Raw genomic sequence first — 57,671 nt, 5'->3', positions numbered from 1 at the left:
CGCTGTCGGCCGCGATCACGGCGCCTTCCTGCATCGGCACGGACGACGGATCGTCGGGGACGACGATGTCGACGAACTTGGCGCCGAAGACCGTGGTGGATTCGATCGCCACCCGCGCGTTCGACGGGATGAGCTGCATCTGTCCGGGCTGCATGTCGAGCTGCAGGACCGCACCGGCGGGCGTGTGCTCGATCGAGGCCACCCGCCCCACCTCGACGCCGCGCATCTTCACCTTGGCGTCGGGTTCCATCACCAGACCGGACCGCGGTGAGGTGACGGTGAGCGGGACCGTCGAGGTGAAACCGCCCGTGAACATCGTCAGTGCCACCGCGACGATCGCGGCGAGTCCGCCCAGGAGACCGAAGGCGGCGAGCTTCTTCTTCCACGAAGGAGTTTCCATGTCGCGCGCCCTATCCCGACAGGTTGAAGTTGCCGGTCGCGCCGTAGACGGCGAGCGAGATGAGCAGGGTGACGGTGACAACCGCGACGAGCGAGGCCCGCACCGCGTTGCCCACCGCGACGCCGACGCCGACGGGGCCGCCGCCCGCGGTGAAGCCGTAATAGGTGTGGATGAGCATCACGGCGATCGCCATCACGATGGCCTGGACGAACGACCACAGGATGTCGGTGGGTATCAGGAAGGTCGTGAAGTAGTGGTCGTACACGCCCGCCGACTGGCCGTAGAGCACTACCGTCGCGAAACGGCTCGCGACGAACGAGGCGATCACGGCGAGCGAGTACAGCGGAACGATCGCGATCATCCCGGCGAGCACGCGTGTGGACACCAGATACGGGATGGACGGGATCGCCATGGTCTCGAGCGCGTCGATCTCCTCCGAGACACGCATGGCGCCGAGCTGGGCGGTGGAGCCGGCACCGATGGTGGCCGCCAGCCCGATCCCGGCGATCGTCGGGGCGGCGATGCGCACGTTGATGAAGGCCGCGAAGAAGCCGGTGAGCGCTTCGACGCCGATGTTGCCGAGGGAGCTGAATCCCTGCACGGCGATGATGCCGCCGGTGAACAGCGTGAGGAAGCCGACGATCACGACGGTGCCGCCGATGACGGCGAGTGCGCCGGTGCCCATGCTGATCTCGGCGACGAGCCGCACCGTCTCCTTGGGGTAGTGCATCAACGCCCGGGGCACGGTCGCGAGAGCGCGCGCGAAGAACAGCGCCTGCTCCCCCACCCGGTCCACTGTGGACGACACTCGTGTCGCGCGCCGGACCGCACGGGGAAAGCGCCGAGAGATCACTGCCATGAATTCTCCGCTCCCCTCATCCCGCGGTCAGCTTGATGCCGACGGCCGTGACGAGGAGGTTGACCACGAACAGTGCCATGAACGCGAACACGACCGTCTGGTTGACGGCGTCGCCGACACTCTTCGCTCCACCTTTGACATTGAGGCCGAGGTAGGACGCGACCAGGCCCGCGATCATGCCGAACAAGCCCGCCTTCACCTGGGAGATCATCAGTTCTCCGAAACCGGTGAGCAGGGTGATGCCGTTGATGAACGCGCCGGGATTGACGTCCTGGAGGAAGACCGAGAAGGCGAATCCGCCGAGGATGCCGATCGTGCACACGAGACCGTTGAGCAGCAGCGCGACGACGGTGGACGCGAGCACCCGGGGGACGACGAGACGCTGGATCGGATCGATGCCGAGCACTCGCATCGCGTCGATCTCCTCGCGGATGGTGCGGGCGGCGAGATCGGCGCAGATCGCGGTGGCGCCGGCACCGGCGACGATGAGCACGGTGACCATGGGCCCCACCTGCGTCACCGCGCCGAGGGCCGCACCCGCGCCACTGAGGTCGGCGGCACCGATCTCCCGGAGCAGGATGTTGAGGGTGAAGCTCACCAGGACCGTGAACGGCACCGCCACCAGAACGGTGGGCATCAGCGAGACGCGGGCGACGAACCATGCCTGATCGACGAATTCGCGGCGCTGGAAGGGACGGCGGAAGGCCGCCCGGGCGGTCTCGCCGGTCATGGCGAACAGTCCGCCCACCGCCCGTAAGGGAACCTCGAGGAGGTCTACCATCGTGCGCCCCCTTCGATCCTCACGTCGTCGGCGCGCGGCCGATCGATGGCATGTGCTGTGACCCGGGTCATATTAACTAGAACGTGTTCACCTGTCAAAGATCCGTCCTGGGACATCTCGATCCATTTCCGTCCGAACGGACATACAAGCACCGACGGGCGCGCGTCGACGCGCTCGAAAGAGGTTTTACGCTGGAATTTCGGCGGGATTTCCGACGCGGAGCTCGGGCTCGATCACACCGGCACGGGACGCCGTCGGTATCGGTCCGAGGCGTCGGAGCACGAAGAGAACTAGAACACGTATCAGGGCCGGCAGCGGGGACCCACGAGAGCCGGAGAAACGACCCGAGTGGGCGTGAGGCTACCGGAATTCCCCGGTGCCCGTCACGCTTGCAGAATCCCGGTCCGGGACGAAGACGTGGCGTCCCCGCCGTTCCCGGACGGGCGACGGCGGGGCAGCCGGGAGACTAGAGATCGAGGGCCGACGACGCCGAGAACGTCCGGCCCGGATCGCGGTCGGCGAAGTATCCGCCGAGCTCGATGGCGAGCGCCTCGGGGGTCCACTGCCCGTCGGCGTCGAAGCGTTGCTCGACCACCGGTGCCGCCATCAACGCCACCATCGGGCCGTAGACGATGAAGACCTGCCCGTTGACGCGCCCGGCCGCCGGGGAGGCGAGATAGGCGACCAGATTCGCGACGTGGTCGGGCGAGAGCGGATCGATGCCGTCGTCCGGCGCATCACCGAAGACCGACTCGGTCATCGACGTCCGCGCTCGCGGGCAGATCACGTTGGCGCGGACACCGTACCGCTCGAGACCACGGGCGGCCGAGAGGGTGAGCGCGGTGATGCCGGCTTTGGCGGCACCGTAGTTGGGTTGCCCGGGCGGCCCGAGCAGACCGGCCTCCGACGAGGTGTTGACCAGACGCCCGTAGACGGGGCCACCCTCCTGCTTCGACCGGTCGCGCCAATAGGCCGCGGCATTGCGGGACAACAGGAAGTGACCACGCAGGTGCACGGCCACCACGGAATCCCATTCGTCGTCGGACATGTTGGGCAGCATCCGATCCCGCGTGATGCCCGCGTTGTTGACGACGATGTCGAGGCCGCCGAGCTTGCCCTGGGCGGCAGCGAGCATCGCGTCGGCCGTCTCACGCTCGGCCACACTGCCCGGCACGAATTCCGCGTCGACCCCGAGATCGCGGATACGCGTGAGGGTGTCCTCCACCGCGTCGTTCTCCGCCAGATCGTTGACGACCACCGATGCTCCGGCACGCGCCAGCGCAAGCGCCTCGGCACGGCCGAGACCCGCTCCGGCTCCGGTGACGACGGCGACCCGCCCTTCGAGAGACACCCGACCGTCGTTCTCCACGCCACCGCCGGCGTCCGCACTCATCCACGTACTCCTCGAGATTCGGGCCGATTTCCGGCCGCACGCGGGTACTCTCCCGATCAGGACCTGGAGGTACCGAAGATGTAGAACTTGTTACTTCCCTCGGCGGTGGCCGGTGCCGGCCACCGCGCGTGGCTCAGGCCTCGGCGAGCGCCGCACGCGGGCACTGGGCGACGGCCTCGCGAACGGCGCCTTCACTCCCTTCGGGAACGGGCCGCGTGACGATCAATTCGTCGTCGTCGTTGAGATCGAACACGTCGGGAGCCAGCCCGACGCACACGCCGTTGGCTTCGCAGCGGTCGAAGTCGACCTTGACATCCATCCGAGGACCTCGCTTCACATTCGCGCCGACCGATTGCATCCAGACTAGAACGCGTTCCAATTTTGTGCAATGATTCGCGGGGATCCCCCCGAGACGATTCACAGGGACCCGCAGCGACGGAACGGAGCGTTCGTGGACATCTCCTACACCCCGGGGCAACGAGCCCTCCGCGAGGAATTGCGGGGCTATTTCGCCCAGATCATGACACCCGAACGCCGCGACGCGCTCGCTGCCACGACCGGCGAGTACGGCGTGGGCAACGTGTACCGCGAGGTCGTGCAGCAGATGGGCAAGGACGGATGGCTCACCCTCGGCTGGCCCGAGGAGTACGGCGGCCAGAACCGTTCCGCGATGGACCAACTGATCTTCACCGACGAGGCGGCCATCGCCGGCGCGCCCGTCCCGTTCCTCACCATCGATTCCGTCGCGCCGACGATCATGCATTACGGCACGGACGAGCAGAAGGAGTTCTTCCTCCCCCGCATCTCCGCAGGCGAACTGCACTTCTCGATCGGCTACTCCGAGCCGGGCGCCGGCACCGACCTCGCTTCCCTGCGCACCACCGCGGTGCGCGACGGCAGTGAGTGGGTCATCAACGGTCAGAAGATGTGGACGAGCCTGATCGCCTACGCCGACTATGTGTGGCTCGCCGCCCGAACCAACCCGGATGTCCGGAAGCACAAGGGGATCAGCGTCTTCATCGTGCCGACCGACATTCCCGGATTCTCGTACACCCCTGTGCACACCATGGCCGGGCCGGACACCAGCGCCACCTACTACCAGGACGTACGCGTCCCGGCGTCCGCGCTCGTCGGCGAGGTCGACGGCGGTTGGGCCCTCATCACCAACCAGCTCAACCACGAACGGGTCGCGCTCACCTCCGCCGGTCCCGTGCGCACGGCCCTGACGGAGGTCCGGCGCTGGGCGCAGGAGACGCATCTGCCGGACGGGCGGCGGGTGATCGACCAGGAATGGGTGCAGGTGAATCTGGCACGCGTCCACGCGAAGGCCGAATACCTGCAGCTGATGAACTGGGACATCGCTTCGAGCGCCGGCACGACCCCCCTCGGTCCGGAGGCCGCCTCGGCGAACAAGGTCTTCGGAACCGAATTCGCGACCGAGGCCTACCGGTTGCTCATGGAGGTCCTCGGACCGGCGGCGACGGTACGGCAGAACTCGGCCGGCGCGCTGCTGCGCGGCCGGATCGAACGCATGCACCGCAGTTCCCTCATCCTCACCTTCGGCGGCGGCACCAACGAGGTCCAGCGCGACATCATCGCGATGACTGCCCTCGGCCAGCCGCCCGCCAAGCGTTAGACAAGGACGCGCACCGTGGACTTCACCCTCACCGAGGCCCAGAACGATCTCGCCGAACTGACCCGCAGCATCGTCGCGGACATCGTCACCAACGAACACCTGCGCACCCTCGACGCCGCCGAGGACCGTCTCGACCGCACCCTGTGGGACACGCTCGCGTCGTCGGGTGTGCTCGGTGCCGCTCTTCCCGAGTCCGTGGGCGGCGACGGATACGGCCCGCTCGAGCAGGCGAGCATCCTGCGCGAACTCGGCCGCGGCGTCGCAGCCGTCCCGTATCTCACGTCGGTCGCCGCGTGCGCGTCGGCGATTGCGGAGTTCGGCACCGCCGAGCAGCAGGCCGGATGGGGCCGCCCCGCCGCGACCGGCGAGCAGATCCTCTCCGCCGCACTCGCAGAGGATCTGAACCCGGATCCCACGGCACCGGCCACCCGAGCACAGGCATCGGGAGACGGCCACGTGCTCGACGGGGTCAAGACCGTCGTCGATGCGGCACCGATCGCCGACGGTTTCCTCGTCCCGGCCACCACCGGCGACTCGGTGGCGGTCTTCCTCGTGCGCCGCGACGATCCGGGTGTCTCGGTAACCCGACAGCAGACCACGGACTTCGGCAGCCGCGGCATCCTCACCCTCGAGCAGGTCGCTCTTGCCGCCGATCGCGTTCTCGGCACCGACGGCCTCGCCGTGGCGGCGTGGTTGCGCGACCGCAGCCTGCTCGGCTCGGCCGCCTACCAGTGCGGTGTCCTCGAACAGGCACTCGAACTCACCGCGCAGTACGCACGCGAACGCGTCCAGTTCGACCGTCCCATCGGCAGTTTCCAGGCCGTCTCCCAACGACTCGCCGACGCCTACATCGACGTCAAGGCGGTGCGACTGACGTTGTGGCAGGCCGCTTTCCGCATGGCATCGGGAGAGTCCCACGACGACGCCCTGCGCACCGCGGCCTTCTGGGCCGCCGACGCGGGACACCGTGTGGCACACACGACCGTGCACGTGCACGGCGGCGTCGGACTCGACGAGGACCATCCGGTGCACCGCTACTTCCTGGCGGCCAAGCACCACGAGTTCCTGCTCGGCTCGGCCACCGATCAGTTGCGTGCGCTCGGGCGCGAACTCGCCGACGTCCCGGTCTGATCACATGGCTGCTCCCACCGTCACCGAACTGCTCGAGCGACTCACCGACGTCGACGACCGAGGGTTGCGTTTCGAGGAAACCGAACTGTCGTGGCGCGAGCACGTCGCACTGTCCCGACAACGGGCCGCCCTGCTGCAGGGCATGCTCGGCGGTCGGGCGCCGAAGCACATCGGGATCCTCATGGACAACATCCCGGAGTTCTCGTTGCTGCTCGGCGCCGCGGCCCTCTCCGGTTCCGTGGTGGTGGGCCTGAACACGACCCGGCGGGGCGCGGCGCTCGCGCGCGACATCACGCTCGCCGAGTGCCGGGTCGTGTTCACCGAGGCCGCGCACGCCTCCCTGCTCGACGGCGTGGATCTCGGCGAGGTGCGGGTGATCGACGTCGACTCCCCCGACTGGGCGACCATGCTCGCGCCGTTCGCCGACACCGTCGTGGAGACCGCCGCGCCCTCCCCCGACGACCTGTTCATGCTGATCTTCACATCCGGTACGAGCGGCGATCCGAAGGCCGTGCGGTGTACGCACCGGAAGTTCACGGAGCCGGCGACGATGCTCGCCACGCGATTCGGGCTCGGACCCGGCGACACCGTGTACGTGGCGATGCCGCTGTTCCACTCCAACGCGATGATCGCGGGTTGGTCGATCGGGCTGGCCGCGCGCGGGAGCGTCGCTCTGCGGCGCCGGTTCTCGGCGTCGGGTTTCCTTCCCGACGTGCGCCGGTTCGGGGTGACCTTCGCGAACTACGTCGGCAAACCCCTGTCGTACATCGTGGCGACACCCGAGCACCCCGACGACCACCACAACCCGCTGCGCATCATGTACGGCAACGAGGCGTCTGCCACCGCCGTCGCCGAGTTCACCCGCCGTTTCGGCGCGCGGGTGGTCGACGGCTTCGGCTCGACCGAGGGCGGCATCGCGATCGCCTCGGCTCCCGACGCCCCGGCCGGATCCCTCGGCAGACTGCCCGAGGGCATCGAGATCCTCGATCCCGAGACGGGGCAACGCTGCCCGGCAGCGGTGTTCGACGCGAACGGCAGGATCACCAACGCCGACGCCGCGACGGGCGAACTCGTCAACGTGCGCGGCCCCGGCCTGTTCGACGGCTACTACAACAACCCCGAGGCCGACGCCGAGCGCCTCCGCGACGGGCGCTATCACAGCGGCGACCTCGCCTACCGGGACGAGAACGGTTTCGTGTACTTCGCCGGACGCAGCTCGGGCTGGTTGCGGGTGGACGGGGAGAATCTCGGTGCGGCGCCCATCGAGCGCATCCTGATGCGGTACGAGGGCTTCGCTCAGGTCGCGGTGTACGGGGTGCCCGACCGGCAGGTCGGCGACCGTGTGATGACCGCCGTGATTCCCGCCGCGGATTCCGACTTCGATCCCGCCGCCTTCGCGCGTTTCCTCGATGCACAGACCGATCTCGGTCCCAAGCAGATGCCCACCCTGATCCGTGTCTGCCGCGAATTCCCCCGCACCGCGACTTTCAAGGTCCTGTCCCGTTCTCTGGCCGCAGAACGCTGGTACTGCACCGATCCGGTCTGGATTCGGGAACGTGGCGATTCCGAATTCCGGTTGTTGTCGGACGAACTGGCGCAGCTTCTCGAACCGGCCTCCCTCGGCACTCCTGCGCGATAGCGTCGTCGCCCCTCGGCCGACGCGCCCCCACGCGTACAGTTGTGCCGCGACGGTGGTTGTTCGGCGACAAGTCCGGAAGGACTTCCGTCGCCGCCGAGTCGAGTGACGGGCGGGACCGATGGATACCGACGGGTCATCCAGAGGGGCGGAGCGCACGCCCGACGGCAGATATGTGGTGGTGAACGGGCGGCGCTGGCGTGCCACCGATCCCACGATTCCTGAACCGTTGCAGAAGCAACTCGTGGCGGAGTTGATGCGCGCTCGGCGTCTCGTGAAGAGCGACGGCGACTCCGCACGGCACCGCGTCCAGGACGCGAAGGTCGCGCTCGGTGAACGCGGGCATCCGTGGTGGGAACCACGCGACGAGCATGCGGATCGTGAACGGCTGGCGGCCACGATCTGCGCGCTGCTCCGGGAACGGAACCCGTCCACCATCTGTCCCAGCGACGCCGCGCGGGTCGCGGGTGGCGACTCGTGGCGCGACCTCATGGACGCCGCACGCTCGGTGGCCGCCGATCTCGAACGCAGCGGCCACGTCGTGATCACGCAGAAGGGTGAGCCGGTGGACGTGGAGACGGCACGAGGTCCGATCCGGATCGCACCCGGACCGGACCTCGGGCAACCACGGCCCTCCCTGTGAGTCGAACGGTGTGGATCAGGCGCTCGCGGCCTCGTTCAACTTCTCCAGGGTTCCGGTCGCTTCGAGGTACTCCTGCACCCAGCGTTCGATGACCGCAGAGGTCTTGTCGACCTTCGTGAACTGCCCGACGACCTGACCGACCGGGTTGAACGCGACGTCGACGGACTCGTCCGGGTATTTGTGAGTGGCCGCGACCGCCATGCCGGACACCATGTACTGCAACGGCATTCCGAGGGGCTTCGGGTTGCCCTCCGCCTCCCAGGCCTCGGTCCAGTCGTTGCGGAGCATGCGGCAGGGCTTGCCGGTGAACGAACGACTGCGCACGGTGTCACGGCTGGTCGCCTTGATGTAGGCCTCCTGTTGCACCGGGGTGTTCTCGGCTTCCTCGACCATGAGCCACTGCGAACCGGTCCACGCGCCCTGGGCGCCGAGCGCGAGCGCGGCCGCGATCTGCTGACCGCTGCCGATCCCACCGGCGGCCAGCACCGGAACGGGTGCGACCTCCTTGACGACCTGCGGCCACAGCACGATCGAGCCGACCTCCCCGCAATGCCCGCCACCTTCGCCGCCCTGCGCGATGATGATGTCCACGCCGGCGTCGGCGTGCTTGCGGGCCTGCTTCGGAGAACCGCACAGCGCCGCGACCTTACGACCGGCGTTGTGGATGTGCTCGATCATGTCGGCGGGTGGGGTACCGAGCGCATTGGCGATGAGGGTGACCTTCGGATGCTGCAGCGCCACCTCCACCTGCGGGGTCGCGGTGGCTTCCGTCCAGCCGAGGAGCTGCAACGCGTTATCGTCACCTTCGGGCAGCGGAACCCCGTGGTCGGTGAGGATCTTGCGGCCGAATTCGAGGGTCTCCTGCGGCACCATCGATTGCAGCATCTTCGTGAGTTCCTCCGCGGAGAGGTTCGCGTCCATGCCCTCGTACTTGTTCGGAATGACGATGTCGACCCCGTACGGGCGGTCGCCGATATGCTCGTCGATCCAGTTCAGCTCGATTTCGAGCTCCTCCGGGGTGAACCCGACGGCGCCGAGGACACCGAAGCCTCCAGCCTTGGCGACGGCGACGACGACGTCGCGGCAGTGGGTGAACGCGAAGATCGGGAACTCGATGCCGAGTTCGTCGCAGATGGGCGTGTGCATTCGGCACTCCTCATAGAAGTTCGAAATACTGAAACGAGTTCCACCTTAGTGTCCTGTACGCCTGCGGGGAAGCACGCAACAACGAACGAAGGCTCGCAACACCGGCAGTGACTGCCGATGTTGCGAGCCTTCGCCCCGCGTTGTGTGCCTCAGATGATGCCGCGCTCGCGCAGCTCCTTCTGCTCGACCTCGCTCAGTCCGAGCACCTCGCCGTAGACCACGGCGTTGTCGTATCCCGCGACGGGCGGACCGGCGCGGCGCACCGAACCGGGCGTCTCACCGAGCACCGGCACCACACCGGGGCCGAGCACATCGGTGTCGGTGCGCTCGTCGTGGTGGGGCACGATCATGTCGCGTGCCCGGAACTGCGGATCGGCGACCACCTCGGCCACGGTGTTCACCGGACCGGCCACCACACCGGCCTCCGACAGATGCGCGAGCAGATCCTCGAGCGTCGACGTCGCCGCCCAGTCACCGATGAGTACGTCGAGTTCGTCCTGGTTCAGGCCGCGCGCGAGGTGATCGGCGAAACGCGGGTCGTCGGCGAGTTCGGGACGATCCATCGCCGTGCACAGACGACGGAAGACCGTGTCCTGGTTCGCGGCGATGATGATCCACATGTCGTCGGACGTGCGATACAGATTCGACGGCGCGATACCCTCGAGACGCGTACCCGACGGGCCGCGCACCACACCTGCCGCGTCGTAGTCCGGAATCACCGATTCCTGCACCGCGAGGCACGCCTCGGTGAGTGCGACGTCGACGACCTGGCCGCGACCGGTACGTTCGCGGCTCAGGAGAGCGGCCAGTACTCCCTGCACCGCGAACATGCCGCCGAGAGTGTCGCCGAGCGACAACGCGAGTCGCGGAGGCGCTTGTCCCGGATAACCGTTGAGATGCCGTAGTCCGCTCTCCCCCTCGGCCACCGAGGCGTATCCCGCGCGGCCGGCCTTCGGGCCGGTCTGCCCGTAGCCGGAGACCCGGGCCAGGACGATGCCCGGATTGATCTCGGAGAGCACGTCGTAGCCGAGACCCCACTTCTCGAGCGTTCCGGGACGGAAATTCTCGACGATGACATCCGATTCGGCGACGAGACGCCGGAAGAGTTCCTGTCCGTCGGGCGCCCGGAGATCGAGGGTGATGCACCGCTTGTTGCGGGCGTGCACCGTCCAGAAGAAGCGGTGCCCGTCCCGCTCGCCCTGCCCCCAGGTGCGGAGCGGGTCGGGCCGCTTCGGGTCCTCGATCTTGATGACGTCGGCACCCATGTCGCCGAGCAGGCGTCCTGCGTACGGCCCGGCGATCAGGGTGCCCAGTTCGAGCACCCTGATGTCCGCGAGTGCTCCGGTTGCCTGCGACTCGGCCTGTGTCACTGCGTCTTCCGTCCTCTGCTCGGTAACCGAGGTGAACGGCCTCCTCCTCGGTGAACGCTTCGAGTCCGCTGCGGTGCGGTTCACGACCGGTACCGCTCGCGTCACGTCCACCCCAGGGTAGTGCCGGATCGGGCACACCTCGGCCGTCGACCCCCACCCGCGACCGCCGCTGCTCCCTGTCCGGCGACGCCCCGGCCGACGCAGATCCCGGAACGGGACGATGCCCGGGGCGGATCACTCCACCCCGGGCACCTGCCACCCCACCACTGTGGTCCTATCGCGCCTCGTTCAGCCGATCGACGGCCTCGTCGTAGCCCCGCACGAGGTCGGCCATGATCTCCGCGACGGGACGGATCTCGTTCATCCGTCCCACCACCTGCCCGACCGGCATGGCGACGGCCTCGGGATCGTCGGCCACCGACATACGCTGATGCGCCTCGCTCACGAGGATGTTCTGCAGGGGCATCGGCAATGGCTCGGGCGCATCGGGTTTCGACCACGCCTCCGTCCACTTGGTCTTGAGCAGCCGCGCCGGCTTGCCCGAGTAGATCCGCGACCGCACCGTGTCGGACGAACTCGCGCCGAGCAACGCGCGCTGGATCGACGACGGGCCGTGCGCGGCCGCCCCGAGCTTGTACTCCGAGGTGGTGAGCCAGTACGAACCCATCCACACGCCGGAGGCACCGAGGGCCAGTGCCGCCGCGACCTGCCGTCCCGATCCCACACCGCCGGCCGCGAGCACGGCCGCCGAATCACCGAGTGCGTCGACGATCTCGGGCCACAGCACCATCGACGCGATCTCGCCGGTGTGGCCCCCGGCCTCGTAGCCCTGCGCGATCACGATGTCGACACCGTTCTCGACGTGCCGCTTCGCGTGTTCGACCGCACCCGCGAGCGCTGCGACCGGCACACCCTTGTCGTGGGCGAGGTCGATGACGTCCTTCGGCGGTGACCCGAGGGCGTTCGCGATCAGCGCCGGCCGGTGGGCGAGGGCGACGTCCACGTGCGAGCGTGCGACCGAATGCAGCCAGCCCAGAACACCGCTCGCCTCACCGACGTCGTCGGACAGGGGCGGAACACCGAGTTCGTCGAGCGTGCGGTTCACGAAGGCGCGGTGCTCGGCCGGGATCAACCTGTCGAGGTCCACCGCGGTGCCTTCGGTGGGCACCGCGGCGGGCATCACGATGTCGACGCCGTACGGTTTTCCGTCGGTGTTCTCGTCCATCCATGTCAGGACGGTGTCGAGTTCGTCGGGGTCGTTGAACCGCACGCACCCGAGAACACCGAGTCCGCCCGCGCGGCTGATCGCCGCCGCGACGTGTTCGGAGGGTGTGAAGCCGAAGATCGGATACTCGATGCCGAACTTCTTGCCGAGGCCGGTCTGCATGTGTCCCTCTACCCCGCCGCCGCGGCGCCGTTGCCGTCGCCGTTGTCGTAGACCTCGTCGGCCGGGCGCAGTTCCGTCTGGTCCTTGGCCCACCGGTAGTCGGGTTTGCCGGCCGGCGATCGCTTGATCTCGTCGACGAACCACACTGCGCGCGGCACCTTGTACCCCGCGATCTGTGATCGTGCCGTCGCCGTGAGTTCTTCGAGCGTGACCTGCGCGTCCTCACGTCGCGCGACGACGGCGGAGACCCGTTCGCCGAACCGCTCGTCGGGAACACCCACGACCAGTGCGTCGAAGACGGCCGGGTGCTGCTTGAGTGCACCCTCGACCTCCTCGGGGTAGACCTTCTCACCGCCGCTGTTGATCGAGACCGATCCGCGGCCGAGCATCGTGACGGTGCCGTCGGCCTCGACCCGCGCGTAGTCGCCGGGGATCGAGTAGCGGATCCCGTTGTACTCGCGGAAGGTGGCCTTGGTCTTGGCCTCGTCCTTGTAGTAGCCGAGCGGGATGTTGCCGGTGCGCGCGACCATGCCGACCTTCTCGGAACCCGGTTCGATCGGATTGCCGTCGTCGTCGAGGACGGTGGTGGACTCGTCGATCTTCACCGTGGGGCCGCCGCCGAGGGTCTTGCCCTTCTCGGCGATGCCGATGCCACCGAAGCCGGTCTCGGACGAGCCGATGGAGTCGGTGATGATCTTGCCGGGCAGCAGGTCGAGGAAACGGTCCTTGATGGACGGGGAGAACAGGGCCGCACTCGATGCCATGGCGAACAGGGTCGAGAGGTCGTAGGGCTCACCGGTTGCCGGGTTGCCCTCCTCCAGTGCGTCGAGCATAGGGCGGGCCATGGCGTCGCCGGTGATGAAGATGACGTTGACCTTGTGGTCGTCGATGATGCGCCACACCTCGTGGCCCGAGAACTCGGGGTGCATGACGACCTTGCCGCCGCTGAACAACGACTGGAACAGCGCCCACTGGGCGCCGCCGTGGATCATCGGCGGGATGGGATAGCGCACGAGACCGGGATTCTCGGCGCCCTCCTTCGCCAGCTGCCACTCGTCCTTGACCCATTCCCCGGTCATGAAGTTGATACCGCCGCCGAGGACGCGCCACACGTCCTCGTGACGCCACATCACGCCCTTGGGGTGACCGGTGGTGCCGCCGGTGTAGAGCATGTAGATGTCGTCGGCGCTGCGTGCTTCGAAGTCGCGTTCCGGGTTGCTCTGCGCCAGCGCCGCTTCGTATTCGATGCCGGCATAGGACGAGAAGTCGGCGTCGGTGCCGTCCTCCACGACGATCACGGTCTTCACCAGCGGAGTGTTCGGCAGGACGTTCGCGACCTTGTCGGAGTAGCGACGTTCGTGGACGAGCGCGACCATGTCGGAGTTGTCGAAGATGTACTGCAACTCGTTCTCGACATAGCGGTAGTTGACGTTGATCATGATGGCGCGGATCTTGAAGACCGCGATCATCGCCTCGACGGCCTCGATGGTGTTGCGCGAGTAGATGCCCACCTTGTCGCCCGGCTTCACACCTTGTTCGCGCAGGTAATGAGCAAGTCGGTTGGCTCGGTCCTCCAGCTGTGCGTAGGTGACCTCACGTCCGTCCGAAGCCAGCGCGACGCGCTCGGGAACGAGGTCGATTGCGTGTTCGACGAGGTCTGCGATGTTTAGGGCCACGCTGACAAAAGTAGAACGTGTTACCGTTTCTGACAAGACCCGAATATGATCCAGTTCACAATCCTGCGAGGAGTCCCGCCAGTGTCCGCTACCGAAGCCCCCGGCGCAGCCGATTCGGACATCTCGTCCCGCGAACCGCATTGCCTCGTCGAGCAACGCGGCCACGTTCTGATCGTCACGCTCAACCGCCCCGAGGCACGAAATGCGCTGTCCGGCGAAATGATGGCGATCATGAACGAGGCCTGGGATCGCGTCGACAGCGATCCCGAGATCCGCGTCGCGATCCTCACCGGTGCCGGTGGAGCGTTCTGCGCGGGAGCCGATCTCAAGGCGATGAACGCGGCACCGCCCGGAGACGCATTCGAGCAGGGCGAGCGAAGCGACGGGAAAGGCAACGGTGGCGGCTGGGACCTCACACGGCTGCCGGCGTTGCTCAAGGGTCGCCGTCTGACCAAGCCGCTCATCGCGGCCGTGGAGGGTGCCGCCATCGCCGGTGGCACCGAGATCCTGCAGGGAACCGATGTCCGAGTGGCCGGCGAGAGCGCGAAATTCGGTGTTTCCGAGGCGAAGTGGGGACTGTTCCCGCTCGGTGGGTCCGCGGTGCGTCTCGTCCGCCAGATCCCGTACACGATCGCCGCCGACATCCTGCTCACCGGACGCCACCTCGGGGCCGCCGAAGCCAAGGAGATCGGACTCATCGGTCACGTCGTTCCGGACGGCACCGCGCTCGACAAGGCTCTCGAGATCGCCGAGACCATCGCGAACAACGGCCCGGTTGCCGTGCAGGCCATCCTCCGGACGATCCGCGATTCGGAAGGACTGCACGAAGAGGACGCGTTCCGGATCGACGCCGAACTGGGCGCCGCGGTCTTCAAGAGCGCCGACGCCAAGGAGGGGCCGCGGGCGTTCGCGGAGAAGCGTGCCCCGAAGTTCTCGGGTTCCTGACCTGCGCCACTGTGGACCGCACTCCCACCCGTGAGAGCGCGGTCACAACCATCTCCTTAGCTCTACTACATTGTCGGCTGTGATCCAGACCACAAGATCACAGTGTTCGTCGAGGCGATGTCGAGGCAATGAGGAGCCCCATGTATCCAGGAGTGCACGCCCGGACCACCCCGGACAAACTTGCGGTCGTCCTCGCCGACAGTGACCGGAGTCTGACCTACCGCGAACTCGACGACCGGTCGGCAGCGCTGGCCCGCGTCCTGCACGACGCGGGTCTGCGCACCGGTGACGTCGTCGCCCTGCTCACCGACAATCAGCCCGAGGCCTTCGAGGTCTTCTGGGCCGCCCTCCGGTCCGGCCTGTACATCACGGCGGTCAACAGTCACCTCACCGCCGGGGAGGTGGCCTATATCCTCGAGGACAGCGGTGCGAAGGCCCTGATCGCGTCGGCGACACTCGACGAACTCCCCGAACAGGTCGGCGAGAAGGTCGCGATCGGTTCGGTGAGGCTCGCGTTCGGCGGCACCGTGCGCGGTTTCGAGTCGTACGAGGACGCCCTCGCCGCGGCCGGCCCGCGACTCGAGGAGGAACCGTGCGGCGCCATCATGCTGTACTCGTCCGGAACGACGGGCTTTCCCAAGGGAATCCAGCCGGATCTCCCGGAACGTCGCGTCGACGAACCCGGTGAGCCGCTGGTGACGGTGGCGCAGTTCCTCTTCGGCCTCACCGACTCCGACGTCTACTACTCCCCCGCCCCCATCTATCACGCGGCGCCTCTGCGCTGGGGTGGGGCGATCCACGCGCTCGGCGGCACGGTGGTCCTTGCCGAGAAGTTCGACGCCGAGACCGCGCTCCGGCACGTCGAGGAGCACGGGATCACCGCGGGGCAGATGGTGCCGACGATGTTCGTCCGCATGCTCAAGCTCGACGACGAAATCCGCGACCGATACGACCTGTCGAGTCTGCGCGTCCTCGTCCACGCCGCAGCTCCGTGCCCGCCGGAGGTCAAGCGAGCGATGATCGACTGGCTCGGACCGGTGATCTACGAGTACTACAGCTCCACCGAGGCCAACGGGATCACGTTCATCAACAGTCAGGAATGGCTCGAACACCCGGGCTCGGTGGGCAAGAGTGTGCTCGGGCCCGCGCACATCTGCGACGAGGAGGGGCGGGAACTCCCGGCCGGCGAGGTGGGAACGATCTACCTCGAATACGAGAAGGTTCCGTTCTCGTACCACAACGATCCCGAGAAGACCGCGGCGTCGCAGCATCCCGAGCACCCCACCTGGACCACGGTCGGCGACCTCGGCTGTCTCGACGACGACGGCTATCTGTATCTGACCGACCGCAAGTCGTTCACGATCATCTCCGGCGGTGTGAACATCTATCCGCAGGAGATCGAGAACGTGCTCGCCCTGCACCCGGCCGTCGAGGACGTCGCTGTCATCGGCGTGCCCCATCCGGAGATGGGCGAGGAGGTCAAGGCCGTCGTGCAACCGGCGGGCGGATCCGCCGGATCCCCCGACCTCGCCGACGAATTGATCTCGTACGTCCGCGAGCGGGTCGCGCACTTCAAGGTGCCGCGATCGGTGGACTTCGTCGACGAACTGCCCCGCACCCCCACGGGCAAGCTGGTGAAGGGCAAGCTGAAGGCGGCCTACGCCTCCTGACGCCCGCCCGCGGCGGGCGGAAACCGTGCTCACGGACCGGTTTCCGCCCGGTGCGGCATCTAGCGCAGCACCACCTCGGCGATCGTGCGCACCTGGTCGACATCGCGACAACCGACCAGCAGCATCGTCACGCCGGCCGCCTCCCAGCGCTTCACACCCTCGCGCACCTCGTCGGCATTGCCGACGATCATCGTCTCGGTGACCATCTCGTCCGGGATCACTGCCGCCGCCTCGTCCTTACGGCCGGCACGGAACAGCGCGGTCACCTCGTCGACCACGGCCTCGTATCCCATCCGCCGGTAGACCTGCGCGTGGAAGTTCAACTCCGGCGCACCCATTCCGCCGACATACAGCGCGGTCACCGGTTTCATCGCCGCGATCGTCCCTGCGCGATCGTCCGTGATCACCACCTGGCAGGTCGCCGCGATCTCGAAGTCCTCACGGGTGCGTCGGGCGCCCGGCCGGGCGAACCCCTCGTCGAGCCATTCGTCGTACATCGACGCCAGGCGCGGGGTGTAGTAGATCGCGAGCCAGCCGTCGGCGATCTCGGCGGTGAGCGCGACGTTCTTCGGACCTTCGGCACCGATCCAGATCGGGATGTCCGACCGCAGCGGATGCGTGATGGGCTTGAGCGGTTTACCGAGCCCGGTTGATCCGGCGCCCGCGTAGGGCAGCGGGAAGTGCGGTCCGTCGCCGGTCACCGGCGCTTCGCGCGCGAGCACCTTGCGGATCACGTCGACGTACTCGCGGGTCCGTGCGAGGGGCTTGGCGAACGGCTGGCCGTACCAGCCCTCCACCACCTGCGGCCCCGAGACGCCGAGACCGAGGATGTGCCGGCCCTTCGAGAGGTGATCGAGCGTCAGCGCGTGCATCGCGCAACTCGTCGGAGTACGCGCGGAGATCTGCACGACGGACGTGCCGAGCCGCACCCGTTCCGTGGACGAGCCCCACCAGGCCAGCGGCGTGAACGCGTCCGATCCCCACGATTCGGCGGCGAAGACGGCGTCGAATCCTTCGGCCTCGGCCGCAGCAACGAGTTCCGGTGCGTTCGAGGGCGGCTGAGCACCCCAGTAGCCGAGTTGCAGTCCCAGTTTCATTGGACGCCTTTCCTGTCGGGCGAATCGTGGAGAGATGCAGTTCGCGCGCCGCTCTTGCCAGCACCACTAGAACCTGTTCTACTCGAAATTGTGAGCCTGGGAAAGAGCGCGGTTGCCGAGCCACCGCTGAGCGCACCGCTGAATCTGAAGTTCGACTACACACGATCCACCGGGCCGACCGTCGGAGCCTTCGTCACCGGATTGCGCGACGGCCGCATTCTCGGCGCCCGCGGATCCGACGGACGGGTCCTCGTCCCACCCCCCGAATACGACGCGGTCACCCATGAACCACTCACCGATGTCGTCGAGGTCGGACAGACCGGCACCGTGGTGAGCTGGACGTGGAACGCCGAACCGCTGCCCGGACAGCCCTTCGACCGGCCCTTCGCCTGGGCACTGATCCGCCTCGACGGCGCCGACACCGCACTCCTGCACGCCGTCGACGTCGCCTCCCCGGACGACATCGAGACGGGTCTGCGGGTACGTGTGCGGTGGGCCGCCGAACGCACCGGCGACATCCACGACATCGAGGCGTTCGAACCCGGCGAGGCGACGATCACCGTCGCAGCGACCGAGGGCGAGCCGGTCACGATGATCACCACTCCCGTCGACCTGGACTACCGGCACTCCGCCTCCCCCGAGGAATCCTGGTACCTGCGAGGGTTGAAGGACGGCAGGATCATCGGTGGCCGCACCGGCCCGGGCGGGAAGGTCTACGTACCCCCGCGCGGTGCGAGCCCCACCGACGGTGTACCGACGAAGGAACCCGTGGAAGTGTCCGACAAGGGCATCGTCACCACCTTCTGCATCGTGAACGTGCCGTTCCTCGGCCAGCAGATCGAGCCGCCCTATGTCGCCGCCTACGTACTGCTCGACGGTGCCGACATCCCGTTCCTGCACCTGATCCTCGAATGCGATGCGTCCGAGGTGCGGATGGGCATGCGTGTCGAAGCGAAATGGCGTCCTCGCGAGGAGTGGGATCACACGCTGCGCAACATCGAGTACTTCCGTCCCACCGGCGAACCCGACGCCGACTACGACACCTTCGAACACCACCTCTGAGAGCGGCGGACACATGACAGACATTGCAGTCGTCGGCTTCGCGCACGCTCCGCACGTGCGCGAGACGTTCGGCACCACCAACGGCGTCGAGATGCTCGTCCCGTGTTTCCAGGAGCTGTACGGCAAGCTCGGCATCGCCAAGTCCGACATCGGTTTCTGGTGTTCGGGTTCCTCCGATTACCTTGCCGGACGAGCATTCTCGTTCATCTCGGCGATCGATGCGATCGGCGCCGTCCCGCCCATCAACGAATCGCACGTCGAGATGGATGCGGCCTGGGCGCTCTACGAGGCGTGGGTCAAGCTCATCACGGGTGAGGTCGACACCGCCCTCGTGTACGGCTTCGGCAAGTCCTCGGCCGGCACTCTGCGCCGAACCCTGTCCCTGCAGCTCGATCCGTACCTCGTGGCCCCTCTGGGCGTCGACTCCGTCTCGCTCGCGGGCCTGCAGGCCCGCCTGGGTCTCGAATCCGGTAAGTGGACCGACCGCGAGATGGCGGAGGTCGCGGTCCGTAGCCGCGCCGCCGCCAAGGACAATCCCAAGGCGCAACTCTCCGGCGACTTCGACATCGACGAACTGCTCGCCCAGCCGTACATCGCCGACCCGTTGCGTAAGCACGACTGCGCCCCCGTCACCGACGGCGCGGCCGCGATCGTCCTCGCGACCGGCGACCGGGCGCGCGAGCTGTGCGAGAACCCGGCGTGGATCACCGGGATCGAGCATCGCACCGATTCACCGAACTTCGGCGCACTCGATCTGACCGTCTCACCCTCGACCCGGGCCGCAGCGCAGGCCGTCACCGGCGGGGACACCGCCTTCGACGTCGCCGAGTTGCATGCACCGTTCACGCACCAGGAACTCATCCTGCGCGAGGCGATCGGCCTGGGCGAGTCGACGACGATCAACCCGTCCGGTGGGCCGCTGACGGGCAACCCGATGTTCTCCGGCGGTCTCGAGCGCATCGGTTACGCAGCGCAGGCGATCATGGACGGCACGGCCGGACGTGCACTCGCGCACGCGACGAGCGGTGCTGTGCTGCAACAGAATCTGGTAGCCGTTCTGGAGGGACGCAACTGATGGCGAAGCAACCCGCAGCTGTCCTCGGAACCGGGCAGACCCATTACGTCGCCAAGCGGCACGACGTGTCGATGTCCGGCCTCGTCCGCGAGGCGATCGACCGCGCCATGACGGACGCCCAGGTGGGCTGGGACGACATCGACGCCGTGGTGATCGGCAAGGCCCCCGACCTGTTCGAGGGCGTCATGATGCCCGAACTGTCGATGGTCGACGCCATCGGCGCCACGGGCAAGCCGATGCTGCGCGTGCACACCGCCGGGTCCGTCGGGGGCTCGACGGCGAACGTCGCGGCAAGCCTCGTCCAGGCCGGCGTGCACCGCCGGGTACTCGCGGTGGCCTGGGAGAAGCAGTCCGAGTCGAACGCGATGTGGGCGCTGTCCACACCGGTCCCGTTCACCATGCCGGTCGGTGCCGGCGCGGGCGGCTACTTCGCGCCGCACGTCCGTTCGTACATCCGCCGGTCCGGTGCGCCCGAGCACATCGGGGCGATGGTCGCGGTCAAGGACCGCCTCAACGGCGCGAAGAATCCGTACGCGCATCTGAAGCAGCCCGAGATCACCCTCGAGAAGGTGCAGGCCTCGCAGATGCTGTGGGATCCGATCCGGTACGACGAGACGTGCCCGTCGTCCGACGGTGCGTGCGCGGTCGTGCTCGGCGACGAGGACACCGCGAAGGCCGCCGAGCAGGCCGGCCGCCGGGTGGCGTGGATCCATGCCACGGCGATGCGCACCGAACCCACCACCTACGCCGGGCGCGATCAGGTGAATCCGGAGGCCGGACGGGTCGCTGCCGCAGCACTGTGGAAGCAGGCCGGTATCACCGATCCGCTCGGCGAGATCGACTGCGCCGAGATCTACGTGCCGTTCTCGTGGTTCGAGCCGATGTGGCTCGAGAACCTCGGTTTCGCGTCCGAGGGGTCGGGGTGGAAACTCACCGAGGCCGGCGAGACGGCGATCGGCGGTCGGCTTCCGGTCAACATGTCCGGCGGCGTGCTCTGCTCCAACCCCATCGGGGCATCGGGCATGATCCGGTTCGCCGAAGCCGCGATCCAGGTGATGGGCACGGCGGGAGATCACCAGGTCGACGGCGCCCGCAAGGCACTCGGACATGCCTACGGCGGTGGATCCCAGTACTTCTCCATGTGGGTGGTGGGCTCCGACCGGCCCACGAATTAGGAGGCATCATGGTCTCGTTCACCGTCGGGGTCGCGATGACCCCACTCGACCAGCTCACCGGCATCGCGCAGACCGCCGAGGAGTGCGGATACACCTCGATCGCACTGCCCGACTCCCTGTTCTACATGGAGAAGCAGACGGTCGACTATCCGTACACCCCCGACGGTTCGCGGATGTGGACGCCCGACACCCCCTGGGTGGATCCGCTCATCGCCGCGGCGTCGATGGCGGCGAGCACGTCGACGATCCGGTTCTACACCCAGGTGCTCAAGCTCGGCTCCCGCAATCCGGTGCTGCTGGCGCGGCAGGTCGGATCCGTTGCGAACCTCACCGGGAACCGGTTCGGACTGGGTGTCGGAATCGGCTGGGCGCCGGAAGAATTCGAGTGGTGCGGTGTGCCCTACGCGAAGCGCGGCAAGCGCGTCGACGAGATGATCGACGTCCTGAAGCTGATCCTCGACGGCGGCATGGTCGAACATCACGGCGAGTTCTACGACTTCGACCGGCTGCAGATGAGTCCCGCGCCCACCGCACCGGTACCGCTCTACGTCGGTGGGCACACCGAGGTGGCACTGCGTCGTGCGGCCCGGGTCGGTGACGGCTGGACGTCGGCGATGATCGGGTTCGACGATCTGGTCGGGGTCATCACCCGACTGCGCGAATTGCGGGCCGAGTACGGCCGCAGCAACCTGCCGTTCGAGATCCAGACGGTGTGTGTCGACAGGTTCGGTGGTTCCGGTTACGCCGAACTGGCCGACGCCGGGGTCACCGACATCATCGTGGTGCCGTGGATCTTCGACGGCCACGGTTTCGACTCCCCGCTCGAGGCCAAACAGGAATCGCTGCGGAAGTTCGCCGACAAGTACATTCCCGGAAGGGATGCCGCATGAGCGAGGAACACCCGGCGCGTATCGCAGCGAAGGCGTCGCAGGCGGCGGCGAGCGGGAAACGCAAGGACGAGTGGCTCGCGCTGTTCGCGGAGAACGCGTGCGTCGAGGATCCGGTGGGTCCGTCCGGCTTCGATCCGGAGGGCAAGGGGCATCACGGTGCCGAGGCGATCGCGAAGTTCTACGACATGACCATCGCGAACACCGACAAGCTCGAATTCCTCGTCGACGACGTGCTGGTCTGCGGCGACGAATGCGTCAACATCGGCACCATCCGTACGACGATGGCAGGCAATCTGATCGATGCGGAGGGCGTGTTCGTCTACCGCGTGGACGACGACGGGAGGATCGTCTCGTTGCGTGCGTTCTGGGAAGTGGACCGCGCGATGAAAACCGTGCGCCCCGTCTCGTAGAGTCGGGCCATGGGCACAGCCGGGATCGTTCTTGCGGCAGGGGACGGCTCGCGGCTGGGCGGACGCGCGAAAGCGCTGCTCCCCCACCGCGGCCGTCCCCTGCTGCATACCGTCGTCGAGGCACTGCTCGAAGGTGGTTGTGACGACGTGATCGTGGTCGTGGGCGCATTCGGCGACGATGTGGCCGCCGCGTGCCCTACCGGAGCAATAGCGGTCTACAACCCCGACTGGGCCGTCGGCATGTCGACATCCCTGCGCCGCGGGGTCGACGCGGCACGAGCCCACCAGAGGGTTGCGCTCACCGTCGTCGATTTTCCCGGCATCACAGCCGAATTGGTCCGCCATCTCCTGGATGCGCACCACACGGGGACGGTGACGCTCCCCGTCTTCGGAGATCACCCCGGTCATCCGGTGGTCTTCGACATCGCCGACGCGCTGGGCGCCGCCGCCGACGCCACCGGCGACGAGGGCGCGCGATCCTTCCTCGCCCGCAATCGTGAACGCGTGCGGCGTCTCGACTGCACCGGGCTCGCCGACCCCGGAGACGTCGACACCTCCGAGGATCTTCGCCGCCTGACCTGATCGCATCGTCGCCCGGCGTGTCGGCGCCGCGTCCCGGTGACCGCTCGGAGAAGGTAGGGGGTGCCCTCCTGGATTCTCTACGCACTCGCAGCCGTCGGCAGTTTCACCGCCGGAACCGTCCTCGCCGCGCCGAGCGTCGACACCTGTCCACTCGATACCGGGTTCGGTTTCGGTGCCGTGGAGACTTCGGGTATCACCGCGTCTGCCACGGGAGCGCTCGTCGCCGCGTCGATCGCGCTGTGGTTACGCCACCGGGTGGGCGCGCTCGGCGCCGTCGTGGCCGGGGCCGCACTCGTGGCGGTCGTCGCCCTGCCGGGTGCGTGGCGGTTCGACATGTACGTCTCGGCGGTCGGTGCAGGCCTGGTGCTCGGTGCCCTCGTCGTCTGCTGCGCCCGAACTGCGGGCACCCGGCTCCCCGCGGTGATGACCGGTGGCGTCGTTGCCGCGCTGCTCACCGCAGAACCCGTCGCGGAATACCGGGAGTTCGCGGCCTCCTCGCCCGGAAGCGCCGTGTACCTCGAGGTGTCGGCGCAGCCCGCCAACACGGTGTGGACGGTTCTCTCGGCGACTGTCATCGCGGTGGCAACAGCGGCTCTCGTGATGCGTGCCGGTGCTCCCGATTCGGTCGACGAACGACGATGGGATGTACGGGAAACGGTGGTCGGTATCGGCCTACCGCTCGTCGCCGTCGTGCTGTATCGGTCTCTTCACAGTGCCGTGTGGTCTCCGGATGCGAGTCCCGGTGGGAACGGGCGATGGCTGTGGGGCATCGTCGCTGTCCCACTCGTGATCGGTGCTGCCCTGTGGCTGCGCGAGAGAAGCGGAGCGGTCCTTCTCGCCGCCTTCGCGGTGGCCGTCGCCGCGGGTACCGCTCCCTCGTGGATTCCCGGCGGATGGTTTCTGCCGGCCGTGATGGTCGTGCTCGCCGCCGTCGGCGCGTGGCTGGGCCGTCGCGCGCCGAGGCCGATGGCCGGAGTGGGCGTGCTCGCGTTCGTCACGATCACGGCGATCTTCACTCGTGCGCCCTGGGACAACGTCCACCTCCTGGCGACCTTCTTCGTTCTTCCGGTGGCAGCCGCGTACACGATCAGCGCGGCACTACCGTCGACGAGCGCGGTCACCGCCGCGTCCTTCTCGCTGCCCGCCGTGATGGCGTTGCCTCTGCTCACCCGATTCGGATGGACCGCCTACACGCCTCTCACCGATTCTCCGTCCGGGTGGACGCCGGACTCGTGGACGGTTCTCACGACCGGTGTATCGGTAGCCGGTGTGCTCGCGGCGGGGGCCGCGATGTGGTGGATCGGCCGCAGGTCCGAGGTCCTGTAGACGACACGGGATGTGCGAGGTCCCCGGGCGCGCAGGGGCGGCCGGGGACCTCGATGTTCGGTTCGGTCGGTGTTCGGTTCGGTCAGTGCTGGACCGGGCACCCACCCGAGGTCTTGTAGTCGACCTGGAATTCCTTGATGCCGTTGAGCCAGCCCGACCGCAGACGGTGCGGGTCGCCGATCTTCGTGATGTCCGGGATGTGGTCGGCGATCGCGTTGAAGATCAGGTCGATCTCCATACGTGCGAGGTTCGCGCCCAGGCAGTAGTGCGCGCCCGTTCCACCGAATGCCAGGTGCGGGTTGGGATCACGAAGGATGTCGAACTCGCGGGGGTTGTCGAACACTTCTTCGTCGTTGTTGGCCGACGCGTACAGCATGACGACGCGATCGCCCTTCTTGATCGTCTGCCCGCCGAGTTCGGTGTCCTCGAGGGCGGTGCGCTGGAACGACGTGACCGGGGTGGCCCAGCGGATGATCTCGTCGGCGGCGGTCTTCGGCCGGTCGCGCTTGAAGATCTCCCACTGCTCCGGATTGTCGAGGAACGCCGCCATGCCGTGGGTGATCGCGTTGCGGGTGGTCTCGTTGCCGGCCACCGCGAGCACGATGAAGAAGAAGCCGAACTCCTCGGGAGCGAGTTCGTCGCCGTCGATGTCGGCCTCGATGAGGGTGGTGACGATGTCGTCGGCCGGGTTCTCCTTGCGGGCCGCGGCCATCTGGTAGGCGTACCCGAGGACTTCCATGGACGCTGCCGCCGGATCGGCGGTGTTGTCCGGATCGTCGTAGCCCGTCATCTGGTTGGACCACTCGAAGAGCTTGGCGCGATCCTCCTGAGGCACACCGATGAGGTCGGCGATGGCCTGCAGCGGCAGCTCGGCCGCGACCTGAGTGACGAAGTCGCCACGACCGGCCTGGCACGCCTCTCCCACGATGGCTCTCGCGCGACGATCGAGCTCGTCACGCAGGCCGTTGATCGCACGGGGGGTGAAACCGCGGGCGACGAGTTTGCGCAGCTTGGTGTGCTCGGGTGCGTCCTTGTTGAGCAGGACGTGGCGCTGCAACTCGATGGCTTCGCGCGGAATGTCGTCGTTGAACCGCGGAATCGCTGTGTTCTCCCAGTTGGAGAACACGTCGCTCCGGCGGGAGACCTCACGGACCTCCTCGTGCCGGGAGACAACCCAGAATCCGTCGTCGTGGAACCCACCGACGTCGGGAGACTTCTTGTTCCACCACACCGGCGCGGTCTTCCGCAGTTCCGCGAACTCTGCGAAAGGCATACGGTCTGCGTACAGATCGGGATCGGTGAAGTCGATGTCTTCGGGGATGTTCGGCTGCGCCACTGATATCTCTCCTGCCCTGGCGGGTACCGCTCGCGTGATATGTAACACGTTCTAAAACCATTCAAACACAGACGCGCCTTCCGACCAAGGGATCTGCACGTCCACTGGGAAAAGCCGGTCCTGTTGCCAGCCGGAAAAACGTGTTCTATTTTGCGAAGAGCGTAGGAGAAAGGAGCCCGCCGTGGGCACACCAGTCATCGTCGAGGCCGCACGGACCCCGATCGGCAAGCGGGGCGGATGGCTCGCGGGCCTGCACGCCGCCGAGATCCTGGGCGCCGTCCAGGCCGGGCTCGTCGAACGCGCCGGCATCGACGCCGAGCTCGTCGAACAGGTCATCGGTGGCTGCGTCACCCAGGCGGGCGCCCAGTCCAACAACATCACCCGCACCGCGTGGCTCAACGCGGGGCTTCCCTGGCAGGCCGGTGCCACCACCATCGACGCCCAGTGCGGATCGGCCCAGCAGGCCAACCACCTGATCGCCGGGCTCATCGCCACCGGCGCCATCGACGTGGGCATCGCGTGCGGCATCGAGGCAATGACCCAGGTCCCCCTCGGCGCCAACGTCGGCGATCAGGCCGGCCCCCGTCGCCCCGAGTCCTGGAACATCGACATGCCCAACCAGTTCGAGGCCGCCGAACGTATCGCGCGGCGCCGCGGCATCACCCGCGAGGACGTCGACGCGCTCGGAGTGCGGTCGCAGCAACTCGCCCGGCAGGCCTGGGACGAGGGCCGGTTCGACCGCGAGGTCCTGCCGGTCGTGGCCCCTGTCGTCGACAAGGAGGGCAACCGCACCGGCGAGAAGGCGACCGTCACCCGCGACCAGGGTCTGCGCGAGACGTCGACCGAGTCGCTGGCCAAGCTGAAGCCGGTGCTCGAGGGCGGCATCCACACGGCCGGCACCTCGTCGCAGATCTCCGACGGCGCGGCGGCCGTCCTGCTCATGGACTCCGACCGGGCGAAGGCGCTCGGGCTGAAGCCGCGCGCGCGGATCGTCGCGCAGGCTCTCGTCGGCGCCGAACCCGAGTTCCACCTCGACGGCCCCGTGCAGGCCACGGCGAAGGTTCTCGAGAAGGCAGGCATGAGCATCGGCGATCTCGACCTGTTCGAGGTCAACGAGGCGTTCGCGTCGGTGCTGCTGTCCTGGGCCCAGGTGCACGGACCCGACATGGACAAGGTCAACGTCAACGGCGGCGCCATCGCCCTCGGCCACCCGGTCGGCTCCACCGGTTCCCGGCTCATCACCACCGCACTGCACGAACTCGAGCGACGCGACGCGTCGACCGCACTGATCTCGATGTGCGCCGGTGGCGCTCTCGCGACGGGCACCATCATCGAACGGATCTGAGGTGGGTACCGGGGAGGCCCCGAAAGGACTGGGGTCCGGGGCCACGACGTCGATCATCAAGTGGGGATCGCGCGTGAACGTCGCCGTGTACCGGGCCACGGGTGGTCGCATCGGCGGCAGGTGGCGGGTCGGCAGTGCATTCCCCCGGGGCGTCCCCGTATGTCTGGTGACCACGATCGGACGGAAGAGCGGCCGGCCGCGCACCGCTCCTCTGCTGTTCCTCGAAGACGGCGACAAGGTGATCCTGGTCGCCTCCCAGGGAGGACTTCCCAAGCATCCCTTGTGGTTCCGCAACATCCAGGCGAACCCCGAGGTCACCGTGCAGATCAGGTCACGGATCCGGACGATGCGCGCTCGCGTGGCGAGCGATGCGGAGCGCACGGCGTACTGGCCGCGCCTCACCGCGATGTATCCGGATTTCGACAAGTACCAGTCGTGGACCGACCGCGTCATTCCCGTCGTCGTGTGCGAGTGAGCCGGATCACCCGGATCACGCGGTCGCCGCGAGCGGAACGTGCGGGAATACTGAATCCCGTACGCCCAGTTCTTCGACGAAGGGATGTCGCACGATGGCAACCACCGATCACGACAAGGTGCTCGACCGGCGCGAGATCGCAGCCGCGCTGCTCCGGGCGCTCGAACGACGCCACGAGGTGCTCGACGTGATCGTCGAGAGCAAGGATCGGGGCGACGCGGTCGCGAAGCTCGCATCACTGCTCGACACCGGCGAGTTCTGCGCGGAGGCCGTGCTCAATCTTCCGTTCCGCCGCCTGACGCAGGCGGAGCGGAAGAAGATCCGTGAGGAACTCGACGATCTCGATGCGGTACTGCAATGGACGACGGCGGCGCGTCCGTACGCGACCGGCGCGCATTTCCGGCTGCGTCCCATCTCCCACAGTGCGGCCGATACCGCATTGTTCACGGCGCGCTGCGCCGACCAGCTGGGTGACGACAGCGACGAGCGGGTCGAGTCCGAGCGACAGCGCGGCGCCGAGTTGATGGACGACGAGTCCGCGATGTGGCTTGTGGCCGAGGATCTTTCGGGCGACGAGCCGAAATCCGTCGGGTTCGCGTTCGGCGAGCTGACCGGAAACGAGGTCGACGTACGGATCTGGGTGCATCCGGAGTTCCGCAAGCAGGGCTACGGCACCGCCACGCTCAAGCAGGCGCGGTCCGAACTCGCCGCCTACTTCCCCGGCTCCACCCTCATCGTCCGCACACCGGCGTAGGCGGCTGCGCCACTCGTGCGCGTTTCCGGTAGCACGTGCTACCGGAAACGCGCACGGGGACCGTCAGGCCCCGTAGACCGGCGTCGGCGGCTGCGACGATGCGATCAGCTTCTCGACGACGGGTCCGAGTTCCTTCGGATCCCAACGATCGCCCTTGTCGATCGCCTCGCCGTGGCGCCAGCCGTCGGCCAGCGACACCTTGCCCCCTTCGGCCTCGAACACCCGGCCCGTCACGTCCTTCGATTCGGCGCTGCCGAGCCACACGACGAGCGGCGAGACGTTCTCGGGTGCCATCGCGTCGAAACCCTCCTCGGGCGCGGCCATCATCTCGGCCATCGCACCACCGGCGCCGACGGTCATCCGGGTACGCGCCGACGGAGCGATCGCGTTGACGGTCACCCCGTAACGGCCGAATTCGGCCGCGGCCTGAACCGTGAGCGTCGCGATGCCCGCCTTGGCCGCGGCGTAGTTGCCCTGACCGATGCTGCCCATCAGACCGGCGCCCGAACTGGTGTTGATGATGCGGGCGTCGACGGGATTGCCGGCCTTGGATTCGGCACGCCAGTAGGTCATCGCGTGACGCATCGGTGCGAAGTGGCCCTTGAGGTGCACGCGGATGACCGCGTCCCATTCTTCTTCGCTCATGTTGGCGAGCATGCGGTCGCGCAGGAAGCCGGCATTGTTGACGAGCACGTCGAGGCGGCCGAAATTGTCCAGGGCCGTCTTCACGAGGTTCTCGGCGCCCGCCCAGTCGGCGACGTCGTCGCCGTTGACGACGGCCTCGCCACCGGCCGCGCGGATCTCCTCGACGACCAGTTCACCGGGGCTCTCCCCCGTGGCCGATCCGTCGCCCCCGACACCGATGTCGTTGACCACGACCTTCGCGCCCTCTGCCGCGAAGGCGAGGGCGTGGGCGCGACCCAGGCCACGTCCGGCGCCGGTCACAATGACGACGCGCCCGTCCATCAGTCCACTCACTTCGTCTCCTTCGTTCGGGCCGCTGCCAGATAGGCAGGGCTTTCGCCGCCGCCGTGGACGGTCAGTGTGGATCCGCTGACGTAGGCCGACAGCGGGGAAGCCAGGAATGCGGCGCAGTGGCCGACGTCCTCGGGCTGAGCCAACCGTCCCAGCGGGACGGTCGCGCCGACCGCCGCGATGCCTTCGTCGTCTCCGTAGAACAGGTGCGACTGCTCGGTTTCGACCATGCCCACGACCACCGAGTTCACCCGCACCTTGGGGGCCCATTCGACGGCGAGCGACTGCCCGAGGCTGTCGACGCCCGCCTTGGCGGCGCCGTAGGCCGCGGTGCCGGGCGACGGCCGCGACCCGCTCACGCTCGAGATGTTGACGATCGATCCGCCCGTGTCCTGCTTCTGCATCACCGCGTTGGCGGCCTGCGCGACCAGCAGCGGAGACAGCAGGTTCAGCTCCACGATCTTGGCGTGGAACTTCGGACTCGCGTCGGCCGCCAGCGCATAGGGCGAGCCGCCGGCATTGTTCACCACTGCGTCGAGCCGGCCGTGGCGGTCGATGATGCCGTCGATCAAGGCTTTCACCTGATCAGCGTCCCGGACGTCGCACGGCAGGAATTCCGCGGTCCGCCCGTCCGTCTCGACGGGGTGTTCGGGTTCGTTACGTGCACATGTCACGACGGTCGCTCCGGCGCGGAGGAACACCTTGGTGATACCTGCGCCGACTCCCCGTATGCCTCCGGTGACGAGCACGACTGCGCCGTCGAGTCCCAGATCCATTCACTGCCTCCACGTCGTTCACCCCGCACGATGCGCGGGTTCCACGCCCACAACTTACCAAGCAATCGCTTGGTTCGGTACCGGCTTCCGGTGTCCGCCGTCACGCTCCTGCTCAGTGGGAATCGGGGGATCCCGCTTGTCGGCCCGCCTTAGCGTGACGACGAACGCGCGTGCCGAAGAGGAGTGAGTGGGCCATGCAGACCGTCGAGCAGGACTACGAGAAATACGTCGGGCAGGTGGCCGAACCGCCCCGTGTGGCCCGATACGTCGTCAACGACGCCATGATCCGGAACTGGGTCGAGGCCCACGACGACTTCAATCCGATCTACGTCGACGCCGAGGCCGCCCGCGAGACCGGGCGCGAGTCGATCGTCTGCCCGCCCGCGATGATCTCGACCTGGATCATGGCCGGTTACCGTCGCTGGCGCGAGGTCCAGCGCAAGCGCACCGAGGGCGTCGTGGAGGACTTCGCGTACTCCCGGATGCTCGCCGACCTGGACCGCGAGGGTTTCACCTCGGTCGTCGCGACGAACGTCGAGCAGGACTACCACCGCGAAATCGTCCCGGGCGACCACATCACCGCCCACTACACGATCGAATCCGTATCCGGAGTCAAGCGAACGGGTCTCGGCGACGGGCGATTCTTCACCCTGTACAAGCGCTACGAGGATCAGAACGGCGAACTCGTCGCCGAGGAACGATTCCGGATGCTCCGGTTCAACCCGAACACCGACAAGGAGACGCGATGACCGCCGTCCCCCGGCTCACCATCACCCAGGACAACCAGTTCTGGTTCGACGCCGTCCGTGAGGGCCGACTCGAGATCCAGCAGTGCAACGAGTGCGACACTCTGCGCCACCCGCCGGGCCCGGCCTGCCCCGCCTGCCGTTCGTTCGAATGGAAGACGGTCGAATCCTCGCGTCGCGGAACGCTCCACAGCTGGACCGTCATCCACCACCCCCAGGATCCGGCCTTCGAGTACCCGCTCGCCGTCGGACTGATCGACCTCGAGGAAGGCATCCGCATCGTCGCCGACATCGCCGGTGTCGACCACGACACGCTCGAGATCGGCATGGAACTCGAGGTGGGATTCTCCGAGCACGCGCACGGTGAGATCCTGCCCCAGCTGCGCAAGCCCGGAGGACAAGCATGAACCTCGCCGAATGCACTGTCGGACAGGAACTTCCCGAACTCGTCCTGCCGATCGATCGCACGACCATCGTGGCCACCGCGATCGCATCACAGGATTTCGAGGACGTGCACCACGATCCGGATGCCGCACTCGGACGCGGTACCCCGGACGTGTTCATGAGCATCAACGCCACCAACGGATTCGTCGACCGGTACGTCACCGACTGGACCGGACCGTCGGCGCGCGTACGCCGCGCGTCGCTGCGTCTGGGCGTGCCCTGTTTCCCCGGCGACCCCATGCACATGAACGGTGAGGTGACCGCCGTCGAGGGCGCGACCGTCACCCTGAAGGTGCAGGGCCGCAACAGCAGAGGCGTCCACGTCACCGCCGAGGTCGTGGTGGAGCCCTACGAGAGGAAGACACGATGACCGTCAAGGGCTTCTCCGGAGCCGCTGCTATCGCCGGCATCGGAGCCACGGAGTTCTCCAAGAATTCCGGCCGCAGTGAATGGCAACTCGCGTGCGAGTCGGTCCTCGCCGCTCTCGAGGACGCACAGATCGGTGTCGAAGAGGTCGACGGCTTCGCGCTGTTCACCATGGAGACCAACCCGGAGATCGCCGTCGCCCGCGCGCTCGGCATCCCCGAACTCAAGTTCTTCAGCCGCATCCCGCACGGCGGTGGCGGCGCCTGCGCACCCGTGCAGCAGGCTGCACTCGCCGTTTCCAGTGGTGTGGCCGATGTCGTGGTCGTCTATCGCGCGTTCAACGAGCGCTCGGGCCACCGTTTCGGTGCCGGTCCGCCGCCGTTCGCGTACAACTCGAACACCGACCAGGAATACCGGAACTGGATCAACCCGTACGGTCTGCTCACTCCCGCTCAGCAGGAAGCCTTCCTGGCACGCACCTACATGCACAAGTACGGGGCGACCAGTGCGGACTTCGGGCAGATCTCGGTGCTCTCGCGCAAGCACGCGGCGAACAACCCCAAGGCCTGGTTCTACGAGCGGCCCATCACCCTCGACGATCACCAGAACTCCCGGATGCTCGCCGACCCGCTGCGCCTGCTGGACTGCTGCCAGGAGAGCGACGGCGGCCAGGCACTGGTCATCGTGAGCGCCGAACGCGCCCGAGATCTTCCGCATCCTCCGGCGATCATCACCGCCGCGGCGCAGGGCGTCGGTCCTCAGCAGATCTCGATGAGCAGCTACTACCGCGAGGACATCGACGCGATGCCCGAGGTCGAACTCGTCGCCCGGCAGATGTGGGCACAGGCCGGCTTCGGTCCCGAAGGTATCGACGCCGCGATCCTGTACGACGCCTTCACCCCGATGGTGCTGCTCCAACTCGAGGAGTACGGCTTCTGCGGCCGCGGCGAGGCCAAGGACTTCATCGCCGAAGGCAACCTCGAGGTCGACGGTCGCCTGCCGATCAACACCCATGGCGGGCAGCTCGGCGAAGGCTACATCCACGGCGTGAACGGCATCGCCGAGGGTGTCCGGCTCATCCGCGGCACCTCCGTGAACCAGCCCACCAAGACTCTCGACAACGTGCTGGTCACGGGCGGATCGCCGGTGCCGCACAGCGCGCTAGTCCTCTCGGCCGACCGTTAAGCCCGTAACCCCGGGCCCCGAACACTTCTCAGGAGACCATATGCATCCCGAGCTGTCCGACAAGTCACGGCGGCTGCGCACCGAACTGCGAGAGTACTTCGCCCGCATCATCGACGATGAGGATCGGCGTGCCCTGGTCGACCAGACCGAGGGCGGGCCGGTCTTCGACAAGATCTACCGGCAGATGGGCGCCGACGGCTGGCTCGGCCTGGGATGGCCGGAAGAGTACGGCGGACGCGGCGAGGACCCCGAAGCGCTCTACGTCTTCTACGACGAGACGATCCGCGCCGGCGCACCGGTATCGCTGGTGACGCTCAACACCGTCGCCCCCGCACTGATGAAGTACGGCACCCAGGAACAGAAGGATTTCTTCCTCCCCAAGATCCTGACCGGTGAACTGAAGTTCGCGATCGGCTACACCGAGCCCGGCGCCGGCACCGACCTCGCCGCACTCCAGACGCGGGCGCGCGTCGAGGGCGACGAACTCGTCATCGACGGCAACAAGCTGTACACGAGTTCCGCGATCTTCGCCGACTGGGTCTGGCTGGCCGTGCGTACCGATCCGGACGCTCCCCGCCACAAGGGCATTTCGGTCGTGCTCGTGCCGACCTCCTCGCCGGGCTTCTCGGCCACCGAGATCCAGACCGTCGGTGGTATCAGCACGGCGGTGACCTACTACGAGAACATCCGCGTCCCGCTGAGCAATGTGGTCGGTGAGCTGAATCAAGGCTGGACCCTGATCACCAGTCAGCTCAACCACGAGCGTGTGGCACTCGCCGCCCGCGGCGGCATCGCCAACGAGATGTACGACGAGGTCCTCGCGTGGGCCAAGCAGGAACCTTTCGGTCCCGGTGTGCTGTTCGACGTGCCGTGGGTCCGCTCGACCCTCGCCGAGGTCTACGCACTGCTGTCGGCGACCGATCTCGTCAACCTGCGCCTGGTGTCCGACATCGCCGCCAACACCCTCAGCGGTGGTGATTCCGCTGCCGCGAAGGTCTTCGGCACCGAAGGTGTCGTCGCGGCCTACGGCATGTTGCAGGAAGTGCTCGGAGCCCGCGGACTGCTGCGCCCCGGCAGCCCCGGTGCGGTGATCGAGGGCCGGGTCGAAGCTCTGGGCCGACGCGCCCAGAACAACACCTTCGGCGGCGGCAGCAACGAGGTGATGCGCGAGATCGTGGCCGCGAAGAACCTCGGAATGACCCTGGGCGCGCGCAGGCGTCCCGATGCAGCGGCCACCCGCTCGCAATCCGACAGGACGGCCCAGGCGGACGTGAAGACGCCGGCCGAGACGAGGAGCTGACATGGAATTCGAGCTCGATGACGACCTGATCGCGGTCGAGGACCTGGCATCGCAGGTCTTCGGTTCCCTGGCCAAGGTCGAGCGTGTGGTCGAGGTGGAGCGCAAGGAGGGCGGCTTCGACGCTCCCCTGTGGCAGGCACTCGCCGACTCCGGGCTTCTGGGACTGGCTCTTCCCGAATCCTCGGGTGGCGCCGGCATGGGCATGCTCGGACTGACGACGATCCTGCAGCAGCAGGGCCGGCGCGTCGCCCCCGTCCCCGTGTGGTCCACCGTGGCGGGCGCGGCTCTTCCGCTCGCGCAGTTCGGCACGGAAACGCAGGTGGGGCGTTACCTTCCGGGACTCGTCGACGGTTCCGTCGTACTGACCGGCGCCTTCGACGACACTCCCGGGGCGAGCCCCACCGTGACCGCGATCCGCAAGGGTGACGACCTCGTCATCAGCGGACAGATCCCGTCGGTTCCGTGGGCACCCATCATCGCCGGCGTCGTCGTACCCGTTCGGTGCGACGACGATTCGGTCGCCGTGGTGATCGCACCGGTGGATGCGCCCGGCGTCGAGGCCGTCCCGGCGGCCGTGACCGGCCGCGGCGCCGAGGCAGCCGTGCAGTTCACGGACGTACACATCGGAGCCGAGGATGTCCTGCCCGGCGACGGTGCGGAGATCGCGGCCTGGACGCGGCGCCGCATCCGCATCGCTCTGGCTGCCGTTCAGCTGGGGGTATGCGAGGAAACGCTTCGGGCCACGGCGGTGTACACCTCGGAGCGCGTGCAGTTCGGCCGGCCGTTGTCGACGAATCAGGCCGTTGCGTTGCGCGCGGCCGATGCCTACCTCGACACCGAAGCGATCCGGCTCACGATGCGCCGGGCCGCATGGCTGCTCGACGTCGGGCGCGAGGACGAAGCCGAGTCCGCGGCGCTCGTCGCCAAGTGGTGGGCATCGCGCGGTGGTGTGCGAGTCGGCCTGACCGGCCAGCACCTGCACGGCGGTATCGGCGCCGACATCGACTACCCCATCCACCGCTACTTCCTGTGGGGACGGCAGTTGGCGTTCACCTTCGGCGGAGCGGAAGCTACCGCAGCGGCCCTCGGGGACGCCCTCGACACCGCACCCCCGATCGGGGCGGCCGGGTAGCCGGCCGGTCGTGATCACGCGAGTCCCGTTCCCCGCACGACGGTGGAACGGGACTCGTGTCGTTTCCGGAGCCCTTCCCTAATCCCCCAGATGGGCGAGCAGCAGCTCGCAACTGCTTCGCACATCCGCCTCGGTCTCCGCGAGAGTCGCTCCGCCGTTGAGATATGTCACCAGCAGCCCGGACCACAACATCGACAACAGTCGCAGCGTGTTGCGATCCTCGTCGGTGGGGTCGTCGAGTCCCGCCTTGTCGAACAGGATCCGGAGGAACGTCCGCCGCACTTCCACGGAGTCGGGCACCACGTTCGCCGGCGCGGTGCTGTTGGACAACAGCATCGCGGACGCCAGGCGGGGCCGGTCGACGAACCGCCGGGTCATCTCGATCAGCACCTCGGTGATCGCATCCCGGGCGTTCATCCCCGGTGTCCGCGCGGGAAGCCGATCCGCGCCGAGTTCGAGGCGATCGAGGAGCAACGCCACGAACAGATGCGTCTTCGATGGGAAATACCTGTACAGTGTGCCGATCGCCACCCCGGCGTTCCGTGCGATCTCCGTCATCTGGACGCGAGCGAGTTCGTGCTCGGAGCCCAGCCGTGCCGCGGCCTCCAGGATCCGCACCTGCCGTCGCCGCTGCTCGGCGGAGGTCGGCTCCGCCCCGTCGCGCGCCTTGCCGATTCTGGGCACCGGTTCCCCTCTCCACGATCACGGCCCGTCGTTTCCGCACCGCATCACCGGCCAGATTGTCGCATTGCGGATCCTTCGCGGTCCCGAACGGTGGGATGGAAGGGCCCAGACGTCCCGTGCACACGGCGCGGCGACCGGATGTCCACTCAGCGAGAAGCCGTTCCGGGGTGTCGCGCGTCACCCATACGCTCGATTCGTAGGACGTCGCCGGAGGCCGCGACCAGAGCGAATCGGAGTGAGGCACATGCAGACCGGAATTCAGACCCAGGACGCGACGTTCGAACTCGGCGTTCCCGGCCCGGACGAGATGCGACGTGCCATGGGACGTTTCGCCAGCGGAGTCACCGTCGTGACCGGTCTCGACGAGGACGGCCCCACCGGTTTCGCGTGCCAGTCGTTCGCGTCGGTCTCGCTCGAGCCGCCCCTCGTGCTGTTCTGCGCCGACCACCGTGGGCGCGCATGGCCGCGGTTGCGCCGTACCGGCTGGTTCACCGTCAACGTCCTCGGCGAGAACCAGACCGATCTGTGCGCTCGCTTCGGGTCCGGCCGCGGCCTCAAGTTCGACGGTCTCGACTGGGATCTGTCCCGCTGGGGCACTCCGTCGCTGCCCGGCGTTCTCATGCGGGTGCACGCCTCGGTCGAGGATGTGCACGTGGCAGGTGACCACGATGTCGTCATCGGACGTGTCGCCGAACTGGAGTGCGTCGGCGACCAGAGTCCGATGGTGTTCTACCGCGGGGCGTTCGGGCTCGACGCGCGGTAACTCCGCCGATACTTCCTCCGTCCGCCGCTACCGGCGGGCGGAGGAAGTCGTCGTCACACCCTCACGGAGGACGTCGCGTCGGCGTCGACCTTCGCGAGACGGGCCCGGCGCGACTGCGGAACGGCGACGGTGAGGACGGCCGCGAGAAGCGCGACGCCTGCGCCCGTCAGCAGGACGACCCGGAAGCCGGACTCCGTGGGAATGGTATGACCGGCGAACGGCACGCTCATCTGCGCGAGGACGACACCGATGACGGCGGAAGCGGAGGACGTGCCGACCGACCGCATGAGACTGTTCACGCTGTTGGCGGATGCCGTCTCCGTGGCAGGGACCTCCCCCATGATCAGGGCGGGCATCGCACCGTATGCGAACCCGACTCCCGTGCTGCAGATCGCGGCGACGACCGCCAGGCCCAGGACCGATCCCATCAACAGCAGCCCCGCCATGTACCCCAGAGCGATGATCAGGCAGCCCACCAGCAGCGTGGTCTTCGGACCGCGGTGAGCCGAGAGCTTTCCTCCGATGGGAGAGACCGCCATCATCATCAGACCACCCGGTGCCATGCACAGACCCATCATGATCATGGACTGGCCCAGTCCGTGACCGGTCTCTTCCGGCAGCTGCAGGATCTGCGGGAGAATCAGCGACTGGGCGTACATCGCGAAACCCACCACGATCGAAGCACTGTTGGTGAGCAGCACGGGCCGGCGGGCGGTGACGCGCAGATCCACCAACGGATCGCGGACCCGCAGCTCCCACCATCCCCACACCACGAGCAGCAGGACGGCAGCGGCGAGGAAACCGATCGTGAGGGTGCTCGACCAGCCCCAGTCGGCGCCCTTGGAGATCGCCAGCAACAGACAGACGAGGGCCGCACTCAGACCGACCGCTCCCACCGCGTCGAAGCGTCCGCCGGACTGCAGGACGGGAACATCGCGGAGAACCCACCACAACGCGCCCAGCGCCACCACACCGAGCACCGCCACGCCCCAGAACAGGAACCGCCAATGCACGTACTGTGCAACGGCGGCAGATGCAGGCAGTCCGAGAGCGCCGCCGACGCCCATGGACGCACTCATCAGGGCCACGGCCGAATGCAGACGGTCGTACGGCAGTACGTCCCGAAGGAGGCTGATTCCCAACGGGATCAGACCTACGCCGATTCCCTGCAGACCGCGACCGATCACCATCGGCACGAGTGTGGACGAGAGCGCACACACGATCGAACCGGCGATCACCGGCACGAGGCAGACGAGCATCATGCGGCGTTTGCCGTACATGTCGCCCAGTCGTCCGGTGACCGGAGTCGCCACGGCACCGGCGAGCAAGGTCACGGTGATCACCCATGACGCGTTCGCGGCAGAGGTGTTCACCATGGTCGGCAGGTCCACGATCAAGGGCACGACCAGGGTCTGCATGAGCGCCGCGATGATGCCGGTGAAGGCGAGGACACCGACGAGAGCCCCGGAACGGACCGGGGTATTTTCGGATATGTCTGTCATAGAACTCCTGAAAGAAAAGAAATATGCATGATGCATATTCGACGCATCATGCATTCGATGTGTACAGTACATACTGATGACGCCGCAACGTGGCGACCTACTCGGGTGACGTTCTTCACGAAAGACTTTCGATGACCAAGCCGACCCACTTGATCGAGTTCGAAGCGATGCTGCTCGGCCGGCACCTGGCGAACATCAACAGCCGCAAACGCGGCAGGCATTCGCTCGACCGCAGCGCCTATACGGTTCTCAGCCGCATCAGCATGCAGGGCCCGATGTCGATCGGCCAACTCAGCGACGCACTCGATCTGGACAGTTCGACACTCAACCGGCAGACCTCGGCGATGACCGCCGCCGGGCTGGTCGAACGTATCCCCGACCCGGACGGCGGGATGGCCCGCAAATTCCGGATCACCTCCTCGGGCGAGGAGAAGCTCGCCGCCGAGCGCGCCCACGGAGTCGCCGCGCTCGAGCGCGTGCTGACCGACTGGTCCGAGGACGAGGTCGCCACCTTCGCACGGTGGCTCGAACGCTTCAACAACGACATCGAACGCTTGACGGGGCATCCGTGGCCCCGGCCCGCCGGGTCCGCAGTGCATCTTCCCGACGGGTCCGTCGGGGGGATGTGAGCCGGGGGTACCGCGCGAGCACGGTGCGGTGGCCGGCCGAGACCACCGGCAGACCGGAACACCTGCGGTACGAGTGATGCCACCGCCGTCGAGACGGCGGTGGCATCACTTCCGGTCACACGTCAACCACGATGCTTTCCGTGGGCAATACCTCCGGCGGGCGTCGTCGACGGCACCAAGGACGGAAGTTCCTCGGTCCTGAGCCGGCGGGGGCGTTCCGTCATCACGGTGGGCTGGACCGTGTGCACCTCGCTGAGGAGGGTGGCCGGGAAGTAGACCGACGCCGTGACACCGGCGTTCGTCTCGGTGTCGAAGGTCGGCCTCAGACGCACGCTCATGCCGTTGCGGGCCGCCAGACGCCCGATCACGAACAATCCCAGTTGACGCGGGGCGTCGACATCGGCATTCTCACCCGCCGCGAGACGGATATTGATCTCCTCCATGGCATCTCGGGGAATACCGATTCCGCGATCGGCGATATCGAGAAGCAGGCCACCCTCCACGGCGGAGGAGAACTCGAACCTGACGGGAGTGGTGGGCGGGGAAGCCCGCAGCGCGTTGTCGACGAGTTCGGCCACCAGATGCACCACGTCGTTCACCGCCTTACCGACGAGATATCCGTGCGGGGTGTTCCCGATCTGCACCCGCTGGTAGTTCTCCACCTGGGACACCGCACCGCGGAGCACGTCGCCGAGCGGTGCGGGCCCGCTGCGAGTACGCGGGCGCGTGCCCGCGAGAACCAACAGGGATTCGCCGGTACGCCGCATGCGCGTCGCCAGATGATCGAGAGCGAACATGCTCTGCAACCGGGCGGGATCCTTCTCCTCGTATTCGAGAGATTCGATCAGCGAGAGTTGCTGTTCGACGAGGGTCTTGTTGCGGCGTGCCAGCGTCTCGAGCATCACGTTCACCTGTTTCCTCAGGTGGGCCTGCTCGCCGGCGAGACGCAGCGCCTGCGTGTTCATCGAATCCACCGCTCGGGAGAGTTCGCCGATCTCCTCGTCCGTATCGGTGCCGACGGGAGCGAGACGGACGGTGTCGATGTCGGCCCCGTCCTTGACCGCCGCGATGGCGGCGGGAAGCTCGGTGTTCGCCGCTGCGAGAGTGTTGTCTCGCAGACGTCCCAGGGGCACCGACAGGGAACGGATGACTGCTATCGCGAGGAGCAGGGCGAGTACGAGTGCTGCCGTGACGAGGAGCGCGTCGCGGGTGGCCGCGGTACGTGTCTCGTCCGCCAGTTCTTCGAGCGTCCCGATGATGCGCGCGCTGGCGCTGTCGATCCCCTCCGCATAAGGCTGGGACGCCGAAATCATGGCGTTGCGGAGGTCTTCCCCGAATTGCCTGCTCGGCGTGAAGTTCTCGATCAGCCTACGGCGCGCTTCGATATCGCCGAGCATCCCGTCGATCTGCCCGGTATCGAGCCCCGATCCCCGAAGGAGTCGCAGCGTCGACTCCTCGGTGTTCATGGCATTGGTCGCCAGGAGCCGGGCGGCCTCGGGATTGGTGGACAGCAGCCGGAAGGACTCCATCTGGTCGAGGAGGTTGAGCTGCGCGTCCCACATCAGGAGCAGGTTCGTGGCGTCGACGAGAGCATCGTGGTTCTCGAACAGGTCGAACAGGTCCCGGAAGAGATTCTTGCACCGCACCAGGAAGTCGGTGGTCCGGCGACCGAGCTCGTCGACGCCGAGGGAGGAGTTCATGACCGCGGCGTAGAGCTGGTCGCCGTCGGCGAGTAGCCCATCGAGTTCTACGGCGACATCGGAGTTGAGATCGGTTCCTGCGGCGAGTTCCCTCAGAGTGGCCACGGACTGCGTCACATCGTCCGAGGTTGCGTTCTTGGGGGTGAATCCGAGGCTCGTGGCGGTAGCGACGCTGACCAGAGCGGTGGAGAAGTCGAGCAGTGCCGGGGCGACAACGGTCTGTTCGGACAATGCGGCCGACCGCTGCGCTTCGTCGAGCTGAGTCGTGACGCGTACGGCACCGAGAGCGACAGCGACGACGAGGGGAATCGACAGCACGGCCGCGAGTCTGTATTTGAGACGCCAGCGGCCGATCTGCAGGGCACGTATTCGGCTCGGATCCACTTCTCGGATCTCCCTTTCACGATGAAGAGAACGTGCTTTTCGGACATAAGTTACATCTTTCCGAAATGTTCTACACCAGATCCTCGTTCGGGTACATATTTCGTCCCGGGCACGGAGACGAATTCCGTGCCGGTCGGCCTCGCCCGAGGGCCGGCCCCCGACAACCGTGCCCAGTCCTGCGTTCGTTCATCGATGCCCCCCCCTTGTTCGCGGCGTCGAACATACACAATGCGTGCAGAGGACGGTGAGGAGGTCCGCCCTTTCCGTGTACGGCGACAACGCTCCTCGCGTGTTCGAATACCCGATCAGGCCGCGCACCCGGCACCGAGGTCCGGTCGCCGGCCGCCGGCGCGAATTGCAGAGCCGGCGCACGGCAGGGGTCGCGAATCCGACATCGCCCCGCGGCACGCTCGCACGACACGAGATGCGGAGCCCTCCCGGACCCGGATCCGGAACGCCCCGCTCATCGCGTCCGAGGGGACATTCCGGTGCCACTCACTTCGCCGCCGCACGCATTCCCGCGCGCCGGCCGAAGAAGCTACCGTCACCGAGGGAGATGCCGCTGCAGTAGCCCCACGCCGAGAGGCCGGATGTACAACGGCCCGCCGCATACAGACCGGGAATCGGATCTCCGTCCACATGAAGAACTTCCGAGTCCACCGAGGTCTGCAGTCCCCCCAGGGTGAAACCTCCGGTCATGCCGCGCAGATCGATCGCGGCGATCGGCGATCGGAGGGGCCGCACCCACTCCGCCTTCTTTCCGAGGACCGGATCCGCCCCCGATTCGGCGTGCCGATTGTAGAGCTCCACCGTCGAGACGAGAGTTCCTGCGGGAAGACCCATTTCGGACTCGAGTTCCGACACCGTCCCACACACCCAGGTCGGCTGGTGACGGAGTTGCGGACTCGACGTCGGTGTGGCCATTCCTTCCTCGTAGGCCTGTTCGTCGATGACCAGGAACGCCTGATTGTCGTTCTGGTACATGGTGAGCTGGCCGATCCGCCCGGGATAGGTGTCCTCGGTGACGTAGCGCTGCCCCCGGCCGTTGACCAGGATGCCTCGCGCGATCAGTTGCGGGTCGCAGAAGAACGCGACCTCACAGGCGTCCATATGCGCCAGTCGCGCTCCGAGTGCCTGAGCCATCGCGATTCCACGACCGTCGTGCTCCTCCACGGTCGCGGCAGGCCGCTTGTACAACCGCGGGGCGTGCGCCTGCATCATCTCGTCGTTGTAGGCGAACGACCCGGTGGCGAGGACGACACCGCCACGCGCACGTACCGTGAGCGGAGCACCGAACCTCGTGGCGACGATCCCTACGACGCGTCCGGTCTCGTCGACGACGAGACGCTGGACCCGGACATCGGATTCGACACGCACGCCGAGATCGGCGGCCTTCGCGATCAGGGTGGTCATGAGCACGTGACCGGCAGCCTGATCACCGTTGCGCGGCATCGGCACCTGAGCGAGATGCCCACGGGGAGCGGGGTCGACGAGTGTGGCGAACGGCGCGGCGTTCTCACCACCGCTGTACATGAGCGAGTCGTCCACGGGGCACTCCCACCCGGGCTGGGACCAGAAGCTCTCCTTGTAGGGCACGCCGCATGCTTCGAGCCACTCGAAGTGGTCGACGCTGCCCTGGCAGTAGACGTCGAGTTTGTCCTCGTCCACACCCGGACCGAGGGCCGCGGCGAGGAAGGTCTTCATCTGCTCGGGGGTGTCGTCGAATCCGCACGCCTTCTGCAGTCGTGTGCCACCGCCGAGGTAGACGATGCCGCCCGACAGCGCCGCCGCTCCCCCACCGCCGCCGGTACGTTCGAGCACCAGTACGTCGGCGCCACTCTCGGCCGCACCGATCGCCGCGGAGACACCGGCGATACCGAAACCGGCGACCACGACGTCGGCTTCGAGATCCCAGCGTTCGATCTCGCCGGCGGGGACAGGGCGAACCGGAGAAGTGCTCATGGAAGGTCCTTCCGAAAACGGAGAGCGGCACACGATCCCGCAGAGGGTGGAGTGATCCCCTCGGACCGTAGAGGCCGTTCCCCCTCGGCGGTGAAGAATTCCCGGTGGTCGGGAGAACGGGCGGAAACACTCGCGGCGTCCCCACCGGGAGCGCGGAGATCAGATGAGATTGTCCTCGACCGGCAACCCGAATGCGTCCCGTCCGTACAAGGCATAGGCCCGCTCGGGTTCGTTCGCGACGTGGACGCTTCCGGCATGTGCGTCGCGCCAGGCACGTTCGATGACACCGCCGAGGAACAACGACGTCCCCCCGGCCGTCTTGAACAACAGGTCGATCGCCTCGACCGCTCGCTCGGTGGCCCGCACCTGATCCCGCCGGGTACGCAAGCGCAATTGCAGCGGGATCTCCGCGCCCGCCCGCGCCAGCTTCCACAGCTCACGCATATTACGGTCGAGCTGGAGCGTCGCCGCGTCGATATCCGATGCTGCCCGTCCCACGGCGACCTGCGCGAACGGATCGTCCACGAAACGTCCCCCGCCCAGACTCAACCGCACCCGCTCGCGCATCGCCGACAGATACTCGTCGTAACATCCGGCGACCACTCCCACGATGGGCACGGCGACGGCGGTGGTGAACATGGCGGCGAACGGAAGCCGATAGAGCGGACCGGTGTTGACCTTCTGGCCCGGCCCTCGCAGCTGCGAGGTCTCGTAGTTGCTCTTCACCCGGTAGTCGGGGACGAACACGTCGTCGACGACGATCTCGTTGCTGCTCGTCCCTCGCAATCCCACGACGTTCCACACGTCGCGAATCACGTAGTCGCACTTCGGAACGAGGACGGTGACGACATCGACGGGCTGCCCCTCCGATCCGACGATCACCGCACCGAGCAGCGCCCACGAGGCGAACCCGCAGCCGGAGGAGAACATCCACGTTCCGGACAGGCGGTAACCACCACCGTCGACGGGGACGAGTCTTCCGACCGGGGCGTACGCCGAGGAGATGAGCACGGAATCGTCCTCACCCCACACGTCGCGTTGCGCCCGGTCGTCGAACAGAGCGAGATGCCAGGGATGGACACCGACGATGGAGGCGATCCATCCCGTCGAGCCGCAGACCTCCGAAATCGTCCGCACCACTTCGTAGAACCGCGCGGGTTCGGCCTCCGATCCGCCGTACCGGCGGGGTTGCAACATGCGGAACACTCCGGCCGAGACGAGATCGCGGATGGTCTCGTCGGGAATGCGGCCGAACTGGTCGACACGTGCGGCCCGATCGGCGATCCCCGGGGTCGATTCCCGGACCGCGTCCAGAACGTCGTCGGCGGTCATCGGACTCCTCGTGTCGTGTGTGCGCTTCCCCCGCAGCATATCCGGGCTCCACGCGCCGACTCTTGTGCACCCGCGCGGCTACGGCAGCGACCGGCCGTGTCCGAGTTTCGGGTGGATACTCCCGCCGGCGCGTCCCGAGGTCACTCGACGCGCAGGAGCGGCGCGAGCTCGGTCGCCACGTTCTGCACGGATCCGAGATCGCGAACCGTCCGGGCGAGCCGCTCGAGTTGTTCCACGGAGACGAGATCACCACAGAAGTCCACCGCTTTGCTCATCACGCTGTCCCAGTCCGCACGGGTCTCGGGGGTCCAGGGGTCTCCCCGAGTGAACTCCGTGTCCACCACGTACTCCCGGCCGCGGGCGCGCACCGTCATCGAGGCACGGGTTCGGCGGGGGCGGCCGATCGTCGAATCGGCCACGGCGTCTCCCCAGTCGCGGTCGAGTTCGGGATCGGGTGCCGTCACGATTCTGGACGCGATGTCCCACACCTTCGGATCCTGGGTGTGGATCGGATCGAACCACGCGGGTCCGGGTGTGATCTGCAGGACGGCCAGTGCGAGCAGATAGGGGATGTTGAAGGCTCCGTGGATCGCGGCACGATGGTCGGGTTCGATACTCGTTGCCGGCGTGTGGAACACCCGCTGGCTGTAGGCGCCGGGGTTGAGCCGAACCTCGATGTGTTCGATATCGTCCGGTCCCCAGCCGTGTTCACGGACGAGCGCGCGCAATGCATCGATGGGGGCACCCGTGTAGCGGCAGGCGGGGTAGTACTTCACGGCGCTGTCGAGTATCCACCAGTGGTCTCCGACGTCCTCGGTGATCGCCTCGCGCCGCACCGAACGGAATCCCTGGGCCTCGAAGAATCCCGGTTCGAGGTCGAGTAGGTCCGGTTCCCCCAGATAGCCGGCCTCGGCAAGAATCAATGCCGTCATTCCTGCCTGCACCACATGCATGTTCGGGCAGTACTTGTAGGTGGCCAGTTCCGTGCGTTCGGTGTTGTGGGTGTTCCGGGCCGTCGGGGCTGTCGCCGCAGCGAGCGCGAGCGCGTGGATCATCCGGTCGCGGGACACACCCGACACCAGGCCGGCGGAGACGACCGTGCCGAGAGTGCCGTATCCGCTCCCGAAGAGTTCCGACCACTTCATCTTTCCGTCGACGACCTCCATGAACGAGCATGCGAGGTTGAGCCGCGCGGTCATGTCGTAGCCGACAGCGACGGCACGGAGCAGGCTGTCGCCGGACGCACCGACGCGTTCGGCCTCGGCGAGGGCCGAGGAGACCACGATCGTCGCGAAGTGCGCCGAATTGAAGAGCGTGTCGTCCGCGTCGAGCGCGTAGGTGATTTCGGAGTTGAACGCAGCGGCGACGGCGGCAGGCGCTTTGGTCGAACGGCCGAACACCGTGGCTTCCTCGGGCCCACCGAGACGATCGATCACCGTGTGCGCCATGCGAGTACGTTCCATGCGTGCTGCGGCGAGGCCGCACACGAGGGTGTCGAAGACGATGAGTCCGGTGTAGTCGGCGACTTCCGGCGGCAGCGCGCGGGCATTGCGCGCGGCGGCGAAGTCGGCGATTCGTTCGGTCAGGAGTGACGTCACAGGAGCACCTCGGGCATGCGTAGGGACGGCCCGCGTCGAGATGCGTGAGGATCCGGCACGAGCTGTAATCCACATCACTCTCGTCGAAGCCTGTGACGCACCGCCTTCCGGTCCCGCTCACCGGGAGTGGCCTCCCCGGTGCGCGCCGAGGCGATCGAACGGGGCCGCCGACGCAACGATGCCACGGCGTCGTACGCCGTGGCATCGTCGGAAGGTATCCGGGTGGACGAACTCGATCAGCCCACCGGAGGCGAGAACGCCGCGAGCGGTTCGGAACCCGACCAGTCGTGGCCCCAATAACTGTCCGCGGTGATTTCCTCTGCGGTGTAGAAGGTCTCGTCGACGAGCATCCCCTCCGTGCCGAACTCGAGGTCCCATCCGCCCGGAGCCCGGACATAGAACGAGACCATCTTGTCGTTGGTGTGGCGGCCCAGCGTCGACGAAATCGAGAAACCGAGCTTGTTCACCCGATCCAGGGCCTGACCGACCGCGTCGAGGGTGTCGACCTCGAGCATCAGATGCACGAGACCGGGCGCGCTCCCGGGCGGGGCCGGGCACAGCGCGAGGCTGTGATGACGGCGGTTGACGCCGAGGAAACGCACTCGCCGGACCGGCGGGGGGGCCGAGAGTCCGCCGAGCCGTGTCGCTCCGCGCGGGAGGAAACCGAGCACCTCGGTGTAGAACTCGTAGGACTCGGCGAAGGCTGCGGTGGGCAGGACGACATGTCCGAGCCCTTCCTCACCGGTGTGGAAGGTGCCACCGAAAGGCGTCACGATCGGGCTGTGGTCGAGCACCGGCCCGAAGAAGACCTCGGTGCGAGTTCCGCCCGGGTCGTCGAAAGCGATGACCTGCTCGGCGTCGCGGTAGGTGGACTCTTCCTCCGAGAGCACCTCCACCTCGATACCGGCCTTCTCGACCGCCTCGCGCACGCGGCGGAGAGCGAACTCGTCGCGCACCTCCCAGCCCACGGCGAGCGCCTTGTCGACCTCGCCGGGAAGCACGATCAGACGTGCACGGCGCTCGTCGATACGCAGGTAGAGACCGTCGGCCTCGGGCCCGGTACCGACCGCCATGCCGAGCCCGTCGACGACGAGTTCTCGCCACCGAGTGATGTCTGTGGTCTGGATCCTGAGATAACCCAGGCCCCGGATGTCCGTCATATCCGAATATTCCTTCGCCGTCAGTGGTGTGATGTCAGATCATCGACCGCATCATGCCCTGCGGCTCCTCGCCGAGCTGGCAGAGCGTCGCGGCATGGAAGATGGATCCGGGCACGTGGATGGCGTGGCTCAGACCCGCGTGGGCGTCGCGCCAGAAGCGCTGCAGCGGATTGCTCAACTGCAGTGCGCCACCGCCGGCACGGCCGAAGATCTCGTCGACCGCTGCCACGGCCCGCCAAGCGGCGGCCGTCTGCGTGCGCCGGCCGATGGCGCGCTGTTCGAAGGTGACCTCCACGCCCTTCTCCGTCAGATCCCAGAAACGATCGACGGTCTCGAGGATGGCGGCCCGGGACGCGGCGATCTCCGCGGCAGCGTTGCCGAGGGACGACAAGACGTAGGGATCCTGCTTGATGGCCGTGCCGGACACCGTGACCCGCTCACGCTGCGACTCGATGTAGCAGTTCAGAGCGCCCTCGGCGATACCGATGAGCGACGAGGTGATACCGAGCGGGAAGATGCACGAGAACGGGAACTTGTAGAGCGTTTCGTCCCGGCCGGCGTCCTGCCATGCCACACCGCCCATGACGCGCTCCGCGCGCAGGGTGCGGTACTCGGGGAGGAAGGCATCCTTGACGATGAGGTCCTTGGATCCGGTGCCACGCAGACCGACCACGTTCCAGCTCTCGTGGTCGATGGTGTAGTCGGACCGCGGCAGGAGCACGTGCAGGCTCTGTGGCGGGTTGAGCCGGTTGCCGTCCTTGTCGCCCACGGCCGCGCCGATCATCACCCAGTCGCAGTGATCGGTGCCCGAGGAGAACGACCAGCGGCCGTTGAGGATGTACCCGCCGTCGACGGGGGTCGCGACACCCATCGGCGCGTACGGGGAGGCGATCCAGGTGTCGGGATTCTCGCCCCACACCTCTTCCTGTGCCTTCGGGTCGAAGAAGGCCATCTCCCACGGGTGGACACCGACGATGCCGCTGACCCAGCCGGTCGCGCCGTCCATCGCACCGATGGCCATGGCCGTCTCCGCGAATTCCCGCGGGTGCGCTTCGAGACCGCCGAATTCCTTCGGCTGCAGGAGCCGGATGACACCGGCGTCACGGAGTCTTTTTGCGCTGCGGTCGGTCAGACGCATGAGGGTGTCGCCTTCGGCGCCGTCCGCGCGGATTTCGTCTGCGAACTCCGAAACGGAGTCGAGCACCTGTCCCATGATCTCTCCAGCTCTGTGAGGGTGACGCCCCCGGTACGGCATGGTGAGCGTCGGTTCCGTTGGCGCTTACGGTCCCAGGAGAACGGTTCTCGTATCGTGGATTTTCCACTGAGCGGGAACCGCTCGGCCGGCGCCGAGGGTACCCGGCGGGCACCCTCGGCGACCGGTGCCTAGGAGTCTTCTCGGGTGAGGAACGCGAGCACGGTCGACAGCCATGCCTCGCGTGCTTCGATCATCGTCCAGTGCCCGCAATTGGGGAACACGTGCAGTTCACCCCGGCGCAGCTCGCGCATCGGGAGCATTCCCATGTCCACGGGACTGACACGGTCGTCCCGACCCCAGGTGAGCAGGGTCGGCGCGGTGATCTTGTGCAGCTGAGCCCAGTACGGGGTGGCGTCGGAGGCGGCCGCGGCCTTCGCGGACGCGGCGAAAGCAGCAGTGCTGTACATACGCCGCGCGATCTCGAGGGTCTTCGGTTCGGTGGCGAGTGCCCACCGCTCCTCGATGAGTTCCTCGGTGATGATCGCCGGGTCGTACACCATGGAACGCAGCCAGCGGACGAGCTTCTCCCGGGTCGGATCGTCGGTGAACTCCATGAGCAACCGGATGCCCTCGCCGGGGGACGGAGCGAAGACCGACCGTCCCGCCCCTCCGATGGTGACCAGTTTCTTCACCCGATCGGGCTGGGCGATGGCGAATTGCGTTCCGACGATTCCGCCCATCGAGTTACCGATGACGGAGACCCGGTCGAGGCCGAGTCCGTCGAGGAAGTCCGTCACGGCCACCGACGCCATCGCCATCGGGTGGCCCTCGCACGGATCGCTCACTCCGAAGCCCGGAAATTCCAGGACCAGGCAGCGGAAGTGCTCCGCGAGATCGGCGAGCACCCCTCGGTAGTTCCGCCAACCGGTGACACCCGGCCCGGATCCGTGGAGCAGCAGGAGCGGTTCACCCTGGCCCGCTTCGTGATACCGGAGGGTGCCGCGGTCGGTCGCGAGTTCCCTCGCCGTGGTCTCGAAACTCAATTGCGTCGTCATACCGACGAGGTTTCCAGTGATCCCACTCACGTCGCGCGTACGCTCCCGATCACCGGGATGCCCCGAGCAGGGACCGGGGGTGCGGGCGTATGAGTGTTACATCCAGCCGTCGGACTGCGTCGCGAGCATGCGTTCCATGACCTGCGGTGACCACGACGCATCCGCCGCCCGAGCGGCACGATTGCGGCGGGGGGTGCTCAGTTCGGGGTACAGCGTGCGTGAGATGTCCCGGACGGCGTTGGCGACCAGCGGTGCAATGCGTTCGAGGTGTCCGGGGCGGGTGGGCCCGCACAGGGAGATCGCGGCGACGGGCGACGCAGGGCTGCGGATCGCGGCGCCCACGCAGGACATACCGGCGGTGGCCTCGCCGGTTTCGAAGGCCAGGCCGTGACGGCGGCGGATCCGGTTGAGTTCGAGGTGCAGGGTCGACAGGTCGGTGATGGTCCGCTCCGTGCGCGGGGGCAGTTGCGGACCCACGTAGAGAGCATCGACCTGCTCGGGTTCGAGACCTGCGAGCAGTGCCTTACCGCCGGCGGTGGCATAGGCGGGTGCGCGTCCCCCGACACGGGAGGGCAGTGCTGCGGCGAGCTGACCACCGATCTTGTCGAGGTAGACGCAGTCGCGGCCGTCGAGCACGGACAGGTGCGCGACCATGCCCGTCGTCATGTGCAGTTCGTGGAGCAGGGGCGCCGCCGCCTCGCGGATGCGGATGTGCCCGCCGTCGCCCTCACCCATGGTCTTGGCGCGGCGACCGAGGCAGTACCCGAAGGATGCGTGGTCGATCCAGTCGAGCCGTACCATCTGGTCGAGGATGCGGTGGACCGTCGAGCGCGGCAGGTGAGTGCGGCACGCGACTTCCTCGAGGGTGAGCCTGGAGGACATGTCGTCGAACGCGTCGAGAATGAGGGTCATACGTTCGACCATCGACGCGGGCAGTTCGCGCTTCGATGCCTGGGAGACCTGCGCATGTTGCGAGTCGGACATCGCCACCCTTTCTCCGAACCTGGTCACCCACGACAGCGACGAAACTGAAATTGATTCTTGTGGGCGCTCTCCAGAGTACTCGATGGTGACCTGTTGCACAATTCCCGTTGAGCGGACACCCCGCGGGCCGGGCGGCCTCGCCGCTCCCTCCGCGCGTCTCACTGAGCAGGAGATACTCGCCCTCGCGGCTCGGACTGTGGGTACAACCGAGGCGCGGGCCGAATCCGCCCTGCAGCCGTCATCCTACGAGTCGAAAGAGCCGAGACCGCGATGCCAGAAACCGAGTCCCCCCTCTTCCGCCCCCTGACGGTGCGCTCTCTCGAGCTCCGCAACCGCATCGTGATGTCCCCGATGACCCGCTCCTACTCGCCGGGTGGCGTGCCCGGTGCGGACGTCGTCGAGTACTACCGGCGGCGGGCCGCGGGCGGTACCGCCCTGATCGTCACCGAGGGTGTCGCCATCGACCACCCGACGGCGGTCGACAACTCGCGGGTGCCGCATATGTACGGCGAAGCAGCCCTCGAAGGCTGGCGCCGCGTCGTCGATGCCGTCCACGCCGAAGGTGGACGTATCGTTCCTCAGCTCTGGCATGTCGGCCCCCTCTGGGGGGCGATGACCGCCGATGTCGATCCCGCTCTCACCCCCATGCGGCCGTCCGGTATCTGGGGCGAGCTCGGCGTCACGTCCTACGGGAAGAGCTACGTCGAACGGGCATCCGCCCCCACACGGGCCATGACCCTCGAGGACATCGAGCAGGTCGTCGCCGCCTACGCCGACGCCGCCGCCGCGGCGGCCCGGGTCGGCTTCGACGGCATCGCCCTGCACGGAGGGCACGGTTACCTGCTCGACTCGTTCCTCTGGGAGGGAACGAATCTCCGTGACGACGAATGGGGCGGAGACCTCACGCGCCGCACCCGCTTCCCTGCTGCGGTTGTCGCCGCGATCCGCTCGCGCATCGGCGACGACCTGCCGATCTTCTACCGGTTCTCACAGCACAAGCAGCAGAACTACGAAGCGCGGATCGCCCACACGCCGGACGAGCTGAAAGCCGTCCTCACGCCGTTGGCCGAAGCAGGTGTCGACGTGTTCGACGCGAGCATCCGACGTTTCGACATGCCGGCATTCGAAGGCAGCGACCTCACGCTCGCGGGCTGGGCGAAGAAGGTCACCGGAGCACTCTCGATGGCGGTGGGCAGCGTGGGAATCGCGACCTCCTTGCGCGAGAGCCGCCTGCAGGGCAGTGCGCCCGTGCGCAACAACGTCCCCGAACTCGAACGACGTTTGGGCGAAGACGAATTCGACCTGATCGCCATCGGACGTCTGCATCTGGCCGACCCGGCGCTCGCAACGACCCTGCGCACCGGTGCCGAGCTGCCCGAGTTCGATCGCACGGTGCACGAGGCCGCACTCATCTGATCTCCGGCACGCGGTCCCGCTCATCGGGATCACAGAGCGGGACGACTCTCACCTGCTCTAGAAAGTGATCCGAGACACTCCCATTCGTGGGTCGGGAACCGCGGCCCGAGATCGGGCCGCCGAGAGTATGGAATGTGCTGTGACGTCCTACGCCAACGAACTCTCCCACTCGGAATCCGTGACCCGCACAGGTCGGGGCCGATTCGACCGGCGGCAACCGGTGTGGGTGATCGTGTCGGTCCTGATCGCCGTCGAGATCATCAGTGCGTTCGAAACATCCATGATGTTCGCCGCGATTCCGACGCTCATCACCGAATTCGGTAGCGACGCATCGACGGTCGGGTGGGCTGTGACGGCCTTCCTGCTCGTGTCCGCGGCATCCGCCGCGGTGTGCGGGCGGCTCGGCGACATGTACGGCCGGGAACGGATCCTGATGATCCTTCTCGCCGTCGCGGCGGTGGGTTCGACGGTCAGCGCTGTCGGTGACAGCCTCACCAGCATCATCGTCGGTCGCGCGATCCAGGGTGTGGCCGGTGCGATTCTGCCGCTGTGCATCGGCCTGGCACGCGAACACCTTCCGGCCGAGCGCGTTCCCGTCGCGGTGGCACTGATCTCCGGTTCCGCCGTCGCCGCGGGTTCGGCGTCGCTGCTCGTCGCCGGCCTGCTGATCGACAACGCAAGCTGGCACATGATCTTCGTCGTGGCGGCCGTCTATGCGCTCTTCGCGCTGCTGCTCGTCTGGTTCGTCCTCCCCTGGCGCCGACCCACCGGGACCTCCGAGAAGATCGACTACCTCGGAGCGGTCGGCTTCGCGGGTGCTGTCGCCGCGATCCTGCTCGGTGTCAACAAGTCCCAGGCGTGGGGATGGTCCGATGCGCGCACCCTGGGCCTCATCCTCGGTGGCACCGTCGCACTGGTCCTGTTCGTGCGCTGGGAGCTCCGGATCCCCTCCCCCATCATCAACGTGCGCCTGTTCACCGATCGCAAGTTCTCCCTCACGATGCTGGCCACCGTGGCGATCGCGGCGGGACCGCTGGGTGTGATCACCATGATCATCCCGATCATCATGCAGACGCCGTCGACCGGCGGCTTCGGCCTCGGTCTCAGCGCGACGCACGCAGGCTGGCTGTCGTTCATCGGCTCCCTGTTCGGCTTCGTGTGCACCCCGCTGAGCGGACGGATCTCCGCCGCAGTGGGTTCGCGGGTGTCGATGCTGCTCGGTACCGGTCTGTTCGTCGTCGGAACGGTCGTCATGCTCACGGCACACCACTCCGTGGTCGCCATGACCGCGATGGTCGTGGTGGTCTCCGTCGCCACCGCCTTCGCCTACACGGCAATTCCCAACCTGATCGTCGAGGCAGTGCCCGAGCACAACACGAGCGAGACGACCGGCACGAACGCCGTGCTGCGCACCGCGGGCCAGGGTGTCGGTACGTCGATCGCCACCATGCTGCTCGCCTTCGCGGCGACCCCACTCGCCGGAATCAACATGGTCGGTGTCATGCTCATCGTCCTGTCCGTGGTCACGATCGGGATCACCGTGCTGATCCCCCGCACCGCACGCGCCGCCTGATCCCGAATGCCCTGTCTCCTCCCGGTGTCCCGATTACCGGGAGGAGACGCGCGTGTGTATCGGGCGGCGTTCTACCGTGGTCCGATCGAAAATTGTTGTATCGAAGGGAACCCGCTGCGATGACAGCCGTCCAGGCACCGGTCAGTTCACGTTCCGCTGTGCTGACCGTCAGTGCAGTCGTCCAGGAGACCGCAGACGCGTGTTCACTGGTGTTCGACGTACCCCAGGATCGCCGCGCGGACTTCACCTACAAGCCCGGCCAGTTCCTGACCTTGCGCATCCCCAGCGACGTGACGGGTTCCGTGGCTCGGTGCTACTCCCTGGCGAGCTCACCGCACGCCGACGAACCGCTCAAGGTCACGGTCAAGCGCACCGCCGACGGATACGGCTCGAACTGGCTGTGCGACAACATCACCGCCGGCCAGAGCATCGAGGTGCTGCCTCCCGCGGGAGTCTTCACCCCGGCCGACCTCACCGAGAAGCTCGTACTGTTCGCCGGTGGAAGCGGGATCACCCCCGTCATGTCGATCCTCAAGTCGGCACTGCACAGCGGAAACCGCAATGTGGTGGTGATCTACGGCAATCGTGACGAGAAATCGGTCATCTTCGCCGAAGAACTCCGTGAGCTCGCCGCACGACACCCCGACGCCCTCACCGTCGTCCACTGGCTCGAGAGCGTGCAGGGCCTGCCGTCCCCGCAGCAACTCGCGACCTTGATCTCCTCCTTCGCCGATCACCGCGCGTACATGTGCGGGCCCGGCCCGTTCATGGACACCGTCCGCAACAGCCTGCTCCTTGCGGGTGTCCCCAAGGACCGGATCCACGCCGAGGTCTTCACCTCGCTGTCCGGCGATCCGTTCGCCGACGTCCCCCTCGTCGAGATCGACGAGGCGGATGCCGACGCGACCTCTGCGACAGTGCAACTCGACGGCGAGGAGCACGAGCTCGTGTGGCCGCGCAGCGCCACCCTGGTGGACATCATGCTGTCCAAGGGCCTGGACGTGCCGTATTCGTGCCGTGAGGGCGAGTGCGGGTCGTGCGCGTGCACCGTCGTCGAAGGAGAGGTGGACACCCCGCCCTCCGCGATCCTCGACGAGGAGGACATCGCCAACGGTTACGTCCTCGCGTGCCAGGCCCGGCCCAAGAGCAAGAACGTGCGCATCGACTTCTGAGTCCCCCACAACGAGATCGTCCCCGGATGCCGTGAGGCACCCGGGGACGATCCGTATGGGGTGGATCAGCGATTGAGCAGTGCCCGCATCGCCGCCGCGGCACCGTGGACGAGCTTGTCGCGAGGGAACCCGCTGCGCTTGACCGCGGCCTCGTAGTTGCCGCCCGCGACCCATACGGGACCGTCCTGGAGGTGTTCGAGGCCCTCGCGCGCGACATCCTCCGGCTCGGCGACGAGCATCCCGGGAATGTCGAAGTTCAGACCCGCGCGCACCATCGCGGGCGTACGGGTCACGCCGAGGACGAGTTCGACGACGTGCACACCGTGCGGCGCGAGTTCGAGCCACAGGCTCTCGGCGAAGACGCGGCTGAACGCCTTCGATGCCGCGTAGATGCTCTGATGCTCGGCTCCCATGTACCCGGAGAGCGATCCGAGCAGCATGATGCCACCGCGACCGCGTTCCTTCATCGGCCCACCGAACAGATGCGACAACTCGACCTGACGGTGGACGTTGAGTTCGATCACACCGCGGAATCCGTCGATATCACCGGTGACGAACTCGTGGCCGTAGCTGTTGGCGCCGGCGTTGAAGATGAACAGCCCGACCTCGATGTCCTCGGTCGCCCGGCGGATCTGGTCCACCGCGTCGTCGTCGAGGAGGTCCAGCGCGAGGGTGCGCACCTGCACGCCGTTGCTGCGCGCCTTGTCCGCCGTCTCCTCGAGAGGCCCCGGCTTACGGGCGATGAGCACGAGATCGAATCCCGCGCGGCTCAGTTCGTCGGCGAACGCCGCACCGACACCTTCGGATCCGCCGGCGATGACGGCCCACGGGCCGTAGTGCGAGCGATCGAGGTCGAGACGTTCGGTCATGATCGGGTCCTTACGGGAAGTAGTCGGAAAACGAGAGTTCGGTGCGTGGACGTCAGTGCACGATGGGAGGTTTGATCGGGGTGTCGTCGAACACCTCGATGACGCCCGCGGTGGCCGCCCGGGTGATCGCCGCATCCAGATGCGGACACGACATCCGGGGCGCACCGGGGCGGCCGTCGCGACCGTCGTCGTCCTGAACGACAGGACAACGACGGCGCGCGTCGGCGTTCCACTGGATGGACGTGTGCTCCCAGCTGTTCTTCTGGACCAGCACCTGCGCGGCGCATTCGCCGCACCGCAACGGCTCCATCCGGTTCTGCATGTTCTCCGCTCCTAGTCCGCGGTGGTGGACTGCTGCGCGCCGGCCTGTTCGGCAGCGCCGGCTCCGTCGAGGGCGGTCTTGCGAGCGATGTTCTCCTCGACCTCCTTCATCCAGGCCGCCACCGGACGGGTGGTGTCCATCTCGAATTCGAAGCGGTCGGTCATTTCCGGCTTGACGTCCTCGACGTCCACATAGAACTGCTCGTACCAGCGACGCAACTGGTAGACGGGGCCGTCCTCCTCGCACAGGAGCGGGTTGTCGATGCGCGTCTTGTTCCGCCAGATCTCGATGTCCTGCTCGAAGCCCTTGGCGATGAAGGTCCCGAACTGCTGAGCGGTCTGCAAGGCCTGCTCGCCTTCGAGACGGTCGGACTTCTTGACGATCATGCCGTACATCAGCACGAACTTGTCCTGGGAGACCGGATAGTGGCAGTTGATCAGAACCGACTCGACGTCATACCCCTCGTACTGGTAGACGAGGTCGTCGATCATGAAGGACGGTCCGAAATAGCTCGCATCCGAGCGGCTGCCCAGCATCTTCGGCTGTCCGGCCGCATGCGGACGGGCATCTTCCCGGGCCTGACCGCGCATGAACTGGCTCGCCACCTGTCCTTCGAAGACGTTCTTGAAGTACGTCGGGAAGGAGTAGTGCACATAGAAGAAGTGCGCCATGTCGACGATGTTGTCGATGATCTCACGGCAGTTCGTGTCGACCTCGGTGGTGTACCAGACCCAGTCGGTCCACTCGTCGCTCGTCGCACCTTCGATGCGCGGGATGGTCACGTCGGCCGGCGGCGGGTTCCCCTGCGGGTCGTGCCACACGAAGAGCATGCCGTCCTGGTCGAGGGTGTGCCATGCGCGGGTCTTCGCGATCGGAGGAACTCGCCGCGCATACGGGATGTTCTTGCAGCGACCGTTGCCGCCCCAGCGCCAATCGTGGAAGGGACACGCGATCTCGTCGCCCTTGACGGTGCCCCGGCTGAGGTCCCCGCCCATGTGCCGGCAGTACGCGTCGAGGATCTTGATCTCGTCGTTGCTGTCGGCCCACACCACGAGCTTGGTGCCGAAGGCCTCGACCGAGTGAGGCTTGCCGTCCTTGAAGTCCTTCGACAGACCCAGGCAGTGCCAGCCCCGGGCGAAGCGGGCGGGAGTCGACCCGGCGACGATCTCACGGATCTCGGATTGTTCGGAAGTGCCGAGGCTCACGGTCATCCGTCCTTTCGGGAGGAAGGGAAGCGTTGGGGTTCAGGCGGCGGAGTCCGATGAAGCGTTCCGTCGCTATACGACCTGCACGCTAGGTGATCGGAATCACCCCTGATGAGGGCATCTCACTGGTCGAGACCTCCGCCGGTGCCGGAAACGAAGGCCCCTGCGATCACGCGACCGTAGCGGGCTCCGCGGTCGGCAACAGGGCCGCCCGGCCGTTGGCGACGAACTCCTGCTCGATGCGCGCTCGCGCCTCGTCGTCGAGCAGAACGTACTCCGGCGTCCGTCCGACACGCACGTAGACCGGATCGGTGGTGTTCCACGCCACCGCCCGCAGCGGTGCCTTGTTCACCTTGTTGCTCCCCGTCAGCGGGATCTGTGCGGTGACGCGCACGAACCGCGGCCACCACTTGTCACCCATGTCGGGCTGCTCGGCGAGGACGGCCCCGAACACCGCCGGATCGAACTCCGCGCCGGGATCGAGTTCGACGGCGCACATGACCTGATCCCCGGTGGTCGGATCGGGCACGGCGAAGACCGGGGCGGACAGGATGCCCGGAACCCGGAGAACGATTCGTTCGACGGGGGCGGCGGAGAAGTTCTCGCTGTCGACACGGAGCCAGTCGGAGGATCTGCCCGCGAAGTAGAAGAAGTCGTTCTCGTCGCGGTATCCGAGGTCTCCCGACCAGAAGTCGTTCCCCTTGATCCGGTCGGCCATCGCCTCGGGGTTCTTGTAGTAGCCCTCGAAGGTGTGTGCGGTGTTGCAGGCGACGATCTGGCCGACGGCCTCACTGTTGAGGAGACGACCCGACTCGTCGAAGCGTGCGCGGGGACATTCCTTGCCCGTGGCCTCGTCGAGAATGCGGACGTCGACGTCACCGACGGCGACTCCGAGCGAACCGGCCGGGGTGTCCGGGGTGCGGTTGATGCGGAAGACCCCCTCGCTCATGCCGTAGCCTTCGACGACCGTGCACCCGAAACGTTCGGAGAAGCGGGCCACGTCGGCCTCGGACGCCTCGGTGCCGAACGCCAATTCCAGGGT

Annotated in this window: 54 protein-coding genes (2 of these 54 cut by a window edge); 27 read left to right on the top strand and 27 right to left on the bottom strand. The window is 67.1% G+C overall.

Features of this window, described 5'->3' with window-relative positions:
• The 5 genes from A8G18_RS08325 to A8G18_RS08305 all read right to left on the bottom strand — a co-directional run.
• A protein-coding gene (locus tag A8G18_RS08325) for an MCE family protein (protein WP_064063483.1) crosses the window boundary here: on the bottom strand, window positions 1-400 show its start. Its footprint begins 779 nt before the window's first position; the window shows 400 of its 1,179 coding nt (coding positions 1-400); its start codon is at window positions 398-400; the stop codon falls past the left edge of the window.
• A gap of 10 nt (window positions 401-410) precedes the next feature.
• Window positions 411-1,259 carry an MlaE family ABC transporter permease gene (locus A8G18_RS08320; RefSeq protein WP_026003117.1) on the bottom strand — a complete coding sequence of 283 codons (849 nt, stop codon included), beginning with the start codon at window positions 1,257-1,259 and terminating at the stop codon, window positions 411-413.
• 16 nt (window positions 1,260-1,275) lie between these two features.
• Window positions 1,276-2,040: an MlaE family ABC transporter permease gene (locus A8G18_RS08315; RefSeq protein WP_064063482.1), complete on the bottom strand. Its 765-nt coding sequence runs from the start codon at window positions 2,038-2,040 to the stop codon at window positions 1,276-1,278.
• A gap of 466 nt (window positions 2,041-2,506) precedes the next feature.
• Window positions 2,507-3,433, bottom strand: a complete 927-nt coding sequence (locus tag A8G18_RS08310; RefSeq protein WP_064063481.1) for a 3-oxoacyl-ACP reductase — start codon at window positions 3,431-3,433, stop codon at window positions 2,507-2,509.
• Between the two features lie 133 nt (window positions 3,434-3,566).
• A complete protein-coding gene (locus A8G18_RS08305; protein WP_064063480.1) occupies window positions 3,567-3,752 on the bottom strand; it encodes a ferredoxin in 186 nt (61 codons plus the stop codon).
• Between the two features lie 132 nt (window positions 3,753-3,884).
• Between A8G18_RS08305 and A8G18_RS08300 the strand changes: the two genes are divergently transcribed.
• From A8G18_RS08300 to A8G18_RS08285, 4 genes are all read left to right on the top strand, one after another.
• A complete protein-coding gene (locus A8G18_RS08300; RefSeq protein WP_064063479.1) occupies window positions 3,885-5,069 on the top strand; it encodes an acyl-CoA dehydrogenase family protein in 1,185 nt (394 codons plus the stop codon).
• Between the two features lie 15 nt (window positions 5,070-5,084).
• A complete protein-coding gene (locus A8G18_RS08295; protein WP_064063478.1) occupies window positions 5,085-6,200 on the top strand; it encodes an acyl-CoA dehydrogenase family protein in 1,116 nt (371 codons plus the stop codon).
• Window positions 6,201-6,204: 4 nt separating this feature from the next.
• The gene (locus A8G18_RS08290; RefSeq protein ID WP_064063498.1) at window positions 6,205-7,839 is read left to right on the top strand and encodes a long-chain-fatty-acid--CoA ligase; all 1,635 of its coding nucleotides are present in this window, start codon (window positions 6,205-6,207) and stop codon (window positions 7,837-7,839) included.
• Window positions 7,840-7,957: 118 nt separating this feature from the next.
• A complete protein-coding gene (locus tag A8G18_RS08285) occupies window positions 7,958-8,479 on the top strand; it encodes a DUF3253 domain-containing protein (RefSeq protein WP_064063477.1) in 522 nt (173 codons plus the stop codon).
• Between the two features lie 15 nt (window positions 8,480-8,494).
• Here the strand turns inward: A8G18_RS08285 and A8G18_RS08280 are convergent, their stop codons facing one another.
• From A8G18_RS08280 to A8G18_RS08265, 4 genes are all read right to left on the bottom strand, one after another.
• Entirely contained in the window at window positions 8,495-9,625 is a 1,131-nt protein-coding gene (locus tag A8G18_RS08280; protein WP_064063476.1) for a nitronate monooxygenase, read from the bottom strand.
• Window positions 9,626-9,774: 149 nt separating this feature from the next.
• Window positions 9,775-10,995: a CaiB/BaiF CoA transferase family protein gene (locus tag A8G18_RS08275; RefSeq protein WP_064063475.1), complete on the bottom strand. Its 1,221-nt coding sequence runs from the start codon at window positions 10,993-10,995 to the stop codon at window positions 9,775-9,777.
• A gap of 274 nt (window positions 10,996-11,269) precedes the next feature.
• Window positions 11,270-12,382 (bottom strand): NAD(P)H-dependent flavin oxidoreductase, encoded by a 1,113-nt coding sequence (locus A8G18_RS08270; protein WP_064063474.1) that lies wholly within the window; start codon window positions 12,380-12,382, stop codon window positions 11,270-11,272.
• 8 nt (window positions 12,383-12,390) lie between these two features.
• Complete coding sequence (locus A8G18_RS08265; RefSeq protein ID WP_064063473.1) at window positions 12,391-14,058, bottom strand: acyl-CoA synthetase; 1,668 nt, start codon at window positions 14,056-14,058, stop codon at window positions 12,391-12,393.
• Window positions 14,059-14,103: 45 nt separating this feature from the next.
• Here A8G18_RS08265 and A8G18_RS08260 point away from each other — a divergent pair, with 45 nt between their 5' ends.
• Both A8G18_RS08260 and A8G18_RS08255 read left to right on the top strand, forming a co-directional pair.
• Window positions 14,104-15,003 carry a crotonase/enoyl-CoA hydratase family protein gene (locus A8G18_RS08260; protein ID WP_245207802.1) on the top strand — a complete coding sequence of 300 codons (900 nt, stop codon included), beginning with the start codon at window positions 14,104-14,106 and terminating at the stop codon, window positions 15,001-15,003.
• Window positions 15,004-15,143: 140 nt separating this feature from the next.
• Window positions 15,144-16,673 (top strand): AMP-binding protein, encoded by a 1,530-nt coding sequence (locus A8G18_RS08255; RefSeq protein WP_064063472.1) that lies wholly within the window; start codon window positions 15,144-15,146, stop codon window positions 16,671-16,673.
• Between the two features lie 59 nt (window positions 16,674-16,732).
• Here A8G18_RS08255 and A8G18_RS08250 read toward each other — a convergent pair whose 3' ends face one another.
• Window positions 16,733-17,770, bottom strand: a complete 1,038-nt coding sequence (locus tag A8G18_RS08250) for an LLM class F420-dependent oxidoreductase (protein ID WP_064063471.1) — start codon at window positions 17,768-17,770, stop codon at window positions 16,733-16,735.
• Between the two features lie 90 nt (window positions 17,771-17,860).
• On the opposite strand from A8G18_RS08250, the gene A8G18_RS08245 reads away from it, so the two are divergent.
• The 7 genes from A8G18_RS08245 to A8G18_RS08215 are packed head-to-tail and all read left to right on the top strand — an operon-like array spanning window position 17,861 to window position 24,290.
• Window positions 17,861-18,832, top strand: a complete 972-nt coding sequence (locus A8G18_RS08245; protein WP_064063470.1) for a Zn-ribbon domain-containing OB-fold protein — start codon at window positions 17,861-17,863, stop codon at window positions 18,830-18,832.
• Between the two features lie 13 nt (window positions 18,833-18,845).
• Window positions 18,846-19,907 carry a thiolase domain-containing protein gene (locus A8G18_RS08240; protein ID WP_064063469.1) on the top strand — a complete coding sequence of 354 codons (1,062 nt, stop codon included), beginning with the start codon at window positions 18,846-18,848 and terminating at the stop codon, window positions 19,905-19,907.
• Window positions 19,907-21,082: a thiolase domain-containing protein gene (locus tag A8G18_RS08235; protein WP_006551914.1), complete on the top strand. Its 1,176-nt coding sequence runs from the start codon at window positions 19,907-19,909 to the stop codon at window positions 21,080-21,082. The genes A8G18_RS08240 and A8G18_RS08235 overlap by 1 nt, the downstream gene beginning before the upstream one ends.
• Before the next feature lie 8 nt (window positions 21,083-21,090).
• A complete protein-coding gene (locus tag A8G18_RS08230) occupies window positions 21,091-21,972 on the top strand; it encodes a TIGR03619 family F420-dependent LLM class oxidoreductase (RefSeq protein ID WP_006551915.1) in 882 nt (293 codons plus the stop codon).
• The gene (locus A8G18_RS08225) at window positions 21,969-22,382 is read left to right on the top strand and encodes a nuclear transport factor 2 family protein (protein WP_006551916.1); all 414 of its coding nucleotides are present in this window, start codon (window positions 21,969-21,971) and stop codon (window positions 22,380-22,382) included. The genes A8G18_RS08230 and A8G18_RS08225 overlap by 4 nt, the downstream gene beginning before the upstream one ends.
• 9 nt (window positions 22,383-22,391) lie before the next feature.
• Window positions 22,392-22,964: a nucleotidyltransferase family protein gene (locus A8G18_RS08220; protein WP_064063468.1), complete on the top strand. Its 573-nt coding sequence runs from the start codon at window positions 22,392-22,394 to the stop codon at window positions 22,962-22,964.
• 60 nt (window positions 22,965-23,024) lie between these two features.
• Entirely contained in the window at window positions 23,025-24,290 is a 1,266-nt protein-coding gene (locus tag A8G18_RS08215; protein ID WP_064063467.1) for a hypothetical protein, read from the top strand.
• An 82-nt stretch (window positions 24,291-24,372) separates the two neighbouring features.
• Here A8G18_RS08215 and A8G18_RS08210 read toward each other — a convergent pair whose 3' ends face one another.
• Entirely contained in the window at window positions 24,373-25,626 is a 1,254-nt protein-coding gene (locus A8G18_RS08210; RefSeq protein WP_016931882.1) for a cytochrome P450, read from the bottom strand.
• Between the two features lie 181 nt (window positions 25,627-25,807).
• On the opposite strand from A8G18_RS08210, the gene A8G18_RS08205 reads away from it, so the two are divergent.
• From A8G18_RS08205 to A8G18_RS08195, 3 genes are all read left to right on the top strand, one after another.
• A complete protein-coding gene (locus A8G18_RS08205) occupies window positions 25,808-26,971 on the top strand; it encodes a steroid 3-ketoacyl-CoA thiolase (protein ID WP_064063466.1) in 1,164 nt (387 codons plus the stop codon).
• A 1-nt stretch (window position 26,972) separates the two neighbouring features.
• A complete protein-coding gene (locus A8G18_RS08200) occupies window positions 26,973-27,446 on the top strand; it encodes a nitroreductase family deazaflavin-dependent oxidoreductase (protein ID WP_064063465.1) in 474 nt (157 codons plus the stop codon).
• 94 nt (window positions 27,447-27,540) lie between these two features.
• Window positions 27,541-28,200 (top strand): GNAT family N-acetyltransferase, encoded by a 660-nt coding sequence (locus A8G18_RS08195; RefSeq protein ID WP_016931879.1) that lies wholly within the window; start codon window positions 27,541-27,543, stop codon window positions 28,198-28,200.
• A 63-nt stretch (window positions 28,201-28,263) separates the two neighbouring features.
• Here the strand turns inward: A8G18_RS08195 and A8G18_RS08190 are convergent, their stop codons facing one another.
• Both A8G18_RS08190 and A8G18_RS08185 read right to left on the bottom strand, forming a co-directional pair.
• The gene (locus A8G18_RS08190; RefSeq protein WP_026002790.1) at window positions 28,264-29,178 is read right to left on the bottom strand and encodes an SDR family oxidoreductase; all 915 of its coding nucleotides are present in this window, start codon (window positions 29,176-29,178) and stop codon (window positions 28,264-28,266) included.
• Window positions 29,175-29,951, bottom strand: coding sequence for an SDR family oxidoreductase (locus tag A8G18_RS08185; RefSeq protein ID WP_064063464.1), 777 nt, complete (start codon window positions 29,949-29,951; stop codon window positions 29,175-29,177). The genes A8G18_RS08190 and A8G18_RS08185 overlap by 4 nt, the downstream gene beginning before the upstream one ends.
• A 194-nt stretch (window positions 29,952-30,145) precedes the next feature.
• Between A8G18_RS08185 and A8G18_RS08180 the strand changes: the two genes are divergently transcribed.
• Genes A8G18_RS08180 through A8G18_RS08155 form a run of 6 tightly spaced genes read left to right on the top strand, consistent with a single transcriptional unit; the run spans window position 30,146 to window position 35,124 of the window.
• Window positions 30,146-30,700, top strand: coding sequence for an FAS1-like dehydratase domain-containing protein (locus tag A8G18_RS08180; RefSeq protein ID WP_060653721.1), 555 nt, complete (start codon window positions 30,146-30,148; stop codon window positions 30,698-30,700).
• Complete coding sequence (locus A8G18_RS08175) at window positions 30,697-31,104, top strand: Zn-ribbon domain-containing OB-fold protein (protein ID WP_016931875.1); 408 nt, start codon at window positions 30,697-30,699, stop codon at window positions 31,102-31,104. The genes A8G18_RS08180 and A8G18_RS08175 overlap by 4 nt, the downstream gene beginning before the upstream one ends.
• Window positions 31,101-31,511 (top strand): hotdog family protein, encoded by a 411-nt coding sequence (locus A8G18_RS08170; RefSeq protein WP_064063463.1) that lies wholly within the window; start codon window positions 31,101-31,103, stop codon window positions 31,509-31,511. Before A8G18_RS08175 ends, A8G18_RS08170 begins: the two co-directional genes overlap by 4 nt.
• Window positions 31,508-32,692, top strand: coding sequence for a lipid-transfer protein (locus A8G18_RS08165; protein WP_016931873.1), 1,185 nt, complete (start codon window positions 31,508-31,510; stop codon window positions 32,690-32,692). Before A8G18_RS08170 ends, A8G18_RS08165 begins: the two co-directional genes overlap by 4 nt.
• Window positions 32,693-32,732: 40 nt before the next feature.
• Window positions 32,733-33,992, top strand: coding sequence for an acyl-CoA dehydrogenase family protein (locus tag A8G18_RS08160; RefSeq protein ID WP_064063462.1), 1,260 nt, complete (start codon window positions 32,733-32,735; stop codon window positions 33,990-33,992).
• Between the two features lies 1 nt (window position 33,993).
• On the top strand, window positions 33,994-35,124 hold the full coding sequence (locus tag A8G18_RS08155; protein WP_016931871.1) for an acyl-CoA dehydrogenase family protein: 1,131 nt from the start codon (window positions 33,994-33,996) through the stop codon (window positions 35,122-35,124).
• A 78-nt stretch (window positions 35,125-35,202) separates the two neighbouring features.
• On the opposite strand, the gene A8G18_RS08150 is transcribed toward A8G18_RS08155, so the two are convergent.
• On the bottom strand, window positions 35,203-35,808 hold the full coding sequence (locus A8G18_RS08150; RefSeq protein WP_064063461.1) for a TetR/AcrR family transcriptional regulator: 606 nt from the start codon (window positions 35,806-35,808) through the stop codon (window positions 35,203-35,205).
• 244 nt (window positions 35,809-36,052) lie between these two features.
• Between A8G18_RS08150 and A8G18_RS08145 the strand changes: the two genes are divergently transcribed.
• Window positions 36,053-36,571 (top strand): flavin reductase family protein, encoded by a 519-nt coding sequence (locus A8G18_RS08145; protein ID WP_016931869.1) that lies wholly within the window; start codon window positions 36,053-36,055, stop codon window positions 36,569-36,571.
• A 53-nt stretch (window positions 36,572-36,624) separates the two neighbouring features.
• Here the strand turns inward: A8G18_RS08145 and A8G18_RS08140 are convergent, their stop codons facing one another.
• Entirely contained in the window at window positions 36,625-38,073 is a 1,449-nt protein-coding gene (locus A8G18_RS08140) for an MFS transporter (protein WP_064063460.1), read from the bottom strand.
• Window positions 38,074-38,204: 131 nt separating this feature from the next.
• On the opposite strand from A8G18_RS08140, the gene A8G18_RS08135 reads away from it, so the two are divergent.
• A complete protein-coding gene (locus A8G18_RS08135) occupies window positions 38,205-38,702 on the top strand; it encodes a MarR family winged helix-turn-helix transcriptional regulator (RefSeq protein ID WP_064063496.1) in 498 nt (165 codons plus the stop codon).
• 122 nt (window positions 38,703-38,824) lie between these two features.
• Here A8G18_RS08135 and A8G18_RS08130 read toward each other — a convergent pair whose 3' ends face one another.
• From A8G18_RS08130 to A8G18_RS08095, 8 genes are all read right to left on the bottom strand, one after another.
• Window positions 38,825-40,720 carry an ATP-binding protein gene (locus A8G18_RS08130; RefSeq protein ID WP_245207801.1) on the bottom strand — a complete coding sequence of 632 codons (1,896 nt, stop codon included), beginning with the start codon at window positions 40,718-40,720 and terminating at the stop codon, window positions 38,825-38,827.
• Window positions 40,721-41,281: 561 nt separating this feature from the next.
• On the bottom strand, window positions 41,282-42,748 hold the full coding sequence (locus tag A8G18_RS08125) for an FAD-dependent oxidoreductase (protein WP_064063458.1): 1,467 nt from the start codon (window positions 42,746-42,748) through the stop codon (window positions 41,282-41,284).
• Window positions 42,749-42,907: 159 nt separating this feature from the next.
• On the bottom strand, window positions 42,908-44,080 hold the full coding sequence (gene hsaA, locus A8G18_RS08120) for a 3-hydroxy-9,10-secoandrosta-1,3,5(10)-triene-9,17-dione monooxygenase oxygenase subunit (RefSeq protein WP_064063457.1): 1,173 nt from the start codon (window positions 44,078-44,080) through the stop codon (window positions 42,908-42,910).
• Window positions 44,081-44,220: 140 nt separating this feature from the next.
• A complete protein-coding gene (locus A8G18_RS08115; RefSeq protein WP_064063456.1) occupies window positions 44,221-45,678 on the bottom strand; it encodes an MmgE/PrpD family protein in 1,458 nt (485 codons plus the stop codon).
• 236 nt (window positions 45,679-45,914) lie between these two features.
• Window positions 45,915-46,838, bottom strand: coding sequence for a biphenyl-2,3-diol 1,2-dioxygenase (gene bphC, locus A8G18_RS08110; protein WP_064063455.1), 924 nt, complete (start codon window positions 46,836-46,838; stop codon window positions 45,915-45,917).
• Window positions 46,839-46,872: 34 nt separating this feature from the next.
• Window positions 46,873-48,051 carry an acyl-CoA dehydrogenase family protein gene (locus tag A8G18_RS08105; protein ID WP_064063454.1) on the bottom strand — a complete coding sequence of 393 codons (1,179 nt, stop codon included), beginning with the start codon at window positions 48,049-48,051 and terminating at the stop codon, window positions 46,873-46,875.
• Window positions 48,052-48,221: 170 nt separating this feature from the next.
• Window positions 48,222-49,088, bottom strand: coding sequence for an alpha/beta fold hydrolase (locus tag A8G18_RS08100; protein ID WP_016931766.1), 867 nt, complete (start codon window positions 49,086-49,088; stop codon window positions 48,222-48,224).
• A gap of 96 nt (window positions 49,089-49,184) precedes the next feature.
• A complete protein-coding gene (locus A8G18_RS08095) occupies window positions 49,185-50,078 on the bottom strand; it encodes an IclR family transcriptional regulator (RefSeq protein WP_421096284.1) in 894 nt (297 codons plus the stop codon).
• A 264-nt stretch (window positions 50,079-50,342) separates the two neighbouring features.
• Here A8G18_RS08095 and A8G18_RS08090 point away from each other — a divergent pair, with 264 nt between their 5' ends.
• The 3 genes from A8G18_RS08090 to A8G18_RS08080 all read left to right on the top strand — a co-directional run bounded on the left by A8G18_RS08090 (window position 50,343) and on the right by A8G18_RS08080 (window position 54,233).
• Window positions 50,343-51,488 carry an oxidoreductase gene (locus tag A8G18_RS08090; RefSeq protein ID WP_064063452.1) on the top strand — a complete coding sequence of 382 codons (1,146 nt, stop codon included), beginning with the start codon at window positions 50,343-50,345 and terminating at the stop codon, window positions 51,486-51,488.
• Between the two features lie 226 nt (window positions 51,489-51,714).
• Window positions 51,715-53,061 (top strand): MFS transporter, encoded by a 1,347-nt coding sequence (locus A8G18_RS08085; protein ID WP_064063495.1) that lies wholly within the window; start codon window positions 51,715-51,717, stop codon window positions 53,059-53,061.
• Window positions 53,062-53,180: 119 nt separating this feature from the next.
• Complete coding sequence (locus A8G18_RS08080; RefSeq protein ID WP_064063451.1) at window positions 53,181-54,233, top strand: ferredoxin--NADP reductase; 1,053 nt, start codon at window positions 53,181-53,183, stop codon at window positions 54,231-54,233.
• Between the two features lie 65 nt (window positions 54,234-54,298).
• Here A8G18_RS08080 and A8G18_RS08075 read toward each other — a convergent pair whose 3' ends face one another.
• The 4 genes from A8G18_RS08075 to A8G18_RS08060 all read right to left on the bottom strand — a co-directional run.
• Entirely contained in the window at window positions 54,299-55,102 is an 804-nt protein-coding gene (locus A8G18_RS08075; protein ID WP_016931761.1) for an SDR family NAD(P)-dependent oxidoreductase, read from the bottom strand.
• A gap of 52 nt (window positions 55,103-55,154) precedes the next feature.
• Window positions 55,155-55,424: a hypothetical protein gene (locus A8G18_RS08070; RefSeq protein ID WP_081494013.1), complete on the bottom strand. Its 270-nt coding sequence runs from the start codon at window positions 55,422-55,424 to the stop codon at window positions 55,155-55,157.
• A gap of 11 nt (window positions 55,425-55,435) precedes the next feature.
• The gene (locus A8G18_RS08065) at window positions 55,436-56,635 is read right to left on the bottom strand and encodes a 3-ketosteroid-9-alpha-monooxygenase, oxygenase component (RefSeq protein ID WP_016931759.1); all 1,200 of its coding nucleotides are present in this window, start codon (window positions 56,633-56,635) and stop codon (window positions 55,436-55,438) included.
• 163 nt (window positions 56,636-56,798) lie between these two features.
• Window positions 56,799-57,671, bottom strand: the 3' portion of a protein-coding gene (locus A8G18_RS08060) for an AMP-binding protein (RefSeq protein WP_064063450.1). Its footprint extends 807 nt past the window's final position; 873 of the gene's 1,680 nt are visible here — the last part of the coding sequence; the start codon falls outside the window, past its right edge; it ends in the stop codon at window positions 56,799-56,801.

The organism is Rhodococcus gordoniae, assembly GCF_001646655.1.
GTDB classification, from domain to species: domain Bacteria; phylum Actinomycetota; class Actinomycetes; order Mycobacteriales; family Mycobacteriaceae; genus Rhodococcus; species Rhodococcus gordoniae.
This window is presented reverse-complemented; position numbering and strand designations above follow the sequence as displayed.

Coding starts and splice junctions, on each gene's coding strand:
- A8G18_RS08320 (WP_026003117.1), bottom strand. CDS start 1,259: ATGGCAGTGATCTCTCGGCGCTTTCCCCGTGCGGTCCGGCGCGCGACA.
- A8G18_RS08315 (WP_064063482.1), bottom strand. CDS start 2,040: ATGGTAGACCTCCTCGAGGTTCCCTTACGGGCGGTGGGCGGACTGTTC.
- A8G18_RS08310 (WP_064063481.1), bottom strand. CDS start 3,433: ATGAGTGCGGACGCCGGCGGTGGCGTGGAGAACGACGGTCGGGTGTCT.
- A8G18_RS08305 (WP_064063480.1), bottom strand. CDS start 3,752: ATGGATGTCAAGGTCGACTTCGACCGCTGCGAAGCCAACGGCGTGTGC.
- A8G18_RS08290 (WP_064063498.1), top strand. CDS start 6,205: ATGGCTGCTCCCACCGTCACCGAACTGCTCGAGCGACTCACCGACGTC.
- A8G18_RS08285 (WP_064063477.1), top strand. CDS start 7,958: ATGGATACCGACGGGTCATCCAGAGGGGCGGAGCGCACGCCCGACGGC.
- A8G18_RS08280 (WP_064063476.1), bottom strand. CDS start 9,625: ATGCACACGCCCATCTGCGACGAACTCGGCATCGAGTTCCCGATCTTC.
- A8G18_RS08270 (WP_064063474.1), bottom strand. CDS start 12,382: ATGCAGACCGGCCTCGGCAAGAAGTTCGGCATCGAGTATCCGATCTTC.
- A8G18_RS08260 (WP_245207802.1), top strand. CDS start 14,104: ATGATCCAGTTCACAATCCTGCGAGGAGTCCCGCCAGTGTCCGCTACC.
- A8G18_RS08255 (WP_064063472.1), top strand. CDS start 15,144: ATGTATCCAGGAGTGCACGCCCGGACCACCCCGGACAAACTTGCGGTC.
- A8G18_RS08250 (WP_064063471.1), bottom strand. CDS start 17,770: ATGAAACTGGGACTGCAACTCGGCTACTGGGGTGCTCAGCCGCCCTCG.
- A8G18_RS08240 (WP_064063469.1), top strand. CDS start 18,846: ATGACAGACATTGCAGTCGTCGGCTTCGCGCACGCTCCGCACGTGCGC.
- A8G18_RS08235 (WP_006551914.1), top strand. CDS start 19,907: ATGGCGAAGCAACCCGCAGCTGTCCTCGGAACCGGGCAGACCCATTAC.
- A8G18_RS08230 (WP_006551915.1), top strand. CDS start 21,091: ATGGTCTCGTTCACCGTCGGGGTCGCGATGACCCCACTCGACCAGCTC.
- A8G18_RS08225 (WP_006551916.1), top strand. CDS start 21,969: ATGAGCGAGGAACACCCGGCGCGTATCGCAGCGAAGGCGTCGCAGGCG.
- A8G18_RS08220 (WP_064063468.1), top strand. CDS start 22,392: ATGGGCACAGCCGGGATCGTTCTTGCGGCAGGGGACGGCTCGCGGCTG.
- A8G18_RS08195 (WP_016931879.1), top strand. CDS start 27,541: ATGGCAACCACCGATCACGACAAGGTGCTCGACCGGCGCGAGATCGCA.
- A8G18_RS08185 (WP_064063464.1), bottom strand. CDS start 29,951: ATGGATCTGGGACTCGACGGCGCAGTCGTGCTCGTCACCGGAGGCATA.
- A8G18_RS08180 (WP_060653721.1), top strand. CDS start 30,146: ATGCAGACCGTCGAGCAGGACTACGAGAAATACGTCGGGCAGGTGGCC.
- A8G18_RS08175 (WP_016931875.1), top strand. CDS start 30,697: ATGACCGCCGTCCCCCGGCTCACCATCACCCAGGACAACCAGTTCTGG.
- A8G18_RS08170 (WP_064063463.1), top strand. CDS start 31,101: ATGAACCTCGCCGAATGCACTGTCGGACAGGAACTTCCCGAACTCGTC.
- A8G18_RS08165 (WP_016931873.1), top strand. CDS start 31,508: ATGACCGTCAAGGGCTTCTCCGGAGCCGCTGCTATCGCCGGCATCGGA.
- A8G18_RS08160 (WP_064063462.1), top strand. CDS start 32,733: ATGCATCCCGAGCTGTCCGACAAGTCACGGCGGCTGCGCACCGAACTG.
- A8G18_RS08155 (WP_016931871.1), top strand. CDS start 33,994: ATGGAATTCGAGCTCGATGACGACCTGATCGCGGTCGAGGACCTGGCA.
- A8G18_RS08145 (WP_016931869.1), top strand. CDS start 36,053: ATGCAGACCGGAATTCAGACCCAGGACGCGACGTTCGAACTCGGCGTT.
- A8G18_RS08140 (WP_064063460.1), bottom strand. CDS start 38,073: ATGACAGACATATCCGAAAATACCCCGGTCCGTTCCGGGGCTCTCGTC.
- A8G18_RS08135 (WP_064063496.1), top strand. CDS start 38,205: ATGACCAAGCCGACCCACTTGATCGAGTTCGAAGCGATGCTGCTCGGC.
- A8G18_RS08125 (WP_064063458.1), bottom strand. CDS start 42,748: ATGAGCACTTCTCCGGTTCGCCCTGTCCCCGCCGGCGAGATCGAACGC.
- hsaA (WP_064063457.1), bottom strand. CDS start 44,080: ATGACCGCCGACGACGTTCTGGACGCGGTCCGGGAATCGACCCCGGGG.
- bphC (WP_064063455.1), bottom strand. CDS start 46,838: ATGACGGACATCCGGGGCCTGGGTTATCTCAGGATCCAGACCACAGAC.
- A8G18_RS08105 (WP_064063454.1), bottom strand. CDS start 48,051: ATGGGACAGGTGCTCGACTCCGTTTCGGAGTTCGCAGACGAAATCCGC.
- A8G18_RS08100 (WP_016931766.1), bottom strand. CDS start 49,088: ATGACGACGCAATTGAGTTTCGAGACCACGGCGAGGGAACTCGCGACC.
- A8G18_RS08090 (WP_064063452.1), top strand. CDS start 50,343: ATGCCAGAAACCGAGTCCCCCCTCTTCCGCCCCCTGACGGTGCGCTCT.
- A8G18_RS08080 (WP_064063451.1), top strand. CDS start 53,181: ATGACAGCCGTCCAGGCACCGGTCAGTTCACGTTCCGCTGTGCTGACC.
- A8G18_RS08075 (WP_016931761.1), bottom strand. CDS start 55,102: ATGACCGAACGTCTCGACCTCGATCGCTCGCACTACGGCCCGTGGGCC.
- A8G18_RS08070 (WP_081494013.1), bottom strand. CDS start 55,424: ATGCAGAACCGGATGGAGCCGTTGCGGTGCGGCGAATGCGCCGCGCAG.
- A8G18_RS08065 (WP_016931759.1), bottom strand. CDS start 56,635: ATGACCGTGAGCCTCGGCACTTCCGAACAATCCGAGATCCGTGAGATC.